At 70.0% G+C, this 49,434-nt stretch carries 42 protein-coding genes; 16 read left to right on the top strand and 26 right to left on the bottom strand.

The genetic code is table 11. The features are described from left to right. Positions 1 to 278: 278 nt before the first annotated feature. Entirely contained in the window at positions 279 to 1,139 is an 861-nt protein-coding gene (locus tag ACFWX1_RS35210) for an SGNH/GDSL hydrolase family protein (protein WP_378394114.1), read from the bottom strand. Positions 1,140 to 1,259: 120 nt separating this feature from the next. Here ACFWX1_RS35210 and ACFWX1_RS35205 point away from each other — a divergent pair, with 120 nt between their 5' ends. Then, positions 1,260 to 2,549, top strand: coding sequence for a PucR family transcriptional regulator (locus tag ACFWX1_RS35205; RefSeq protein ID WP_378394113.1), 1,290 nt, complete (start codon positions 1,260 to 1,262; stop codon positions 2,547 to 2,549). On the opposite strand, the gene ACFWX1_RS35200 is transcribed toward ACFWX1_RS35205, so the two are convergent. Together ACFWX1_RS35200 and ACFWX1_RS35195 are read right to left on the bottom strand one after the other, a co-directional pair. Continuing rightward, positions 2,447 to 2,908, bottom strand: coding sequence for a hypothetical protein (locus ACFWX1_RS35200; protein WP_378394112.1), 462 nt, complete (start codon positions 2,906 to 2,908; stop codon positions 2,447 to 2,449). The genes ACFWX1_RS35205 and ACFWX1_RS35200 overlap by 103 nt on opposite strands. Positions 2,909 to 3,026: 118 nt before the next feature. Next, positions 3,027 to 3,896 (bottom strand): alpha/beta fold hydrolase, encoded by an 870-nt coding sequence (locus ACFWX1_RS35195; protein ID WP_378394110.1) that lies wholly within the window; start codon positions 3,894 to 3,896, stop codon positions 3,027 to 3,029. An 81-nt stretch (positions 3,897 to 3,977) separates the two neighbouring features. Between ACFWX1_RS35195 and ACFWX1_RS35190 the strand changes: the two genes are divergently transcribed. Then, positions 3,978 to 4,703 (top strand): TetR/AcrR family transcriptional regulator, encoded by a 726-nt coding sequence (locus tag ACFWX1_RS35190; protein ID WP_378394108.1) that lies wholly within the window; start codon positions 3,978 to 3,980, stop codon positions 4,701 to 4,703. A gap of 11 nt (positions 4,704 to 4,714) precedes the next feature. Here the strand turns inward: ACFWX1_RS35190 and ACFWX1_RS35185 are convergent, their stop codons facing one another. The 9 genes from ACFWX1_RS35185 to ACFWX1_RS35145 form a co-directional block, all read right to left on the bottom strand. Then, a complete protein-coding gene (locus ACFWX1_RS35185) occupies positions 4,715 to 5,359 on the bottom strand; it encodes a TetR/AcrR family transcriptional regulator (protein ID WP_378330452.1) in 645 nt (214 codons plus the stop codon). 121 nt (positions 5,360 to 5,480) lie between these two features. Then, positions 5,481 to 7,175, bottom strand: coding sequence for a flavin monoamine oxidase family protein (locus tag ACFWX1_RS35180; RefSeq protein ID WP_378394107.1), 1,695 nt, complete (start codon positions 7,173 to 7,175; stop codon positions 5,481 to 5,483). After that, complete coding sequence (locus ACFWX1_RS35175) at positions 7,172 to 7,972, bottom strand: carbon-nitrogen hydrolase family protein (protein WP_378394105.1); 801 nt, start codon at positions 7,970 to 7,972, stop codon at positions 7,172 to 7,174. Before ACFWX1_RS35175 ends, ACFWX1_RS35180 begins: the two co-directional genes overlap by 4 nt. Next, positions 7,969 to 9,351: an amino acid permease gene (locus ACFWX1_RS35170; protein WP_378394117.1), complete on the bottom strand. Its 1,383-nt coding sequence runs from the start codon at positions 9,349 to 9,351 to the stop codon at positions 7,969 to 7,971. The genes ACFWX1_RS35175 and ACFWX1_RS35170 overlap by 4 nt, the downstream gene beginning before the upstream one ends. Positions 9,352 to 9,522: 171 nt before the next feature. Then, positions 9,523 to 10,839, bottom strand: coding sequence for a sensor histidine kinase (locus ACFWX1_RS35165; protein ID WP_378394104.1), 1,317 nt, complete (start codon positions 10,837 to 10,839; stop codon positions 9,523 to 9,525). Positions 10,840 to 10,842: 3 nt separating this feature from the next. Further along, positions 10,843 to 11,562, bottom strand: a complete 720-nt coding sequence (locus tag ACFWX1_RS35160) for a response regulator transcription factor (protein ID WP_378394103.1) — start codon at positions 11,560 to 11,562, stop codon at positions 10,843 to 10,845. Positions 11,563 to 11,934: 372 nt separating this feature from the next. Next, a complete protein-coding gene (locus ACFWX1_RS35155; RefSeq protein WP_378394102.1) occupies positions 11,935 to 12,744 on the bottom strand; it encodes a sugar phosphate isomerase/epimerase family protein in 810 nt (269 codons plus the stop codon). 77 nt (positions 12,745 to 12,821) lie between these two features. Beyond that, complete coding sequence (locus tag ACFWX1_RS35150) at positions 12,822 to 13,982, bottom strand: DUF993 family protein (protein WP_378394101.1); 1,161 nt, start codon at positions 13,980 to 13,982, stop codon at positions 12,822 to 12,824. A gap of 119 nt (positions 13,983 to 14,101) precedes the next feature. After that, positions 14,102 to 15,142, bottom strand: a complete 1,041-nt coding sequence (locus ACFWX1_RS35145; protein ID WP_378394100.1) for a LacI family DNA-binding transcriptional regulator — start codon at positions 15,140 to 15,142, stop codon at positions 14,102 to 14,104. A gap of 101 nt (positions 15,143 to 15,243) precedes the next feature. On the opposite strand from ACFWX1_RS35145, the gene pip reads away from it, so the two are divergent. The 5 genes from pip (at position 15,244) to lpdA (ending at position 19,065) form a co-directional block, all read left to right on the top strand. Continuing rightward, positions 15,244 to 16,263, top strand: a complete 1,020-nt coding sequence (gene pip, locus ACFWX1_RS35140; protein ID WP_378394099.1) for a prolyl aminopeptidase — start codon at positions 15,244 to 15,246, stop codon at positions 16,261 to 16,263. 3 nt (positions 16,264 to 16,266) lie between these two features. Next, positions 16,267 to 16,671, top strand: coding sequence for a nitroreductase family deazaflavin-dependent oxidoreductase (locus tag ACFWX1_RS35135; RefSeq protein WP_378394098.1), 405 nt, complete (start codon positions 16,267 to 16,269; stop codon positions 16,669 to 16,671). Positions 16,672 to 16,681: 10 nt separating this feature from the next. Then, the gene (locus ACFWX1_RS35130) at positions 16,682 to 16,804 is read left to right on the top strand and encodes a hypothetical protein (RefSeq protein WP_378394096.1); all 123 of its coding nucleotides are present in this window, start codon (positions 16,682 to 16,684) and stop codon (positions 16,802 to 16,804) included. After that, positions 16,801 to 17,589 carry a lysophospholipid acyltransferase family protein gene (locus ACFWX1_RS35125; protein ID WP_378394095.1) on the top strand — a complete coding sequence of 263 codons (789 nt, stop codon included), beginning with the start codon at positions 16,801 to 16,803 and terminating at the stop codon, positions 17,587 to 17,589. Before ACFWX1_RS35130 ends, ACFWX1_RS35125 begins: the two co-directional genes overlap by 4 nt. A gap of 90 nt (positions 17,590 to 17,679) precedes the next feature. Further along, positions 17,680 to 19,065, top strand: coding sequence for a dihydrolipoyl dehydrogenase (gene lpdA, locus ACFWX1_RS35120; protein ID WP_378394094.1), 1,386 nt, complete (start codon positions 17,680 to 17,682; stop codon positions 19,063 to 19,065). A gap of 86 nt (positions 19,066 to 19,151) precedes the next feature. Here the strand turns inward: lpdA and ACFWX1_RS35115 are convergent, their stop codons facing one another. Beyond that, positions 19,152 to 19,652 carry a GNAT family N-acetyltransferase gene (locus tag ACFWX1_RS35115; RefSeq protein ID WP_378394093.1) on the bottom strand — a complete coding sequence of 167 codons (501 nt, stop codon included), beginning with the start codon at positions 19,650 to 19,652 and terminating at the stop codon, positions 19,152 to 19,154. Between the two features lie 86 nt (positions 19,653 to 19,738). After that, positions 19,739 to 21,010 carry a DUF222 domain-containing protein gene (locus ACFWX1_RS35110; protein ID WP_378394092.1) on the bottom strand — a complete coding sequence of 424 codons (1,272 nt, stop codon included), beginning with the start codon at positions 21,008 to 21,010 and terminating at the stop codon, positions 19,739 to 19,741. Positions 21,011 to 21,288: 278 nt separating this feature from the next. Here ACFWX1_RS35110 and ACFWX1_RS35105 point away from each other — a divergent pair, with 278 nt between their 5' ends. After that, a complete protein-coding gene (locus ACFWX1_RS35105) occupies positions 21,289 to 22,203 on the top strand; it encodes an NADP-dependent oxidoreductase (RefSeq protein WP_378394091.1) in 915 nt (304 codons plus the stop codon). On the opposite strand, the gene ACFWX1_RS35100 is transcribed toward ACFWX1_RS35105, so the two are convergent. From ACFWX1_RS35100 to pstC, 4 genes are read right to left on the bottom strand one after another with little or no spacing between them, the layout of a single operon-like run. Then, positions 22,187 to 23,749, bottom strand: coding sequence for a substrate-binding domain-containing protein (locus ACFWX1_RS35100; RefSeq protein ID WP_378394090.1), 1,563 nt, complete (start codon positions 23,747 to 23,749; stop codon positions 22,187 to 22,189). The two genes, ACFWX1_RS35105 and ACFWX1_RS35100, sit on opposite strands and share 17 nt — an antisense overlap. Continuing rightward, on the bottom strand, positions 23,746 to 24,576 hold the full coding sequence (locus ACFWX1_RS35095; protein ID WP_378394116.1) for a phosphate ABC transporter ATP-binding protein: 831 nt from the start codon (positions 24,574 to 24,576) through the stop codon (positions 23,746 to 23,748). Before ACFWX1_RS35095 ends, ACFWX1_RS35100 begins: the two co-directional genes overlap by 4 nt. 29 nt (positions 24,577 to 24,605) lie before the next feature. Beyond that, positions 24,606 to 25,766, bottom strand: coding sequence for a phosphate ABC transporter permease PstA (pstA, locus tag ACFWX1_RS35090; RefSeq protein ID WP_378394089.1), 1,161 nt, complete (start codon positions 25,764 to 25,766; stop codon positions 24,606 to 24,608). Next, positions 25,763 to 26,737, bottom strand: coding sequence for a phosphate ABC transporter permease subunit PstC (pstC, locus tag ACFWX1_RS35085; RefSeq protein ID WP_378394088.1), 975 nt, complete (start codon positions 26,735 to 26,737; stop codon positions 25,763 to 25,765). The genes pstA and pstC overlap by 4 nt, the downstream gene beginning before the upstream one ends. Positions 26,738 to 26,995: 258 nt before the next feature. Here pstC and ACFWX1_RS35080 point away from each other — a divergent pair, with 258 nt between their 5' ends. The 3 genes from ACFWX1_RS35080 to ACFWX1_RS35070 all read left to right on the top strand — a co-directional run bounded on the left by ACFWX1_RS35080 (position 26,996) and on the right by ACFWX1_RS35070 (position 32,493). Then, positions 26,996 to 29,317, top strand: coding sequence for a hypothetical protein (locus tag ACFWX1_RS35080; RefSeq protein ID WP_378394087.1), 2,322 nt, complete (start codon positions 26,996 to 26,998; stop codon positions 29,315 to 29,317). Next, positions 29,314 to 30,303, top strand: a complete 990-nt coding sequence (locus tag ACFWX1_RS35075; protein ID WP_378394086.1) for a sortase — start codon at positions 29,314 to 29,316, stop codon at positions 30,301 to 30,303. The genes ACFWX1_RS35080 and ACFWX1_RS35075 overlap by 4 nt, the downstream gene beginning before the upstream one ends. A 279-nt stretch (positions 30,304 to 30,582) precedes the next feature. Next, entirely contained in the window at positions 30,583 to 32,493 is a 1,911-nt protein-coding gene (locus ACFWX1_RS35070) for a S8 family serine peptidase (RefSeq protein ID WP_378394085.1), read from the top strand. Between the two features lie 104 nt (positions 32,494 to 32,597). Here the strand turns inward: ACFWX1_RS35070 and ACFWX1_RS35065 are convergent, their stop codons facing one another. After that, a complete protein-coding gene (locus ACFWX1_RS35065; protein WP_378394084.1) occupies positions 32,598 to 33,686 on the bottom strand; it encodes a substrate-binding domain-containing protein in 1,089 nt (362 codons plus the stop codon). A 155-nt stretch (positions 33,687 to 33,841) separates the two neighbouring features. Next, positions 33,842 to 34,255 carry a DUF1508 domain-containing protein gene (locus ACFWX1_RS35060; RefSeq protein ID WP_378394082.1) on the bottom strand — a complete coding sequence of 138 codons (414 nt, stop codon included), beginning with the start codon at positions 34,253 to 34,255 and terminating at the stop codon, positions 33,842 to 33,844. Between the two features lie 260 nt (positions 34,256 to 34,515). On the opposite strand from ACFWX1_RS35060, the gene ACFWX1_RS35055 reads away from it, so the two are divergent. After that, complete coding sequence (locus ACFWX1_RS35055; RefSeq protein WP_378394081.1) at positions 34,516 to 35,247, top strand: SDR family oxidoreductase; 732 nt, start codon at positions 34,516 to 34,518, stop codon at positions 35,245 to 35,247. 38 nt (positions 35,248 to 35,285) lie between these two features. Here ACFWX1_RS35055 and ACFWX1_RS35050 read toward each other — a convergent pair whose 3' ends face one another. Next, entirely contained in the window at positions 35,286 to 36,338 is a 1,053-nt protein-coding gene (locus ACFWX1_RS35050; protein WP_378394080.1) for an SDR family oxidoreductase, read from the bottom strand. A gap of 70 nt (positions 36,339 to 36,408) precedes the next feature. Between ACFWX1_RS35050 and ACFWX1_RS35045 the strand changes: the two genes are divergently transcribed. Then, positions 36,409 to 37,287 carry a LysR family transcriptional regulator gene (locus ACFWX1_RS35045; protein ID WP_378394079.1) on the top strand — a complete coding sequence of 293 codons (879 nt, stop codon included), beginning with the start codon at positions 36,409 to 36,411 and terminating at the stop codon, positions 37,285 to 37,287. Between the two features lie 87 nt (positions 37,288 to 37,374). Here the strand turns inward: ACFWX1_RS35045 and ACFWX1_RS35040 are convergent, their stop codons facing one another. Beyond that, positions 37,375 to 38,835 (bottom strand): ABC transporter substrate-binding protein, encoded by a 1,461-nt coding sequence (locus ACFWX1_RS35040; RefSeq protein WP_378394078.1) that lies wholly within the window; start codon positions 38,833 to 38,835, stop codon positions 37,375 to 37,377. Positions 38,836 to 38,929: 94 nt separating this feature from the next. Between ACFWX1_RS35040 and ACFWX1_RS35035 the strand changes: the two genes are divergently transcribed. Together ACFWX1_RS35035 and ACFWX1_RS35030 are read left to right on the top strand one after the other, a co-directional pair. Next, positions 38,930 to 40,264, top strand: a complete 1,335-nt coding sequence (locus ACFWX1_RS35035) for an LVIVD repeat-containing protein (RefSeq protein ID WP_378394077.1) — start codon at positions 38,930 to 38,932, stop codon at positions 40,262 to 40,264. A 41-nt stretch (positions 40,265 to 40,305) separates the two neighbouring features. Next, the gene (locus ACFWX1_RS35030; RefSeq protein ID WP_378394076.1) at positions 40,306 to 41,091 is read left to right on the top strand and encodes a class I SAM-dependent methyltransferase; all 786 of its coding nucleotides are present in this window, start codon (positions 40,306 to 40,308) and stop codon (positions 41,089 to 41,091) included. Positions 41,092 to 41,094: 3 nt separating this feature from the next. Here ACFWX1_RS35030 and ACFWX1_RS35025 read toward each other — a convergent pair whose 3' ends face one another. The 3 genes from ACFWX1_RS35025 to ACFWX1_RS35015 form a co-directional block, all read right to left on the bottom strand. Then, positions 41,095 to 42,882 carry a choline/carnitine O-acyltransferase gene (locus ACFWX1_RS35025; protein ID WP_378394075.1) on the bottom strand — a complete coding sequence of 596 codons (1,788 nt, stop codon included), beginning with the start codon at positions 42,880 to 42,882 and terminating at the stop codon, positions 41,095 to 41,097. Positions 42,883 to 43,000: 118 nt separating this feature from the next. After that, positions 43,001 to 43,861 carry an arpA protein gene (locus ACFWX1_RS35020; RefSeq protein ID WP_378394074.1) on the bottom strand — a complete coding sequence of 287 codons (861 nt, stop codon included), beginning with the start codon at positions 43,859 to 43,861 and terminating at the stop codon, positions 43,001 to 43,003. Between the two features lie 202 nt (positions 43,862 to 44,063). Next, complete coding sequence (locus tag ACFWX1_RS35015; RefSeq protein ID WP_378394073.1) at positions 44,064 to 46,661, bottom strand: bifunctional FO biosynthesis protein CofGH; 2,598 nt, start codon at positions 46,659 to 46,661, stop codon at positions 44,064 to 44,066. 153 nt (positions 46,662 to 46,814) lie between these two features. Here ACFWX1_RS35015 and ACFWX1_RS35010 point away from each other — a divergent pair, with 153 nt between their 5' ends. Further along, on the top strand, positions 46,815 to 48,422 hold the full coding sequence (locus tag ACFWX1_RS35010) for a transposase (RefSeq protein ID WP_378394115.1): 1,608 nt from the start codon (positions 46,815 to 46,817) through the stop codon (positions 48,420 to 48,422). Here ACFWX1_RS35010 and ACFWX1_RS35005 read toward each other — a convergent pair. Continuing rightward, entirely contained in the window at positions 48,419 to 49,171 is a 753-nt protein-coding gene (locus tag ACFWX1_RS35005) for an SDR family NAD(P)-dependent oxidoreductase (RefSeq protein ID WP_378394072.1), read from the bottom strand. The genes ACFWX1_RS35010 and ACFWX1_RS35005 overlap by 4 nt on opposite strands. Positions 49,172 to 49,434: the final 263 nt, after the last annotated feature.

Genomic DNA, 49,434 nt, shown 5'->3' with positions numbered 1-49,434 from the left:
GCCCGGGGGGCGGTGGGGGGCCACCGGGCCCCCCCCCCCCCCCGCCGGGGGGCCTTGGCTGGGGGCCCGGTGGACTTTGTCCACCCCCCGCCGCCCCGCGCCCGGCCGCGCGCCGCGCCCCCCCCCGGGCCAGGCGCGGACCGGTGTTCCCGCTCGTCAGAGGGGTACGGGCGGGAACACCGGAGGCGGCGTCGGAGCGTCGGCGGCCGGATTCGCTCTCGCGTGGGGGGAGAACGAACCCGGCCCGCCGGCGCGGGCCCCGGGGTCCGCTCGGTGTTTCAGTTCCGGGCGAGCTTGCCCGCGACGTAGGCGCCGATGCCCGCCATACCCGCCTCGTTCGGGTGCAGCGGGGCCGCGATCGCGGTCGGCACGAGGCTCTCGTACCACTTCACCCCCGGCGCCTGGCAGACGTCGTGCCCGCTGGTCACGCCGCGGATGTCGAGGAAGCGGGCGCCGTGTGCCGCGGCCTGCCGCGCGAGAGCGGCGTCGAGTTCACCGATGGTCTTCTGGATGTAGTCAGCATCCCGTGCCGAGAGCGGCGCGACCGGCCAGCATCCGTTGTGCGGGAGATACGTTCCGTAGCCGACGACGGAAATCCGTGCCTTCGGCGCCCGTTTCGCGATGGCGGAGATCGCCGCGCCCCACTTCGGCTCGAAGTCGGCGATGCTCTCGGCGAGCTGGTCGTGCCCGCCCGCGGTGTACCGGTCGACGCAGTCCGGCTGCACGCCGGGAGCCAGGTTGAGGCAGCTCAGCACGGCCGGGACCAGGCCGACGTCGTTGGCGCCGATGGTGAGCGTGACGACCGAGGTCCTGCTGCTCAGCGCGTCGAGCTGGGGTGCGGCCGGTCCGGTGAACGTCGGCTGCGAACCGGACAGGTCGACCGTCTTCGCGCCGGAGCAGGTGACGTCGGTGAGCTTCGCCGCGCCGATTTTCTTCGCCACCACGTGCGGATAGTCCACGAGTGAACGAAGACAGCCGTAGGACGCCGGATCCTGCGGCGGGATCAGCGGGCCCGCGGCCGCCGAATCGCCGAGCGCCACGTATTCGGTCGCGGTCGCCGCGGACGCCGGTCCCGCGAGCGTGCCGAAGGTGATCGCCGCGATGGCGGCCAACGCCGTTGTCCGTCCGCCGATCCGCATGCTGTCCTCCTATGTGTCTGTGTGTGCTGCGGGCTTGCCGGTTCTGGTCTTCGTGACATCATCGGCAGCGATCACCGGCCCGTTGACTAGGAACACGGGCAGAGATCGAGGAGGCCGGTTGTGACCGAGCACAGGACGGACGGGGTAGCAGGGCGGGCGCTGTCGCTCGGCGGACGTCCCGTGCACGAGCGGCTCAGCGTCGAGGAGGCCGAACTCCGGGTTCGCGTGCTCCGCCGGATCCAGGCCGAGGTCGCCGATTACCGGCGGCTGCCCGTCGAGGAGATCCGCGGCGACATCGCGGCGATCACCCAGGACGCGTTACGGGCCTTCGCGCGGAGTCTCCGCGAGGACCGTCCGCTCAACGACGCCGAACTCCGGCAGATCGGCGGGTCGGCCGCCCGGCGGGCCGAGGAGGGTTTCCCCCTCGAAGCCGTGCTCGAGGCGTATCACGTCGGGGCGAGGGAGATCTTCCGTACCGCAGCGGCCGGGGCGGGCGAAGGCGACGTCGACGATCTCGCGGAGATCGTCGACCGCGTGCTGCGGTTCGTCTCGGCGGTCACCGGCGCGGTGACGAGCGGCTACCTGGACCAGTTGCGCACGAAGGTCGGGCAGGAGCACACGGCGCGGCGGTCGCTGCTTTCGGCGCTGCTGGACGGCGGGGCGATCGACGCGGCGGCACTGGCCACCGGGATCACGCTGCCCGCCTGCTATCTCGTGCTGTGCGTCGAACTGGGCCGCCATCCCGACGAGGAACGGCCCGGTGTCGACGCGACCATCGCGGTCCGCCGCAAGCTGCGCCGGTTCCTCGGCACCTTCGAGCAGCAGTGCGGGGAGGGCGTGCTCGCCTCGGTCGACGGCAGCGGTGGTGTGGTGCTGGTGCCGCTGGGCGGCCGGCTGTCCGAAGTGGACGTCGGCGGCTGGCGGGAGCTGACCGGGCACGCCGGGCGCGCGGCGGGCGCGGACGTGACCGTCGCCGCGGAAACAGCGCCGCCGTCCGGGGTCCGGGTCGCGGCGGAGCAGGCGAGCGCGGTGCTCGACGTCGTCCGCTGGTTCGGCCGCGAACCCGGGCTGTACCGCCTCGACGACGTGCTCATGGAGTTCCAGCTGACCCGGCCCGGTGCCGCGCGCGACCGGCTCGCGGCGGTGGTCGCGCCCCTGGAACCCCATCCCGATCTGCTCGAAACGCTCGACTGCTATCTCGCCAGCGAAGGCAACCGCAGGCGCACGGCCGCCTCACTGCACATCCACCCCAACACCGTGGACTACCGGCTGCGGCGGGTGCGGGAGCTGACCGGCGTCGATCCGGTTCAGCCCGCGGGCTTGCCGCGCATCATCGCGGCGCTGGCCGCCCGCCGCGCGGGCGGCTCCACGGACCGGCGCGGTGCGGGGACGTCGGCGCCGAGAAGGTGAGTCCGGGCGTTGCGCACCGCCCGGACGAGGACGCCACCGCCGAGACCCGCCACCAGCGCGGCGCCGAGAACCAGCGCGGCACGGCCGGCAGCGGCGTCGAACACCAGGCCGCCGGCACGTCCGAGGACGAACCCGGAGTAGACGGCCCAGGCGATCAACGCGGTTCCCGCGGCGGCGAAGACGGTGGTGGAAAAGCCGATCGCGAGGACGACCGGGACGAACGCGACGAGGGCGTAGACGGGATGTGCGCCGGCGCCCGCCACCGCCGCGGCGAGTGCGGCCACGACCAGTGCCACACAGCCGAGGGGGAAGCCGAAACCGCCGGGAAGCCGTCCTTCGTGCGTTGTTCTGGCCCTCATCGGCCCAGTTCAGCGCACCGCCGCCCGGCTGATAAGACTCGCTGCCGCGATCCGTACGTGCTCGTTCGGAATCTTGACGCTTCTTTGACCAGGTGACGGAGTCCGCGGGAGAAGGGGGTCAGGCGCGGGCGGCTGTCCGCGCGATGACGTCGGCGAACTGCGGCCAGAGGGCGTGGGGCAGGTCGTGCCCCATCCCGGGGATCACCACGAGTTCGGCGTCCGGGATCGCTTCGGCGGTCGCCTTGCCACCGCTGACGTTGATCAGGGGGTCGGCGTCGCCGTGGATGACCGCGAAGGGCAGCCGGATCTCGCGCAGCTGTTCCGTGCGGTCGCCCGAGGCGACGATGGCCGCGGTCTGGCGCAGTGTCCCTTCGGGATGCACAGCGCGGTCGTAGTGCGTCGCCGTCTTCGTCCGCAGGTACTCCTCCGTCGCCGGGTAGCCGGGGGAGCCGAGGGCGCGGAAAGCGACCACGCCCTCCTCGATCGCCTGCGCGCGCGTCGCGGCCGGCGGGCGCGTCAGCACGGCCAGCGCGCTGGGCTCGGCCTGGCCGACCGCGCGGTCACCGGTCGTGGACATGATCGAGGTGACGCTCAGCAGCCGGTCCGGATGGTCGATCGCGAGCTGCTGCACGATCATCCCGCCCATCGAAGCGCCCACCACGTGGGCCTTCTCGAAGCCGAGCGCGTCGAAGAGGCCGACGGCGTCGTCGGCCATGTCCGACAGGAGATACGGCACTGTCGCGAGGTCACCCGAGAGCAGCGCGGTGAGATCGGGCGCGGGCAGGTGGTCGAGGTAGGTCGACAGGCCGATGTCCCGGTTGTCGAACCGCACCACGTGGAAACCCCGCGCGGCCAGCAGCTCGCACAGCCCCGCCTCCCAGGTGATCATCTGGGCGCCGAGTCCCATGACGAGGACCAGCGGCGGGCTGCCCGGGTCCCCGAAGGTGTCGTATTCCAGTTCGAGTCCGTTGGCCTGTGCGCGTGGCATGCCTCGATCTTGCCCGAGTCCCCCGCGTTGACACCACCGGACGCTGGCACCATCGAAAGACAAGCGGATAACGTACTTCGCATGTCATTGTCCCCGGGAACGGGCAACCGGCCGCGGTCGAGGGCCGCCGCCGGACTGCCGGCGATCACCGCGGAGCGGATCGTCGACGCCGCGCTGAAGCTGACGGCGGAACGGGGACTGGACAGCTGGACGCTGCGTCAGCTCGCGGGCGCGGTCGACGCCTACCCCGCCGTCGTCTACCACCACGTCGGGGATCGCGACGCGGTCGTCAACGCCGTGATCGACCGGGTCGTCGGGGAGCTGACGCTGCCGGGGGACATGCTGCCGTGGCGCACGTGGTTCGCGGCGTTGCTCGCCGAGCTTCGCGCGGTACTGCGGCGTTACCCCGGATCGGCGCGCCGGCTCGCGTTGTTCGGGCCATCGGTGAGCGCCGCGACACGCACCATCGACGCGGGCATCCGGGTCCTGATGACGGCCGGGTTCGGCGAGGAGAGTGCCCTCGCCTACAACCTGCTGCTCGCCAACGCCTGCCAGTTCGTCGCGATGGAGGACGAACGGGACGGTGATCTCGAACTGGGCTCGAGCCTCACCGAGGAATACGCAACCTATCGCGATCGCGGCGATCTGCCCGGCATGGCCGCGCACGGCAGGGCGATGCACGAACTGGTATCCGATCCGGACAAGGCGTCCGCGTACTTCGCCCGGCTCTACGACTACGCCGTCGAACGCTGTCTCGACGGCCTCGCCTATCGGCTCACGCAGCTGGAAACCGGCGGACGGAACTGAACCGGCGGACGTCAGCCGGGCGCGGAGTTGCCCGCCGGATGCCCCTGGATCACCGGGAAGACCTCGCCGACGAGGGTGACCAGCGACTTGCTGAGCAACGTGTGCACCTGTGACCGGTCGAGCGCGCCGCGGACCAGCCATTCCCGCCCCGCCGCCTTCACCATGCCGCCGAACGCGCGGACCAGCGCGTTCAGTTCGGGCCCGTGCGCGCTGTCGCGGGAGAGCCCGACGGCCTCCAGCACCCGGTCGGCGGATTCCTGGTCGGCCTCCTCCAGGATGCGCTCGACCTCCAGGTCCCGGCCGATGCCCTCGGGCGCGATCGCGGCCAGCCACATCCGTTCCTGGCTGGTGACCATGTCCAGGAACCAGTCGATCGCCACGTCGGCCCGGAGTTCGAGCGGGCCCTCCGGGAGGATTTCCACCGCGAGCCTCGGCACGGTGAGCGCTCTCCTGATGATTTCCAGGTACAGCTCGCGCTTCGTGCCGAAGTAGTGGTTGATCAGGCCCCGTGCCACTCCCGCCGCCGCCGCGATGTCCGAAGTGGACACCTCGGAATACGGTCGCTCACCGAACAGCCGCGCCGCGCACGCGTAGATCTGTTCCTTCCGGGCGTCCGGTTCCAGTCTGCGCCATCGCGGGGCCGGCTCGGTGGTCATGCTTCCCATCGTCGCATGATCGGTTCAGTTCTGACGGTCGAACGGCCCGATGTCGCAAAGTTACCGCCGGGAAACCAACGCGATTCGTAGTGACCGGCGTACGGTACGGCGTATTTCCGGCTCAGTCCGGTAGCACGATCGGGGCGATGTCGTCGAACAGGTCGCCCGGCCCGGGGTTCGCCGGATCGGCCGCGCCGCCGAAGTGCCGCTGGACGCCCCACACCGCGTTCAGCGCGGTCTGGACCGCGCCTTCGGCCCAGCCCGCCGTCCACGAGACGTCGTCCCCGGCAAGGAAAACCCCGCGGAACCGCGGTTCGAGCCGGTGTTGCGCGAAATGCGTGAAAAGGCGTTCCTGATAGCGGTAGTGGCCGGGGAGGTTGGCCTTGAACGCGCCCATGAAATGGGGCTCGGCCTCCCAGGACACCGTCACCGGGTCGCCGATGATGTGCCGCCGTACGTCCACACCGGGATAGATCTCCCGCAGCGACTGGAGCATCACCTCGACGCGTTCCGCGACCGAGAGCGGCAGCCACTTCAGCGAATCGTCGGCCCACGTGTAGGAAAGGCAGATCACCGCGGGCGAATCCGGGTCGGTGCCGAGCAGGTACGTCCCGCGCGGCATCCGGTCGGTGAGCGTCATGCTCATGGTGTCGCGCCCGGTCACCGGGTCGGGGTCGAGCCAGAACGGACGGTCGACCGGGACGAAGACCTTCGACGACTCCATGTAGTGGGTGCGTTCGATCGCCGTCCAGTGGTCGATCGGGAACAGCGCCTCGTCGCACGCGATCTTCGAGAGCAGCAACCAGCTCTGCGCGGTGAACACCGCCGCCGGGAAGGTGTGGATGTGCCCGCTTTCGTCGGTCACGGTGACGTTGTTCGGCGCGGTGCGGTGCAGCCGGACGACTCCGGGGCGGGGCCTGCCGCCTTCGTGCAGCGAGCTGAGACTGGTGCCCGCGGGCCAGTGCGCGAGGCGTTCGGGGGCGCGTTCCCACAGCCGGAGCGGCAGTTGCCTGCTGCCGCCGACGATGCTGCGGTGCTCGTCGTCGGCGCCGGTGTAGACCACGCGCAGGATTTCCAGGATCGAGTTCGGGAAGTCGGTGTCCCAGCCGCCGGTGCCGAAACCGACCTGCCCGAAGATCTCGCGGTCCCGGAAGGACGAGAACGCGGGCGAGTCACAGAGGAATCCGTAGAACGTCTGGTTGTCCAGCCTTGGTACGAGGTCGTTCCACAGTTTCTTGATCGTCTTCGTGTCCCGGTCGCGGATGGCGGTCTGCATCGCGGTGAAACGCGCGTGCTCTTCGAGCGTGCGTTCCCAGGCGGTGGCGACCCCGCCGAACACCTCGGGCAGATCAGCGGCCGTGCGCGCGTAGTGGCTGCGGCCCTTGAGGTCGACGACGGTGCTCGGGGTGGCCGGGGCGAGCGGGTTCGGGAACGGCGTGGTCTCGAGCCCGACCTTGTCGATGTAGTGGAACAGCGTGGTCGAGGCGGGCGGGAACCGCATCGCGCCCATTTCCGCCACCACGTCGCCGGGGCAGCCGGGGAACCGCACGGTGCGCAGCCGCCCGCCGATCTCGGCGATCTCGTACACCACCGGGCGCAGGCCCAGCTTCATCAGCTCGTAGGCGGTGACGATGCCGGACAGCCCGCCCCCGATCACGGCGACCTCGGTGCCGTGGCGGTCCGCCGGGATCGAGCCGAGCCCGGCCGGATGGGCGAGGTACTCGTCGTAGGCGAACGGGAAATCGGGGCCGAACATGGTGATCGGGCGGCCCGCCGGTTCGTCGTGGTGGATCGCGGTGGGAACGGCGGAGGTCATGCTCGGGGTCCTTCGGGGTCATGCGGGTCGTGGCGATCGAGCAGCGTCCGGTAGAGCTCGGGGCGCCGGTCGGCGAGGTGGGTGTTCTCGGCGCGGGACGCGGCCAGCAGCGCGGGGTCGACCCGCGCGCTGAGCATCGCCGGCCGCGCGCCCGCCCGTGCGAGCACTTCGCCGGTCGGCGCGACGATCGCGGACCGGCCGCAGTAGGTCAGTTCCTGTTCGCTGTCACAGCGATTGGCGTAGACGACGTAGAGCTGGCTTTCGTAGGCCCGCGTGGGCACCAGGGTGTCGGCGACCAGTTCGTACGGGCTCATCAGCGCGGTCGGCACGACCAGCAGGTCGGTGCCCGCGAGCGCGTGTGCGCGGACCTGCTCGGGGAATTCGACGTCGTAGCAGATCAGCAGGCCGATTCGCAGCCCGTCCAGCTTCGCCTGCACCACGGCCGTCGAGCCCGGGGTGAACCACGCGCGGTCGAGGTCGCCGAACAGATGTGCCTTGCGGTAGTTCGCGAGCCGCTCACCGGTCGCGCCGATCAGCTGGACGCTGTTGTGGACGGATTCGCCCTCACGCTCGGGATAGCCGTAGACGAGCGCGATCCCGGTGTCGGCGGCCAGTTCGCCCATCCGCCGGGCGGTCGGGCCGTCCGCCGGTTCGGCGAGTTCGTGGGACGCCGCGCCGATGTGGTAGCCGGTGGTGATCATCTCGGCCGTGACGAGCAGCCGCGCCCCGGACCCGGCCGCGGCCATGGCGGCCGCCGGCAGCGCGTCGTACGGTCCCTGGTGGACGGCGACAATCATCGCGCCCCCGCCAGCCGCGCGCGGCGCACGCTGTAGCCGAAGTAGATCGCGAGGCCGAGCAGCATCCAGCCGCCGAAGACGATCCAGGTCGCCGTGTCGAGGCTGAACATCAGCAGCGCGCAGCAGCCGATCCCGATGACCGGGGTGACCGGCGCGAGCGGGACCCGGAACGTGCGTGGCTGCTCCGGCCTGCGTTTGCGCAGCACCAGCACCGCGATGTTGACCAGCGCGAACGCGAACAGGGTGCCGATGCTGGTCGCGTCGGCGAGTTTGCCGAGCGGCACGAAGGCGGCGAGCACGGCGACGAAACCGGACACCACCAGTGTGTTCGTCCTCGGTGTCCCGGTTTTGGCATCCACAGTGGACAGTGCGGCGGGTACCAGCCCGTCCCGGGACATCGCGAACAGGATCCTGGTCTGTCCATAGAGGACTGTCAGGACGACGCTGGAGATCGCCACGATCGCGCCGACGGCGAGCAGCGCGGCCCAGAACTCGTTGTCCAGGATCGAGGTCAGCACGTGCGAGAGCGCCGCCTGCTGATCGCCGAACCGCTGCCACGGCAGCGCGCCGACCGCGGCGACCGCGACAAGGCAGTACAGCACCGTGACGATGCCGAGGGAGAGCAGGATCGCCCTCGGCAGGTCCCGCTGCGGGTTCTTCGCCTCCTCGCCCGCGGTCGAGGCCGCGTCGAACCCGATGTAGGAGAAGAACAGTTTCGCCCCGCCCGCGCTCAGCCCCGCCAGGCCCAGCGGCAGGAACGGGGTGAAGTTCTTCGCCTGCACCGCGGTGAACGCGATCGCGCAGAACAACACCAGCGTGCCGATCTTGATGACCACCATGATCGCGTTGGCCCTGGCGCTTTCCTTCGCGCCTGCCAGCAACAGCACCATCGCGAGCAGCACGACGACGATGGCCGGGACGTTCACGATCCCGCCGCCGCCGGGTGGCTGGCTCAGCGCGTCCGGGATGGTGACACCGAAGGCCGCCCGCAGCAGTTCGTTGAGGTACTGCCCCCAGCCGACGGCGACCGAGGCCACCGAGACGCCGTATTCGAGGACAAGACACCAGCCGCACACCCACGCGACGAGTTCGCCGAGTGTGGCGTAGGCGTAGGAATAGGAAGAGCCGGAAAGCGGGATCATCCCGGCGAGTTCGGCGTAGGACAACGCCGAGAACAGCGCGGTGACACCGGCGAGGACGAACGAGAGGATCACCGCGGGCCCGGCGACCGGCACCGCCTCGCCGAGGACCACGAAGATCCCGCTGCCCAGCGTCGCGCCGATGCTGAGCATGGTCAGCTGGCCGAGCCCGAGCGACCGCTTCAGCTTCCCGTGGTCGCCCTCGGCGATCAGGTCCGCGACGGGCTTGCGCCGCAGCATCGCGGCACGCAGCCCGGTTCGCGGTGGTGTGCTGGTCGCCGGTTTCACCTGGCTCCTCCTCGCTGAGGTCCGTGTGGATCGCGAGCCACGGTATCGGTCGTCTCGCGACCGAGTAACGGCGAATCATTGTGAACTTGCCTGGATGTGCGGTACTTCATTGCGCCTTCGGGCCTAGTCGTGAGGATCCGTTCCGGTGGCCGCGGGCAGCAGCAGCGTGAACGTCGGCGGATCCGGCTTGCTCAGCCGCAACCGGCCGTCCTCGGCCTCGGCAAGGCTACGGGCCAGCCGCAGGCCGATCCCGTGCCCGGTGGCCTGGGTGTGATCCAGCGTGAACGGATCGGCCTCGCCGAGGTCCGGTCCCTCGTCGACGACGTCGATCGCCAGGGTGTCCCCGGCGTCGCGGGTCACCACGGTCACCGTGCCACTGCCGTGCGTGACGGCGTTGTCCACCAGCACGCTCAGCACCTGGCGGATCGCCGCGGCCGCCGCCCGCGCCGGCGGGGCGTCCTCGGTCCGGACCACCAGCTCGCGGCCCTGCCCGGCGAGCACGGGCTGCCACGTCTGCCGCAGCTCGCCGAGCAGCGTGTCCAGATCGAGCGCCGCCCGCGGCGCGCGGCTCTGCCGCGCCAGCGCGAGCAGATCCTCGATGGTGCGTTCGAGCCGGTCGACCGAACCGAGCCCGGCTTCGATCGCGCTGCGGGGATCCTGCCCCGGGTTCTCCAGCGCCGCTTCCAGCTGCAGGCGAAGCCCGGTCAGCGGGGTACGGAGCTGGTGGGAGGCGTCGGCGGAGAACGCTCGCTCCCGTTCCAGCGTCTCCCCGATCCGTTCGGCGGTGGTGTCGAGCGCCGAACCGACCTTGTCGATCTCGGGAATGCCAGGGCGAGGCGAGCGCACGGTGAAATCGCCGTCGCCGAGCCGTCCGGCCGCCGCGGCGAGCTCTTCGAGCGGCCGGGTCAGCCGGGCCGCGATCCACCGGGCCAGCAGCCAGCTCCCGGTGACCGCCAGCGCCGCGCAGCCCGCCATGGCCAGCCACGCCAGCGCGATCCGGTGGTTCAGTTCCGAACGGGGCAGCGCCGCCCGGACGACGCCGGTCAATCGCTCCCCGCTCAGCACCGGCACGGCGAGCACCTCGTCGTCCCCGATCGAGCCGTTGACCATGTCCTTGGTCGTCCCCGCGACCCTGCGGGTGACCTCGTCGGCGGGCGACGGGCCTCGTCCGGCCAGCAGCCTGCCGTCCGGGCCGTAGACCCCGACCTGGATCTGGGCCTCGGCCTCGTCGTCGCCGGGGCCGACCACCGGCGGCGGGACGGGCTGGCCGTTGGCGAGCGGTTTGGAAACGGCGACGGCGACGGCGTCGGCGGCCCGTTCCAGGTCGGCGACGGTGTCGTCGCCGAAGGTCTGCGCCGCGACGATGGCTAGGGGCAGGCCGAACAACGTGGTCGCCAGCACCGCCGCGAGGACGGTCAGCGTCACGATCCGACGGCGCACGCGTTACCCGTCCGCGGCGCCGGAATTCGCCGGATCCTCCAGCCGGTAGCCGTGCCCGCGCAGGGTGGCGATCCGGGGGATGAGCGCGGCGGGGACGCCGGTCGCGGCGAGTTTGCGGCGCAACGCGGCGATGTGCACGTCGAGCGTCTTCGTGGAGCCGTACCAGTGCGCGTCCCAGACCTCGGCCATCAGCGTTTCGCGGCTGACCGCCACACCCGGCTGCTCGGCGAGCCGGGCGAGCAGGTCGAACTCCTTGGCCCGCAGCACGAGTTCCTCGCCGGCGAGACTGACCCGGCGGCTGGCGGTGTCCACGAGCAGTTCGCCGACGCTGATCGGTGCCTTCTGCTGCTGCGGCACGGCGGTGCCGCGGCGCAGATGTGCCCGCAACCGCGCCAGCAGCTCGCCGAGCCGGATGGGCTTGGTGAGGTAGTCGTCCGCCCCGGCGTCCAGCCCGACGACCACGTCCATCTCGTCCTGACGGGCGGTGAGGATGACCAGTACCGCCGAGGGCAGGCACGCCCGGATCCTGCGGCAGGCCTCGACGCCGTCGAGGTCGGGGAGCCCGAGATCGAGCAGGACGAGGTCGATGTCGCCCGCTTCGGCCACCTTGAGCGCGCTGCGGCCGTCCCGCCGCCAATGCACCTGGTAACCGTGTAGTCGCAGGGTCGACTCGAGCACGCTGCCGATGGCCGCGTCGTCTTCCACCACCAGCAGGTTCGGCATGTTCGGCACTGTAACCAACGAAGGATGTCTCGCACTATGTGGGAATCGGCTAGGTGCAGGGTGCGCGTCCGTGATCTTCACCGGCCCGGTTTTCCTCCGTTTTTCCGCTTCGTTCTCTCCCGCCGGCACCGCCGTGGCGGGTGCCGGAAGCCCGCCACCACAGGGGCGGCGTCGCCGGTACCGGGCGCCGGTTGCGAACAATGTCACACCGGCGCTCGCCGAGGCCGTCGGACGGCCGCGGGTGCACAGCCAACCCGATAGCGCCGGGGTGGGCAAGTGTGCCGGATGCGCGTGTCAGGGGACACACAGTGCGGACGACGCGCTTTCGGGTCGCGCGCTTTCAGGCTGAAAAGTTTTCATGCGACATGCTTTTCAGGCGACGTGGTCGCGGTAGGCGGTGACGACGTCGGCGAGGACGTCGGCGCCGGGACGCCGCCACAGCTCGGCGTTGAAGACCTCGACCTCGATCGGACCGGTGTAGCCCGCCGCGTCCACGCAGGAACGCAGCCTGCGGTGCGGGATCGGCCCGTCGCCGGGCAGGGCGCGGCCGAGCAGGGGATCGGGCAGCGGGACGAGCTGGTCGCACACGTGGAAACCGGCGATGCGGCCCGCCGCCGCGGCGATCGACTCCTCGATCCGCGGGTCCCACCAGACGTGGAACTCGTCGACGATCACGCCCACCTGCTCGTGCGGATGCTCACGCGCGATCGCCAGCGCCTGGTCCACAGTGGACAGTACGGACCGTTCCGCGCACTGCATCGGGTGCAGCGGTTCCAGCCCCAGCCGGATACCGCGCTCCCCGGCGTAGGGGGCCAGTTCGCCCACCGCGTCGGCGACCCGCTGCCGCGAGGCCGCGAGCCCGTCGGCGCCGATTCCGCCGACCACCAGCACGAGCACGTCCGCTCCGAGCAACGCGGCTTCGTCGATCGCCTCCCGGGTCCGCGCCAGGCCGTCCACTTCGGACCCATCCGGCTCGATTCCGGTGAAAAACCCACCACGGCACAGGGAGGACACCCGGACGTCGTAGTCCTTGAGCAGCCGGGCCGCCCGGCAGGCGCCGACTTCGGCGACCTTGTCCCGCCACAGGCCGATCCAGCCCACTCCGGCCGCGGCACAGCCGGCCACCGCCTCCGGCAGGGTCCAGCTCTTGGTGGTGATCTGGTTGAGGCTCAACCGATCCATCCCGATTCCCGTCCGTTCCGGCGAAGTCGTCCCGGCAAAAGTCGTCTCGGCGGCAGGCGTCTCGATGAAAGGCACGGTCACCACAGGCCCGCGGCGGCGAGTAGCGGGCGCATCCTGGCCACGGCGAGATCGGGATCGACCAGGACGCCTGCGGTGTCCGCCAGCCGGAGCAACTGCGCCAGGTGAGTGATCGACCGCGCCGACTCGTGGCCGCCGACCATCCGGAAATGCCGCTGGTGCCCGTTCAGATAGGCGAGGAACACGACGCCGGTCTTGTAGTGGCGGGTCGGGGCCCGGAAGATCTCGCGGGCCAGCGCGACGGTCGGGTCGAGCAGGGCGTGGAATCCCGCGGTGTCCCCGGCGTCCAGCCGGGCGAGCGCGGCACCCGCCACCGGGGCGATCGGGTCGAAGATCCCCAGCAGTGCTTCGCTGTGGCTGTGCCCCTCGTGTCCGCTCGCGTCGCCCGAGATCAGCGCCGGGTAGTGGAAGTCGTCGCCGGTGTAGCAGGCGACGCCGTCGGGGAGTGACCGCCGGAACTCGATTTCGAGCTCGGCGTCCAGCACGGAAACCTTGACGCCGGCGACCACATCGCGATGCTCGGCGCACAGCGCGGCGAGTTCGCGGGCGGAGTCTCGCAGGTCGTCGTGGCCCCAATAGCCGGTCAGTGCGGGGTCGAACTGGGGGCCGAGCCAGTGCAGCATGACCGGGCCGGGCGCCGAGGAGAGCAGCTTGCCGTACGCGGCGCGGTAGTCGGCGGGGCCGTCCGCCGCCGCGGCGAGCGCCCGGCTGGCCATCACCACCGGCGTGGCGCCCGCGGTGACGACCAGGTCGAGCTGCTCCCGCCAGGCGTCCACCACGGCCGGAAGCCCGGCGGGGCCGGGCGGGAGCTGATCGGTGCCGGCACCGGCCACCCAGGCCCGCCCGGCCGCGATGTCCCCGGTCCGCTGCACGAGTTCCCGGGTGGCCGCCCAGTCCAGGCCCATCCCGCGCTGGGCGGTGTCCATCGCTTCGGCGACCCCGAGCCCGCACGACCAGAGGTACTCGCGGAAAGCGAGAGTGGCGTCCCAATCGAGCGCCGCTCCGGGGTGATTGTCCGGTTTCAGTGGATCGGCGACAACGTGCGCGGCCGCATAGGCCATTCGCGCGGACGGCGGTGTCGGAGGCGGTTTCGGCGGGGTTCGCCCGGAAGGTGACCAGTTCGCCGTCCCGGCGTCGGTGGGCAGCACGACCGCGGACATTCCGGTGGCCTCCGTCGATGTATGAAAAATCAACAGTTCCGTGGACGAGAAGTCGATTGTTGAAAGCGCTTTCTCAGTCACGGTAGGGCCGTTGCCGCAAAGCGACAAGGCCCTCCCGCTCAGCGGCGCGGCCGCCCGGTGCTCTCGCGGAGCATGACCTGACCCGACATTCGCACCACCCGGGGCCTGCCCGCGGAGGAACCCTTCAGTGCCAGATCCATGGCGCGTTCACCCAATTGCTCCAGAGGAAGCGCTACCGTGCTGAGCTTCGGAGTGAGGTCGCGGACGACCGGGATGTCGTTGAAACCGGCGACGGAAATGTCGTCCGGCGCCGACAGTCCGGCCTCGCGAAGCGCGGTCAGCGCGCCCATCGCCATGATGTCGGTGACCGCGAACACGCAGGTCGGCAGCTTCCGCTTCGAGCGAGCCAGCACGGTCCGCATGGCCTCGTAGCCGCCTTCCCTGGTGAAAGCGCCCTCGACCACGTCCTCCTCGTGCAGTGTGACGCCGAGTTCGGCCAGTGCGGTGGAAAACCCGCTCAGCCGGTCGAGCACGGTGGTCAGCTGCCGGGGGCCGGAAAGCACCGCGAAACGCCGATGTCCCATGCCGAACAAGGATTTCGCGAGTTCGGCCGCGCCACCGCGGTTGTCCGGCTGCACGGAGTCGATCTTGAGCCCGCGGTGTCTGCTGACGGCCGCGACCTGCCCGCCGCCACGGCGGTACGGCTCCAGTTCCGCTGCCATCGCACGTTCCCATGCACGGTCCTCGAACGCCGAGCCGATCAGCACGATCGCCGAAGCCCGCTGGGCCCGAAGCATCGACACGTAGGCAACCTCCCGGTCCGGGTCACGGAACGTTCCGGCCAGCATGACCAGCAGTCCGTTGTCGGTGGCGACACGCATCACGCCGCCGGCGATGGCGGAGAAATACGGATCGCTGACGTCGTGGCAGATCACGCCGACCGTGCGATGGGAGCCGCCTGCCAGCGCCTGCGCGTGAGCGTTGGGAGCGTATGCCAGCTCGGCCGCCGCCGAAACCACGCGATCGCGCAGGTCTGTGCGCACCGACGCGGTGCCGTTCAGAACTCGGGACGCGGTCGCGAGTGAAACATTCGCGCTGCGTGCCACGTCCTCGAGAGTGACGTGCGGCCGGGACTTCATGGGCTTCCTCCAAGGTTTTGGTTTCGCGGACCGGGTTTCCGGAGCTGCGGTTTCCCGGGCTCGGTGTTCTCGGGCCGGTGTTCTCGGGCATAGTGGCGCACATGATCGGTCTGTATCCGGAAATCGAACCCTACGATCGCGGGATGCTGCCGGTGGGTGATGGCAATGCAATCTACTGGGAGGAGTGCGGGAACCCGCAAGGGAAGCCGGTTGTGTTCCTGCATGGCGGACCCGGTAGTGGAGCGACGCCGCGCCACCGACGGCTTTTCGACCCCGCACGATATCGGATCGTGGTGTTCGATCAGCGTGGTTGCGGACGCAGTACTCCGCATTGCGGTAGTCCCGGCGTCGATCTCGCGGTAAACACCACCTGGCATCTGGTCGCCGATATCGAGCGGTTGCGTGGGGCACGGGGAATAGAACGGTGGTTGGTGTTCGGGGGTTCCTGGGGAAGCGTACTCGCTCTGGCGTATGCCGAAACTTACCCCGAACGAGTGACGGAACTGGTCCTGCGGGGTGTAGCGACGTTGCGCTCCAAGGAACTCCAATGGCTTTACGGCGGTGGCGCCGGATGCCTGTTTCCCGAGGCGTGGTCCCGCTTTCTCGAACCCGTCCCGCGACCGCGGCGGGACGGTGATCTGATCGAGGTCTACCACGAACTGCTGAACCATCCCGACCCCGACGTCCACCTGCCCGCCGCGATCGCGTGGAGCAGATGGGAGGGCGAGACGGTGAAGTTCGCGCCCCGCGCCGACGTCGTCGCCGCGTTCACCGATCCCCGCTTCGCGCTGGCGATCGCCCGGATCGAGAACCACTACTTCCGCAACGGCGGGTGGCTCGGCGAAGATCAACTGATCCGTGACGCCGGGAAGCTCGCCGGGATCCCGTGCGTTCTGGTCCAGGGACGCTACGACGTGGTCACCCCCGCCACCACCGCGTGGGAGCTCGCCCAGGTGCTGCCCGGTGCCGAGCTGATCATGATCGGGGACGCCGGGCACGCCTTCGACGAGCCGGGCACGCTCCGGGAGCTGGTCAGCGCGACCGACCGATTCGCGGCACGCTGGGCAGGGGAGGACCCGGCCGGAGCGTCGGGAACGACCGATGAACGCGAAAGGAACTGATTCATGCTTTTCGGTGACGAGCACGTCCGCCGCTACGAGGAGACCGACGGCGAGGTCGGGCACGACTGGGAGAAGGGCGCGCCGATCCTGGTGCTGACCACCAAGGGCCGCAAGACCGGTGAGGACCGCAAGTTCCCGCTGATCTACCAGGAGGTCGACGGCAACCACGTGATCGTCGCTTCGAAGGGCGGCGCGCCGAACCACCCTGGCTGGTACCTCAACCTGGTCGCGAACCCGGAGGTGAAGGTCCAGGTGAAGGCGGACCGTTTCACCGCGCGCGCCCGTACCGCCGAGGGCGAGGAGCGGGCCAAGCTCTGGGAGAGGCTGGCCGCGGTGTGGCCGGACTACAACGAGTACCAGAAGAAGACCGACCGGGAGATCCCCGTGGTGGTGCTCGAGCGCGTGTGATCCGGCGCGGGTGACGCGGCCCGGCCCGGGTGCCAGGGGACTGTGCGGGCTCGGCTTGCCTAAACACGGTGTGATCTCCGCCGCGTTCGGCGGCCGGACGGCGCCGCGCCGGGTGGTCGTCGGCTACGAATGACCACCATGGCCCTGCCGTATCGGACACGCGATCGCTGGACTCCGCTGGAAACCGGCGCCGAGCCGCTCACCCGGCGTCAGATGATGGCCTTCGGCCGGCGCTTCGCCCGCGCCGGCCGGGGGTTCTGGTACAGCCTCGCGATCGAGGTCATCTGGCGCTTCCTCGTGTTGTCCAGCCGGTTCCGGGTGCGCGGGGCCGAGCACATCCCGTCCACCGGCGGGGTGCTCGTGGCGTCCAATCACCTGTCGTTCGCCGATCCCACGACGGTGACCGCGTACTGCCTCGCCGCCGGCCGGGTGCCGCGTTACCTGGCGAAGGCCGATTTGTGGAATGTCCCGGTGGTCGGGGCGGTGATGCGGTCCGGGCGGCACATCCCGGTCTATCGGGGCGCGGCCACGGCGGTCGAGGCGTACCGGGACGCGGTGGCGGCGGTGCGTTCGGGCGAGTGCGTGGTCGTCTTCCCGGAGGCGACCTTCTCGTCGGACCCGGAGGGATGGCCCATGAAGGGCAAAACCGGCATCGCGCGGATCGCGCTGGAGACCGGTGCGCCGGTGATCCCGCTGGCCAACTGGGGAACCCATCACCTGCTGCCCGCGACGGCGCGGGTGCCGCGCGGCATTCCGCGCAAGACGATCGATCTCGTCGCCGGACCGCCGGTCGAGCTGTCCGACCTCGCGAGGCTGCCGCTCACCCGGGAGGTCCTCGACGAAGCCACCGCGCGGATCATGGCCGCCGTCACCGCGTTGCTCGGCGGGGTGCGGGGTGAGGTCCCGCCTGCTGCCTGAACTCGCGGTCCGAATCTGCGGCTTGAGCCTGCCGCGCCTCGTGCGGAGCGTCACCTGCCGGGTAACCCGGATGGGGGTAGGTTTCGGCTTATGAGTGCACATTTTGATGTCGTGGTGCTGGGCGCCGGGGTCGGGGGCTACGTGGCGGCGATCCGCGCTTCGCAGCTCGGGCTGACCGCCGCGGTGGTGGAGGAGAAATACTGGGGCGGGGTCTGCCTGAACGTCGGATGCATTCCGTCGAAGGCGCTGCTGCGCAACGCCGAGCTGGCGCACATTTTCACCCAGGAAGCCAAGTCGTACGGCATCCAGGCCGAGGGGCAGGTCCGGTTCGACTACACCGCCGCCTACGAGCGGAGCCGGAAGGTCGCGGACGGGCGCGTCAAGGGCGTGCACTTCCTGATGAAGAAGAACAAGATCACCGAGTACGACGGGCACGGCACCTTCGTCGACGCGAACACGATCGAGGTCAACGGTGAGCGGATCACCTTCGGCCACTGCGTGATCGCGACCGGTGCGACGGCGCGGTTGCTGCCGGGGACCTCGCGCAGTGACCGGGTCGTCACCTACGAACAGCAGATCCTGGAGAGCGAGCTGCCGGGCAGCATCGTGATCGCGGGTGCCGGCGCGATCGGTGTCGAGTTCGCCTACGTGCTGCACAACTACGGCGTCGATGTGACCATCGTGGAGTTCCTGGACCGCATGGTGCCGCTCGAGGACGCCGAGGTGTCGGCCGAACTCGCCCGGCGCTATCGCAAGCTCGGCATCAAGGTGCTGACCTCGACCAAGGTGGAGTCCATCGACGACTCCGGCGCCAAGGTGCGGGTGACGGTGTCGCAGAACGGGCAGCAGCAGGTGCTCGAAGCGGACAAGGTGCTGCAGGCGATCGGTTTCCAGCCGCGCGTCGAGGGCTACGGCCTGGAGAACACCGGCGTCGCGCTGACCGAGCGCGGTGCGATCGCCGCGGACGCCCGTGGCCGCACGAACGTGCCACACATCTTCGCGATCGGTGACGTGACGGCGAAGCTGATGCTCGCGCACGCGTCGGAATCCATGGGCGTGGTCGCGGCGGAGACCATCGCCGGCGCGGAGACCTTGGAACTCGACTTCGTGATGATCCCGCGCGCGACCTACTGCCAGCCGCAGATCGCCAGCTTCGGCTACACCGAAGCGCAGGCGCGGAAGCTCGGCTATGACGTCCAGGTGGCGAAGTTCCCGTTCAGTGCCAACGGAAAGGCGCACGGCCTCGGTGATGCCGTCGGGTTCGTGAAGATCCTGAGCGACGCCACCCACGGGGAGCTGCTCGGCGCGCACCTGATCGGTCCGGAGGTCACCGAACTGCTGCCGGAACTGACGCTGGCGCAGCAGTGGGATCTGACGGTGCACGAGGTCGGCCGCAATGTGCACGCGCACCCGACACTGGGCGAGGCGGTCAAGGAAGCGATCCACGGACTGGCCGGACACATGATCAATATGTGAGGTGGGCGAAGGGCTCGTCCCGGACCGGCGGCCACCGGCTCGGGGCGGGCCTTCGTGTCTGTTGTGGACGCCTGCTTTGTGGACACTTACTCGCGGTGGGGCCTCTGATCGTCTCCTTCCCACGAGCGCGTCAGCTCGAAAACGAGTTCGGGTCGCTCCCAGGTGATCTTCGGTGGTTTCGGCGGGACAGTGCCTACACGACGTGCTCCCATTCGTTCGTAGAAGGCCAGGGCGGGCGGGTGGGCGACGACGCGGACAGTGGTGAGGCCGAGGGTCTTGGCGTGCTCGAGCACGTGGGTCACCAGTTGTGCGCCCACACCGAGGCCCTGCGTGTCGTCGGCGACGAAAAGCAGGTCCAGTTCCGGGTTGCCGGTGAGCAGGGCGCCGAAGCCCACGATGTGGTCCGCGGCGGTCGCGACGAAGACCGGATGCGACCGCACGTACGCAGCCGTGACCGCATAGCCGTCGAGTATCGAGGCGTACTTGCCGCGATACGCCGACGACGCGTGCATGAGCGCGGTCAACGCTTCGGCCTGCTCGGGCATGGCTCTGCTGACGGTGGTGCCGTCGGTCCGGATCTTCTCCATGGCCGAGACGCTAACGGCGGGGACCGACAATCCCACATGGACGTGTCGGCCGTGCCGCCGCTGACTCGCGACCGCGGATGTCCACCTCAGCCTTCGTCGTCCGGTGGTTCCTCCTCTCGGGGCTCGTGCAACGACGGCGGCTCACTGAAGTACAGGTGGTCGGCCGGGGTCCTGATGGTCAGGGTTCCGTCGTCGTCCAGCTGGTAGACCCAGCCGGGTTCGTCCTTGAGATGGTGGTGGTTTCCGCAGTAGGCGGCCAGCGAACGGCTGCTCGTGGGGCCGCCGTGCTGCCAGGGCACCGCATGGTCGAGCTCGCCGGCCTGCGCGGGCCGGCAGCAGCCCGGCTGACGGCATTCGCGGTCCCGTACCCGGACGAACTCGTCCAAGGCCGCTGTCGGCCGGTAGCGGGTGCGGCCGAGGTCGAGGACCTGGCCGGTGGCCGGATCGGTGAGAATCCGCCGGAGCACCGTGTCCGGGCCCGCGACGATCCGCCGCGCCACCTCGGCGGGAACAGGCCCGTGTCCGGCGAGTTCGGCCGGATTGTCGTTCAACCGCAGGAAAGTGTTCATGTCGAGGTACAGGAAGACCTCGGCGCGAGGGGGACCGCCGTGGTGGCCGCCGAGCAGGAGGTCGACGGCGACGTCGGCACGCAGTTGGTCGAGGGTCCGGGGATCGTCACGGGTCTTCAACGCTCTCGCCGCGCGGTCGATGCGGGCATAGGCCGCCGCGGCCTTTTCGACGGGAGCCTTTTCGAGGACCAGATCCGCGATGCCCGCCTCACGATGGTGCAGCTTCAAGCGTCGTTCCCGGAGCTTTTGCTCGGCGCGCCGGGCGCCTCCCTCGGGATCGGCCTTCAACGCCGCGTAGGCCGCGGCCCGGCGTACCTGCACCGCGTTCTTCCCCGGCAGCCGCGAGGCCAGTACTTCGTCGACCTCACGGGCCTTTTCGTCGGAGAGCCAGGCAGTGGCTTCGACTACTTTCCTGGCACGGTACAGATCGAGCTGACCGCGCTCCATGAGTTCCAGGGTGCGGGGCAGCCGGGTGGTGAGCGCCTGCGCCGCGTCCACGACCTTGCCCGCGTGTTTTTCCGTGAGGCACAAGGCCAGCGCCACTTCGGCGCGGGTACTTCGAGGATTTCTTCTTCGCCGTTCGAGCGTGGCCATGCAGCGCACCTGCATCGCCTGCAGCCGCGCCATTTCGCTTTCGGCACCGCGCATGACGCGGACCACCGCGTGGTCCGGCATGCGCTCGACCTGGCGCGCCGACACGCGTAGCGCGCGTGTCGTGCCCAGTATTCCGTGGATCACCTCCTGGGTGTTGCGGTCGATCAGGTCGCTGAGAAGGTCGGTTGCGTTCATGCCAGGGACGGTACCGAGAGCCACCGACAAAAAGCGCTCGGTGAGGACGGGGCCCGCGCGAGTGTCCAGGTATACGCGCAGAAATTGATCCCGATGACGGCAGACGCGGCGGACACGGCAGACGCAGCGGGTGTGGCGGACACGGCAGACGCAGCGGGTGTGGCGGACACGGCGGGCGTGGCCGGTATGGCCCGTGTCACGGCGCTCCCGGGCTTGACCTCCAGTTAGCTGGAGACATGAGGCTGGGACGAGACAGCCGATGAGCAAGCGGAGGAACCATGAAAGCGGCGGCGTTCACCGAAATCGGTGACCCGGAGGTACTTCGTCCGATGGAATTGGACGACCCCCATGCCGGACCCGGCCAGGTCCGGGTGCGGGTCAGGGCCGCGGGGGTCCAGCCCTTCGACGCGGCCGTGCGGGCCGGGTGGGAACCCGCCGGGGCCGAACTGCGCTGGCCGCGCGTGGTGGGCAATGAATTCGCCGGTGTCGTCGACGAAGTGGGCGACGGCGTGACCAAGGTTGGCCTGGGAATGGAAGTCCTGGGCTTCACAGTGCTGGGCGCCTACGCCGAATACGTCGTCGTGCCCGCGGACAACGTCACCGCGAAGCCCGCCGAAATGCCGTGGGAGGTGGCGGGCGGGTTCACCGCGGGCACGCAGACGGCCACCATCGCGCTCGACAATCTCGGGGTCGGCGAAGGCGACACGGTGCTCGTCCACGCGGCGGCCGGGTCGGTGGGCACGGCCGCGGTCCAGCTCGCCGCGCTGCGCGGGGCCACCGTTCTCGGCACCGCGAGCGCGGTCAACCAGGACTACGTCCGTTCGCTCGGCGCCACGCCGCTCGTCTACGGCGAAGGCCTGATCGACCGGATCCGTGCCGCCGCGCCCGGCGGTGTGGACGCGGTCATCGACGGCGCGGGTGGTGACGCGCTCGACGTCTCACTCGAGCTCGTCGAGAATCGCGATCGCATTCTCACCCTCGTGGAGCACGACAAGGCGGCGGACCTGGGTGTCCGGCTCACCGCCGGGACCCGGTCCGCCGAGCGGCTGGCCGGCCTCGCCGCGCTCCATGCCAAGGGGGACTTGAAGTTCCACGTGCGCCGCACCTACCCGTACACGGAAGCCGCGCAGGCGCATCGGGAGATCGAAACGGGCCACGGACGCGGGAAGATCGTGCTCACGTTCCCCGTCTGACCCTGCCTCGCTTGATTCTGGCGAGTACCCCGCGGATCAGCAGCGGCGCCGCGATCGCGGTCAGCAGCACCAGTGCCGCCCAGCCGCCGAAGCCGCCGATCCCGCCGTGTTCGTACGCGGCGGGATCGGCCTCGCGCCAGTTCTTCGAGCCGCCGTTGGCCAGCTCGGTGTCCGGGTCCGCGGTCGCCGTCGCCGTCCCGGCGTTCGAGGGGCCGGCATCGGTAGTGGCGGTGCCCGGGGCCTTGGCCGTGCCCTTGGTCAACTTGTCGACACCGCCCAGCTTTTCGAACGGATCCGGCGGACTCGACGCGCCCGCACCCAGGCTGCCGTGGAACGTCGGGTTCGCGCAGTTGCCCGCGTTCAGCTGCTTGGCGGGCTGACCGGTCAGCCGCGCGTTCGAGTTCATCATCTCCTGTGAGAGGTTCGGCGGCAGCGGGGAGTACCCGATCCGCGCCATGTTGCTCTGCCCGTCGCAGGCGATGTGCTCCAGGAACGCGGTGATGGTCGTGGTCTTTCCCGGATCGTCGTAGCCGCCGCGGCACGTGTCGCGGCCGGTGGTGCACGGCATCATGATGTACGAATACGCCGAGATGGGGTACGTCTTGGGATCCCGGTTCGCGTACACGCCGTCGAGTTTCTGGCTCAGGTCCGGCCGGAGTTCCGCCTTCGTCAGCGCCGCGGCGATGTTCTCCGCGTACGGCTTGGTGTACTGCCCGCTCTCGTTCTCGACCCACACCGTCGGCGCGCCGTACCGCAGTGCGTAGGCGAATTCGTCGTAGCCGATGGAGAACGGGACGTTCCCGGTCGCCACCGCCGTCGCGATCTGCTCCGAATCGCCGAACAGCTTGTACCAGGCGGAGTCGGGACCGGAGGTGGGTAGCTGGATCGGCCGCACCCCCGGTGGCAGGGCCCCCATCCCGTTCGTGGCGTTGCGGGACACGAAGGCCTGGTACGGGCCGGGGGCGGTCTGCGCGATGAAGTCGTAGAACAACGCCGTCGTCCCCGACTGCCCGGTGCGGCCCAGCAGCGTGATCGGCTGATCCGGCAGGGCTTTCCCGCCGTTGGTGGCGGTGATCGCCGGATCGTTCCACCGGGTGATGTCGCGGCTGAAGATGCGGCCGATCGTCTGCCGGGTCAGGTGCAGGTAGTCGACCTTCTGGCCGCCAGCGTCGGTGACGTTGTACATCACCGCGACCGCGCCCGCGACGTCCGGGACGTACTGGTACCCGCGTTGCTGCGCCGACTGCCCGCCCGCACCGGCCGCGGTGAGCGAAGTGACCTCGGCTTCGGTCCCGGCGAAGTCGACGGTGCGGTCGCCGTACTGGTTGACGCCGCTGGGTGAGCTGAACGCGCTGTAGTTGACCTGGATTCCGCGGGAACCGGCGCCGTTCTGCCAGTCGTTCATCGCCGGGCCGACATAGCTGGAGCCGGAGCCGGTGAGCGCGACGGCGGCCGACGCGCCGGGAGCGGTGGCGAGCTGCGCGCCGAGCAGCAGCGCGAGGACACCTCCCAGCGCGCCCGGCTTTCGTACCGGGAAAGTCCTCATCCGAACCGCCCGTTGACGTAGTCGTGGGTCCGCTCGTCCTCGGGTGAGCCGAAGATCCGCTCGGTCGGCCCGTGTTCGATGACGCGCCCCGGTTCGTTCTCCTCGGCGAGGAAGAACGCGCAGTGGTCCGAAACCCGTTGTGCCTGCTGCATGTTGTGCGTGACGATCACGACCGTCACCTCGTGCCCGATCTCGGCGATGGTCTGCTCGATCCGCCGGGTCGAGGTCGGGTCGAGCGCCGAACAGGGCTCGTCCATCAACAGCACGTTCGGCCGCACCGCGAGCGACCGCGCGATGCACAGCCGCTGTTGCTGGCCGCCGGAAAGCGCGCCGCCGGGCGAACCGAGCCGGTCCCGCACCTCGCGCCACAGGCCCGCGCGCTCGAGACTCTGCTCGACCAGCGCGTCCTTGTCGTCACAGCGCACCCCGGCCAGCTTCAGCCCGGCGAGCACGTTGTCGCGAATGGACATAGCGGGGAACGGGTTCGGCTTCTGGAACACCATCCCGATCCGCAGCCGAACCTGCTGGGCCCGGGTGCCCTCGGCGTAGATGTCCTGGCCGTCGAGCAGCACTTCGCCGGACAGGCTGGCCGAGGGCACCAGTTCGTGCATCCGGTTGAGGATGCGCAGGAATGTCGACTTCCCGCAGCCGGACGGTCCGATCAGCGCGGTCACCTCCCGCGCCGGCATGCGCAGCGACACCCCCTCGAGCACGAGCCGATCCCCGAACCAGGCACCGACCTCGCGGGCTTCGAGCTCCGCCGCGCCCGGTGGCGGGCCACCGGTCAGCGTCACCTCTCGCGTGCGCGGTATCTCCACAGTGGACATTTCGGTAGCAGGTGTTGCGACGGTGTCGGTCACCGGTTCTCCCGTGCGGTCTGTGCTGAAGCCGGAGCGGTTTTCGGGGTGGCGCGGCGTGCTCGCCGCTTCGACCGGTCCCGGCCGACCAGCCGGGCGAGGGCGAACAACGCGAAGATGAGCAGGATCAGGACCAGCGCGCCGACGTAGCCACGTTGCTGGACATTGCTCAGCGGTTGCTTGACGTAGTGGTAGACGAACAGGGGGATGCTCTCCTGCGGGTCGGAGAACGGGTTGGCGTTCATGCTGATCGAGCCGAAGGAGGTGAACAGCAGCGGGGCGGTTTCCCCGGCGACCCGCGCGATGCCGAGGATCACCGCGGTGGTCACCCCGGTCCGCGCGGTCGGCAGCACCACCGACCACACCGTCCGCGCCCGGCTCGCGCCGAGCGCCAGCGACGCCTCGCGGAGGCCGTCCGGCACGAGGCGGAGGACGACGTCGACGGTGCGGGTCACCGTGGGCAGCATGACCATGGTGAGCGCGAACGTCGCCATCAGGCCGTTGTAGCTGAACAATCCCACCCCGGCCTGGATACCCGGGATGATCAGCGCCGCGTACACGAACAGACCGGCCACAATGGACGGTAGTCCGCTCATCGCGTCCACCATGATCCGGACGGGACGGCGGAACCGGGACCGGGTCTCGTTGAGGAAGATCGCGGTGAGCAGCCCGAGCGGGACGACGAACACGAGCGTCAGCGCAGTCTGTTCCAGCGTCCCGACGATCGCGTGCAGCCCACCGGTGGCCGACACCGGATCGGTCGGTCCGACAGCGGACATGTCGTGCGTGAAGAAACCCCAGCGCAGGTACGGCGCGCCCGCGAAAACGATGTAACCGAGCAGGAGCAGCAGCGGTATCAGCAGCCCCAGCGCACCGGTGACGACGATCGTCGAGACGAGCCGGTCGGCGGCGGCGAGCTTGCCGAGGCGGTCCCGCGTGACCACGTACAGCATGCCCAGGTAAAGCACGTACGCGACGAGCAGGTCGGCGGGCCAGCCGGGCGAAGTCAGCAGCAGGTGCATGACGAACCAGGTCAGCAGAGTCGCGGAAACCGCGCAGCCGAGCGCGGCCAGGCGGTCGGCCGGGGTCGTCGAGGACGGACGTCGTTTCAGCAGCGGACGCTGCCGGACGGCCGGGGGCCTCGGCACGGTCATGGTCATGCGTCGACCCCCGCTCCGGACCGGCTGCGCGAGATGATCACCGACGCGGTGAAGTTCGTCGCGAGGGTGAACACGAACAGCACCAGCCCCGCCGCCATCAGCCCGCTCAGCGCCAGCCCCGAGGCACCGGAGTTGTTGGCGATGTACCCCGAGATCGTCGAACCGCCGAACTGGAGGATGTGCGTGGTGATCTCCGGAACCTGCGGCAGCAGCAGGGAAACCGCGATGGTCTCGCCGAGCGCGCGGCCCAGCCCGAGCATCGAGCCGCCGATGATCCCGCCGCGGCCGAAGGGCAGCATGACCGTCCGCACCATGCCCCAGCGGGTGCTGCCCAGCGCCAGCGCGGCCTCCTTCTCCCCTGGCGGGGTTTGCGCGAACACCTCGCGGATCACCGACGTCGTGATGGGCAGCACCATCAGGGAAACGATCAGCCCGGCGATGAACATCGAGTTGATGAACAACGCGTTGTCCTTGTGCGCGAACAACGGGAACCAGCCGAAGTTGTCGGTGAGCCACTGCGACACCGGCGCGATCTTCGGCCCGACGAAGCTGAATCCCCACAGGCCGTAGAGCAGGCTGGGAATGGCGGCGAGCAGGTCGACCAGCCCGGTGAGGAAACCACGCAGCCGTCCGCTGGAGTACTCGGTGATGTACAGCGCGGCGAGCACGCTCAGCGGCACCGCGATGCCGATCGCGATGAGCGCGACGACGACGGTCCCGTAGAGCAGGCCGAGCACGCCGAGCACCCCGCTCGCCGCGTCGAACCGGATCGTGGTGAAGAAGCCGAACCCGCTGGTGCCGAACGCCGGGCCGGCGCGGTAGATCAGGAAGAACCCGATGACGACGAGGATCGCCAGCATGGCGAGTCCGGCGCCGGTGGTCACCCGGCGGAACGCGCGGTCGGCCCGGGAGAGGACTTCGGTCACGAGCCGCCGCTGTGGCGGACCGGGCCGGGGGAGCGCGACGGTCACGTGCTGCCTTTCCTTGGTACGGGCGGGGATTCGCCGGGCAGGGGGCAGCGCGACACGGCCGGTTCCCCTCGGCCCGGCCAGTATGTGCGGCCGCGTGGCGCCGAAGGTGTCCGCGCGGGAAACGCCCGACGGGGCGCCGGTGAATCACCGCCGCCCGCCCGCTCCGGGCCGTTGACCGGACGCGTCCCGCCGGGGACGTTGGGGCTCGGCAGGCCTCGTACCGGGGCGTGCCCCTGTCCCATGTGCTCGGGAGTGTTCGTGTTCTTCGCCCTCGCAAGACGTGTCGGTGTCGTACTCGCCTGTGGTGTCCTGGCGGTGCTGGGCGTACTCGCCGTTCCCGCGGCCGGTGCGGCGGATCAGCCGCTACCGCCCTACAAGCTCAAGACGGAACCCGCGTCACTGGCGGTGCTGCAGGACGGCGACCCGTTGCGGGTCACCCTGTCCGGCCTGCCCTCGGGGGCGTCGGCGAAGCTGTATTTGTGCCCGAAGGATCTGCGGGACAATCTGCTCAAGCAGGCGGGTGTCGTCGGCGGTGTCCCGCAGTGGGCTCCCGAGCACGCTTTGCTGCCGCGTGTGCGTGCCTACTGCAACGGGCCGTTCGGCGACGAGCTGACCGGCCGGCCGGCGGGCGCGCACCAGATGCCGCGGGCGAGGAGCGCGACGACCGGCGAGATCGTGTTCGACACCGCGGTGCCGCGCGGGCGGGCCACACCGCACCCCGTTCTCATGGACCCGGACTACACCACGCTCGACCCGAGCCGCGTCTTTCCCTGGCCCAACAACCCGGTCGTCTCGGTCGACCCGCAGGGCGCCAAGATCCGGCAGCGGCAGTTCTCCTACGCGTGCGACGAGAACCATCCCTGCATGCTCGCGGTGGAGATCACCGTGGGCGCGACTTCGTGGATCGACGACTCGCTGTCGTTCGCGCCCGCCGCGCCCGGCCTCACCGTGCGGGGGTGCGGCGGGATCGGGCAGGCTTCGATCAACGCGAGTATTCCGCAGCGGTTCGGCCGCACCGGTGTGGCCTGGAACCAGGCGCTGTGCGCGCCGACGAAGAGCGACCAGCCTGCCAACCTCGTCAGCGAAACCGAGGACGTCGGCCTCAAATCCTTCGACACCGGGGATTCGGACGTCATGGTGACCGGATCCGGGGGCTCGCTGGCGGCGCAGACCGTCCGTGCCCGTGAATACGTTCCGGCCGGCCTCAACGCCGTGGTCCTCGCCGCGGTGGGGTGGGCGCCGACGGACAAGAACGACTACGGCGGGTCGCTGGGCTCACGGGTCACCGACTCCCTGTCGTTCACCTTCGGCGAACTGGCGAACATGCTGACCAAGGGCGGCGAGTTGCCGGACGCCGGCGGCCGCGGCGGGATCTTCAAGGACGGATCGCCGCTGGTGACCCGGAATCCGGCCCTGGGCAAGATCACCGGCAAGACCGACACCCCCAACCTCAACCCGGTCGCCAGGGCGGGTGCGTTCGACTCGAACAACGGCTTCTTCGGTGTCACCGGTGAAGCGGGCAAGGGAACGGTGCCCTTCGCGCTCAGCACGCTGCTGGCGAAGACTGGCGCGAGCGAGTGGGTGTTCCCGGACCTGGGGGCCGAGTACTACGGCCCGCTCAGCGGGAAGTCTCCCGGGGTGATCGCCGAACTCGGTGCGCTGGATCCCGGCAGGTACCAGCGGCACAACGTCGACGCCAAGGTGGGGCAGTTCGCGGTGCGCAAGGTCGTGGACAACGTCACGGTGGGTACCGGAAGCGACTGTGATAACGGCTGCTTGAACTGGGTGGTCACGGATCTGGCGACGGCGAGGGCCTACGGCTGGACACCGGTGGCGCTGCCGGACGGTAAGGGAGGCTATGTCGCTCCGACGAAGGAGAGCCTGCAAGCCGCCGCGGCGACGATGAAGCCGGGCGCGGACGGCACGCTGCAGCCGGGAACGGCCTCCGGAGCCGGGGCCTACCCGCTGACCTTCGCCGAATACCTCACGGTTCCGGTCAATCCGCTCATCGACGCGAACTGCCGGCCGCAACAGGCGAAGCAGCAACAGCTCAAGACGTTCGCCCAGATGGTGGTGAACGGCGGGCAGAGCGCTCTCGCACCGGGACTGGCTCCGTTGACCCCGGAGCTGGCGGGGGCCGCCGCCGACCGGGTGGCGAGGATCGGCACCGGCACCGTCGACGCGGCCTGCAAGGAGAAGGAGGAGGCGAAGAATCCGCCGCCACCAGGAGCTGCGAGCCTTGGCTCCGGCGGGACGCCCGCCGCGGCCAATGCCGTCAACGCGGCGACGTCGAGCGGCACGCCGATGGCGGTTCCGGAGAAGACGGCCGCGCCGACCCACGACAGTGTGCAGGCGGCGAAGAACCTCGCCGACTCGATGAGGATCCCGGCCTTCCTCGGCGCGGGTGTGCTCGGCGCGCTGATTCCCTTGCTGGCCTTGGTGATTCTCGCTGCGCTTCCTTCGGGGACGGCGTATGTGACGGCCGGACGGCCCGTTCCGCCGTGGCTCAGCAGAGCGTCCGCGGCGGTCGCGAACGTGGTTTCCGGTCTGGTCGCACGGATCCGGGGGCAGCGCGGATGAGCACCGACCTCGTGGGCAGGCACGCCGCACCCGACGATGCTCCGGAAAACGGTCCCGAAAACGCCGAAAATCCCGGAAACGCCGGAGAGTCGCAGCCGCTCGCCGTCGAAGCGCACCCGGCGGGCCAGTTCCTCCGGATCACGCCCGGCTGGGTCGCGGCGACGGTGTTCGCCTGGCTGGTCACCACGGTCGTGGCGTTGTCACTGGTCGTCTACGCGCTCGGGCCGATGCTGCAGGCTAGTGATCAGCGGGACGCGCTGAGCCGGATCCGCATCGAAATGGACCGGGCCTACGGGGCGAGCCAGAGCCTGTTCGGCCCGCAGCCCGCGGCCAGGCCGGCCGAATTCGGCGCGCCGGTCGCGGTGCTGGAGATCCCGAAGCTGAAACTCCAGCAGGTCGTCCTGGAGGGTGTCGCCAGCGGCGAGACCGCGTCTGGTCCGGGCCACGTGCCGGGGACCGCGGGGCTGGGGCAGCCGGGGAACGCCGCGGTCGCAGGCCGGTACTCGGGATACGGCGCACCGTTCGGATCGTTGTCCACACTCGTGAACGGCGACGAGATCGTGGTCGCGACCACCCAGGGCCGGTCGGTCTACCGGGTCACCGAAACCGCGGCGCGGCCGCTCGACGAGACGGCGGACTACGGAAAGACGGACAACGACCGGCTCACCCTCGTGACCTCGTCGTCGTGGTGGCCGCTGGCTTCGCGGAACGCGACGGTGGTGACCGCCGTGCTGGAAGGAAAGCCGTTCCGCCCGGCACCGCAGAACGGCAGGGCGGACGCGCAGGACGGCCGGACCGGCGACGGCGGCGCGTGGACCGGTCTGGTGCTGGCCTTCGGCGGGTTCGTCGTGGCGGCGGCGGGCGCGACCGTCCTCTATCGGCGATGGCGGCCGGTGTCCACATATGTGATCACCGGTCCGGTGCTGGTGACGTTGTCGGCGTTGGCCGCGCTCGCGTTGTGGCGGTTGTTCCCGGCCTGGGCCTGAGGCGGGGTACCGGCGGCGTATCCGCATCCGCGTCGCTGGTACCGGCAGCGCTCGTACCGACACCCGCTTCGTGCCTCCCTCGCGTACGAATCCGTTCCATCAAGTGGACGCAGCGGCGTTCCCGACTTTGGTGGGTGGCACGGCGGCCGGTCGCTCCTTAGATTCTCTTCACTACACCCGGTCAGGGGTCACCCAATTGAGTTAACGTCATTAACGACCGCTTCGGGTGTCACGTCATCATCAGCGTGCGTCGGGGCGCGCTACGACAGGGAGAAATCCATGGTGAGATTCAACCGGGTCGCCGCATACTCGGTTCCGGTGACGGTCGGCGCGCTCCTGCTGTCCGGCGCCGCGGCGGTCGCGCAGCCCTCGGCCGCCGATACCGCCACCGCACGGACCCAGGCGGGGATCAGCGCGCTGCAGAGCATCAAGAAGTCGCTCACGCCGGCGGAAGCCAAGCAGGCCAGTCAGCTCGTCGTCGAGAAGCGGCTGCGTGCCGACAAGGGCCTCGCCGCGAAGCTGCCCGACTACCGCTCCGGGGTCGCCGTGAGCGACAAGGGCTCCGTTGCGGTCGACATCTGGGGCAAGGACCAGAAGGTGGCCGACGCGGTGCGGGCCGCGGGCGGCACCGTGCGCCACGCCTCCGGTGGCGCCGTCCGCGCGGATCTGCCGCTGGCCGCGGTCGACGCGATCGCCGGCCGCGCGGACGTCAGCTCGGTCAAGCCCGCCGCGCAGGCGATGACGTGGAAGGAAAACGCCGACTCCGCCGGTGCCGCCGCGCGCAAGCAGCTGGCAGGCAAGGCGGTCGCCGCGACGCAGGTGTCCGAGGGGGACAAGACGCACGGCGCCGACACGGCCCGCACGAAGTACGGCGTCAACGGTTCCGGCATCAAGGTGTGCGTGCTCTCGGACGGCGTCGACTCGCTGTCGAAGTCGCAGACCGCGGGCGAGCTGCCCGACGTCGATGTCCTGGCGGGCCAGAAGGGCAGCGGCGACGAGGGCACCGCGATGCTCGAGATCGTCCACGACCTCGCCCCGAACGCGGCGCTCGGCTTCGCCACCGCGTTCACCAGCGAGCAGAGCTTCGCCGACAACATCCGCGCGCTGCGGAACACCGGCAAGTGCACCGTGATCGTCGACGACGTCTCCTACTTCGACGAGTCGCCGTTCCAGGACGGCCCGGTCGCGCAGGCCGTCAACGACGTGACCGCGGCGGGCGCGCTGTACTTCTCCTCCGCCGGGAACTCGGGCAACCTGACCGACGGCACGAGCGGCTACTACGAGGGCGACTTCCGCGGCGCCTCGACCACCATCCCCGGCATCACCGGAACCCCGCACAACTTCGACCCGAACGGCACGCAGGTCTTCGACGCGCTCTCGGCCGGCTCGCTCGGCAAGCCGGTCACGCTGTTCTGGTCCGACCCGTGGGGCAAGGCGACCAGCGACTACGACCTGTTCATCCTGAACTCCTCCGGCAGTGTCGTCGCCTCCAGCGAGAACCCGCAGAACGGCACGCAGAACCCGTACGAGATCGCCTCGGTGCCGAGCAGCGGCTCCGGCTACAAGGTGGCCGTCGTCAAGTACTCCGGTGAGGACCGGTTCATCGCGCTCAACGTGATCCGCGGCCGGTTCGTCGCTTCCGGTTCGCTCAAGGCGTTCAGCACCGCGGGCGTCACCTCGGGCCACTCGGCGGCCAAGGACGCCTTCAGCGTCGCGGCGGCCCCGGCGGCCACCGCGTTCGGCCGTCCGCTGGAGCAGGGCGACCCGGCCAACCCGGCGGGCCCGTACCCCGGCCTGTTCACCGCGAGCAGCAAGTGGGAGCGGTTCAGCTCCGACGGTCAGCGGCACCTGTTCTACAACGCCGACGGCACCGCGATCACCCCGGGCAACGTGTCCTCGACCGGTGGCGCCACCCGCGCCAAGCCGGACATCACCGCGGCCGACGGCGTCGCGACGTCCGTGAGCGGCTTCCAGCCGTTCTACGGCACTTCGGCGGCGGCCCCGCACGCGGCGGCCATCGCGGCGCTGCTGCTCTCCGGCAAGCCGACCGCCACCCCGGCGGAGATCCGTACCGCGCTCCAGTCCAGCGCGATCGACCTCGGCGCGCCCGGGTTCGACGCGGTCACCGGCAAGGGCGTCATCATGGCAGGCCCGGCATTGGCCGCGCTTGGCGTGCCCGCCAAGCAGTAAGCACCCACCCGGCCCGTCGCGGAAGCGGCGGCCACGACGAACAACGGCCCGGCGCGGGGAACGCGCCGGGCCGTTGTCCCGTTACCGGGGATTCAGCCGGTGATTCAGGCCTTGACGCAGGTCAGGTCGCCGGTGCCGGTGATCGTCTTGAAGCCGTACTGCTTGATGATGCCGGCGAGCTTGCCACCACACAGCGGGCTGGCGGTCGCCGCGGTGTCGCCGGCGTCGAAGGCGACGGCGCGCTTCGCCTGGCCGTACCGCGGGGTGCGGGTGTCCAGGACGTAGTAGACGATCCGCGAACCCAGGAACGAGTCGGCGAACGCGGGCTGGTAGCTGCCGGCGGAACCGGACACCAGCGCCCCGTCGGAGCCGGCGCCGGTGAGGCCGTTGGCGGTGAATCCGGCGCGCTTGTCGCCGGTGACACCGTTGCCCTGGGCGACCCACTGCGCGATCGAGAACGGCGCGATCGCGTTGTTCCGGTCGCCGGCCGCGATCGACGACGCGTCGTTCTCCTGGAAGCGCTTGACGGTGACCGGCTTGGTGGTCGGGTCGAAGCCGAGCACGGTGGTGGTGAAGAAGCTCAGGGTGCCCGAGCCGGGCTGCGGCAGGTACACCTTGATGTCGGCGGTGGCGCCGCCGACCTGGTTCCAGTTGGTGATGGAGCCGTCGTAGATGCCGCGCAGCTGCGCGAGCGTCAGGGTCAGGCCCGCACCCGAACCGGTCGCGGACGAGGACCAGGTGACACCGTCGCGGCCGAAGCCGTAGTACTCGAAGGACGCCGGGTCGTTGCTGCCACGGCCGGAGGAGGACCGGGCGATCTCGTACTTGCCGTCGCCCGCGGCCGCCGAGGCGTTGAGGGCGGCCTTGCCCGCCGACGAACCGTCCGGCGGCGGGTTGCCGGCGTTGTAGGTGGTGCCCGGCGACCACGGGTCGGCGGGCACGGTGAACGAGCCGCTCGCGGGGAGCACCGGCGGGATGTTCACGTAGTTGTCGGGGTCGCTGTTCCAGGTCGCCGTGTTGGCGTTGGCGAAGATCGCGCCGGTGACGTCGAAGATGGTGTCCGAGCCCGCGGCGGGGATGACCTCCGCGAGGCCGTTGGCGGCCGGGACGGCGGCGGCCGTCCCGGTCATGACCAGACAGGCGCCTGCCGCGGCCGCGGTCACGCCGAGAAGCCGGGTAATACGAGCACGCATTGTGTCAGCACTCTTTCTGCTAGTCCCCATGACGTCACGGGATCCCGTGACAGGTCTCATCTCCTCGTACCGGACTGACCGGATCGGGTGCTCCGCGTTCCCGCCCGACGGCCTGGTGGTTAACCGGCGGGAAACGTACTTTCCGTGATTGTCGATCACCGATTCCGGCGTTCGGAATTCTCTCGGGAATTCATGCGGTACTTCTTGCGCCAGTCGGTGATCGTCTCTATTCGGCCGTCGGTCGTCGCTTCCCCCGTGGCGGTGCGAAATCGATCGAGCCCGCGTTGCGCCTCGATTCTGCGGCCATATGCGTGTGCTGCCACGGCGACGGCTTCCGTGCCGTTGCGCAATCGCCAGCGCCACCGGCCGCCGCCCGCGTGGCCGAATTCCGCGGTCAGATCGTCCAGATGGGCGCCGAGCCAGGAAATCGAAGCGAGGCAGTCCTCCGTTCGGTGGTAATCGAGCGCGCTCGTGCCGAGTGAGGTGTTGTTTCCGCCCAGCAGGCGCCAGCGGAGTGTTTCGGAACCGGTCTGGACGAGTTGGAATCGTGGTTTCTTCCCCCGGGACACACCTTGGTGATCGGTGAATAACCGAGGGGGTTACCGGTTCCGGTGAAGGCCCGACGGCGTGGCGGTGAACATCCCGTTCGGGACTGGACACGCTACTCCGAACGGCTGCGGGCAATCGGCGCGTGGCGGCGAACGGTCAGCAAGCGCTTTCTCAGCGTGGCCCCTGGCGGCCCCGGCGCCACGGCTCCGCGATGGCACCGGATACGGTGGTGCCGCGGGTGTGTGACGACGAATCCGGTACACGGCAAGGAGGACGACGGATGGGGATCGCGGTGGTCACCGGGGCGGGCTCCGGGCTGGGGCGGGAGATCGCCCGCGCGCTGCTGGCCGACGGGTATCAGGTCGCGCTCGCCGGGCGCCGGGCAGGCGCGCTGGACGAGACCGCCGATGGGCACGACGCGGCCATGGCCGTGCCCACCGACGTCGCCGACCCCGCCGCGGTGGACGCCTTGTTCGCCGCGGTCCGCGACCGCTGGGGCAGGCTCGACCTGCTGGTGAACAACGCGGGCATGGCGCTCGGCGGCACCGTCGACGAGCTGTCGGTCGAGGACTGGCGCCGCTGCGTGGACACCAACCTCACCGGGATGTTCCTGTGCGCGCGGCAGGCCGTGCGGCTGATGAAGGCGCAGGACCCCCGCGGCGGCCGGATCATCAACAACGGCTCCATCTCGGCGCATTCGCCGCGTCCGGCGAGCGTGGCCTACACGGCGACCAAGCACGCGATCACCGGGCTGACCCGGTCGATCTCGCTGGACGGCAGGGCCTGGAATGTCGCGTGTGGACAGATCGACATCGGCAACGCGACCAGCGAGATGACCGAGCGGATGGCGGCGGGGGTGCCCCAGGCGGACGGCCGGATCGCCGTCGAGCCCACCTTCGACGCGCGGCACGTCGCCGACGCCGTCCGCTACATGGCCGCGCTGCCGCTCGACGCGAACGTGCAGTTCCTGACCATCACCGCGACGACGATGCCGTTCATCGGCCGCGGCTGAGTCCTGTGAAAAGCTGAGCCCGCGGGAACCGCCGGGCGTCACGGGATGACGCCGTCCTTGCGGAACTGGTCGAACAGCCGGAAGAACATCTCCTCGGTGGACACGTACTCGTGGAATCCGTGGCGGCGGGATTTCGACGTGTCCGCGAAGACGTCGTAGTCCCACGAGAACACGAAGTCGGCGAACCGCCACGACGCCGAAACATCCGCGTAGGACGCCTCGAGCCCGTGCTTGTCCGCCATCGATGTCCACAATGGAGCTTTGTCCGCCATCACGACCTCGAGCGACATCGGCAGCGGTGGCGCGGTTTCGAGACCGAAGTAGCCCGCGATCTTCGGCCACAGCTCGCTCCAGCGGAACAGGTCGCCGTTGGCGATGTTGAACGCCTCGTTGCCCGTTCGGTCATCGGTGGCTGCCCAAACGGTCGCCTTCGCGAGCAGGCCGGAGTCGGTCACCTCCAGCAGGCTGTCGTAGGCGCCGGGTTTCCCGGGAAAGCGCAGCGGCAGGCCGAGTTCCTTCGAGATCGACGCGTAGACCGCGATGACCAGCGCCAGGTTCATCGGGTTGCCCAGCGCCGTCCCGCCGACCACCGAGGGCCGGATCGCCGACCACGTCCACGCCTTGCCCGCCTGACGGCGTTCCAGGAACTGCTGCTGGTCCACATTGAACTCGGGCGGCATGTGCCCGGCGTCGGTTTCGCGTGCCGGGGTCTTGAACGGGCCGAGGTGTGCGCCGTAGACCTTGTAGCCCTGCATCAGGCTGACGTGCCGCAGGCCGGGGGCGGCGGGCTCGACGGCGTCGACGAGGTTGGTCAGCATCCCGAGGTTGGGCGGCACGAGTTCGGCCCAGGTCGGCTTGTCCTGGTACGCCGCGTAGAACACGTGCGTGACGTCGGTCAGCTCGCCGAGCTTGGCCTGTGTGTCAGCGGGGTCGAGCAGATCGACGGCGATGTGGCGGGTTTTCCCGTCGCCCGGCCGGCGGGACAGGCCGACGACGTCCCAGTCTTCCTGCCGCGCGAGGTGGTCGACGAGGGTCCGGCCGATGATCCCGTTCGCCCCGGCGACCAGGGCGAGGTTGCGTGCTGTGCTCATACTTCGATCCTGTCCGGCGCCAAGGGATAAATCCAAGGCATAAGAATCACCGTAGGCATAAGCTGTGTTTATGACTAGCCTGCGGCAGCTGGAGTACCTGGTCACCGTGGTCGACACGGGTTCCTTCACCCGCGCGGCCGAGTCGCTGCATGTGACGCAACCCGCGTTGTCGCACCAGATGCGGACGCTGGAGCACGCGGTCGGCGGGCCGCTGCTGGAGCGGCTTCCGCGATCGGTGCGGCTGACTCCGATGGGCCGGGCGATGCTGCCGCACGCGCGGGCGGCGCTGGCCGACGCGGAACGGGCCCGCTGCGCCGCGCGCCAGGCCTCGGGGCTGGAGGCCGGGGAACTGCAGGTGGCCACGGTGTACTCGGTGAGTCTCGGGGCGCTGCCGCCGGCGCTGCGGGTATGGCGGCGCGAGCGGCCGGAGATCGACGTCCAGCTGTCCGAATACCGGCATGCCGACGAACTGCGCGACGCGATGAACGCGGGCGAAGCCGACGTCGCGATCGGGCCCGCGCCTGAGGGCTGGAGCGGCCCGGTACGTCCATTGGGCGTCGAGGACTTCGTGGTCGTCCTCCCCACCGACGGCGCGAGCGAGGACGCTGGGTCCGGCCGCATCGACCTGAGCACCCTTTCCGACTGCGCGTGGGTGCACTACGCGCCGGGCAACGGCCTCGCCGAACTGGTCGACCGCGCCTGCGGTGCCGCGGGGTTCCGGCCCCGTCCGGCGGTCCGGACGGAGCAGACCGCGGCGGCCCCGATCCTCGCCGCCGCCGGTCTCGGCCCGGCGCTGGTCCCGGCCAACGTCCTGCCCGCCCGCTTCGACGGCCGGGTGCTGCGCCCGGACCCGGCGATCCGGCGCACGCTCACCGCCTACTGCCGCACCAGCCCCGACCCGCTGACCGCGGCGTTCATCGACGTCCTGGTGAAGCACGCCGCGGTCTGAACCCGTCGGCTCACGTACCCGGACAGCCGGACACGAACCGACGCTCCCGGTACGCGAACCGACCCTCCAGGTACGCGAGTCACCCGCTCACATCGCGATGGCGGCGAGGTCGACACCGGCGAACGGGGTCGCCTTGACGTCGTGCGTGCGGCCGTCCCACACGGCGTGGCCGTGCGTGGTCCACAGCGGTGCCACGGGCAGGTCTCGCAACAGCTGGTTCTCCACGAGCCGGTACAGCTCGCCCGCCTCCTGCGGGGTCGCCGCCGCCTCCGCGTCCGCGAGGTTCTGCTTGAACCCGTCGTCGGTGTACCCCGCCGCCTCGGCGAGCCCGCTCAGCAGCTCGCCGGGGCTCGCGGTGCCGAGCTTGACGAGCAGGGTGGCCGGGCCGTCCGGTGATCCGGTGGCAGGCAACGGCTTCGAGGTGGTCTGGACCCCGAGCGCGGTCGCGAGGCCGTCGGCGAGCGGTTTGGTCCAGTTCTCCGACCGGGGTCCGGAGTAGACGGTCACCGGGCCGGTGAACGAGGCCTGGGCGAGCAGGGCCTTCCCGGCCGCAGCGTCGAACGCGCAGGCACGGCAGATACCGGAGCGCTCGCCAGGGGCGTCGGAGGGTGGCAGGAGCGCCTTCGCCGGATCGACCTGGTGCTGCAGCGGACCGGCCTCCAGCGCGGCCCTGTCGACGCCGAAGGCGAAGGCGTGCCGCACTGTCGGGTCGGAGAAACGCTTGTCCGCCATGGGAAAGGTGAGGTACCCGGCCTCGGGCAGCGGCCAGGACAGGTGCCGGTCGGCGAAGTCGTGGTGCATGGATTCGTGCCGGTCACCGGGAACCTCGGCGGCGAGGTCGAGCTTGCCCGCCTTCACCGCGTCGTAGTGCGCGGCCGGTTCACCGACCCGCAGGTCGATTTCCCTGGCCTTGCCGGGCGCGTCGGCGACCCGCACCAGTTTCCCGCCGCTGCCGGGGCGCCACGGGCCCTCCAGCCGGAACGGCCCGTTGCCGATCGGTGCCCGCGCGAAGGCGTTCCAGTCACGCGAGCCGAGAACCGAGCGCGGCAGCGGCGCGAGTCCCGGCGCGGACAGCCACACCGGGACCTGGCCGGCGGGGCGGTCCAGGTCGATGCGGATGGTCGCGTCGTCGGGCGCGGTGATGGACGTGGCGCGCAGCAGCCGGTTCAGGATCGGGGCCGCCGCCCACGGCTGCCCGGCGACCACCCGCCAGGTGTCCACATAGGATTGAGCGGTGACCGGGCTGCCGTCGTGGAACCGCGCGGGCCGTAGCCGGACCGTCCACTGCTTCCGGTCGGTGCTGGTGATGGACTCCGCCGCGCGTTCGGTGACCTTGCCGCTCGCCGCGTCGTAGTCGGCGAGCGGGGTCCACAGGGCGCTGGTCACCAGCCGCCCCGACTGTTCCTGCACGTCGGCGGGCAGCAGCGTCGCGGGTTCGTGCAGGCCGACGCTGAGTACGCCGGGCGCGGCGGGGGTATCGGACTCGGAACAGCCTGCCGCGACGAGTCCGAAGACGGCGAACAGGACGACAAGGACACGCGAGCGCATGCCTCTTCCTACCAGCCGGACACCGGACGAAAGACGGTTGTGTCCGGTTGAGGGCGGTCATAGAGTTCGGGAGTACGTTCACTGGGAGGTCTCTGTGCGTAACTGGTGGGTCCGTTCGTGCCTGGCCGTCACCACCGTCGCCGCGACGCTCGCCGCCACGGCCCTGCCCGCCGCCGCCTGCGGCGAAGACGACAAGCCCGCCGCCGCGGCCCACGTCACCGGCGAGCCGGGCGCGGTGAAGAACGTCCGTTCCGTGGGCAACCTTCCCGACGCGCAAGGCGCGATCTCGCTGGCCTTCCTGCCGTACGGTCACCGGGACGTGATGGCCGTTTCAGGCCAGTTCGGCCTGAAGCTCTACGACCTCACCGAAAACCCGGCCGCGCCGAAACTGGTCGGGCAGCTGAACATGCCCGGTCTGTGGGAGACCGAGGACACCGAGGTCGACCCCGTGCGCAAGCTGGTGTTCCTCTCGCGCGACCCGCGTGCTTTCGGCGGGAACACGCACACCGGCGAGTCCGGCATCTACGTGGTCGACGTGTCGACACCGGAGAAACCGGTGCAGCTGAGCTACGTCAAGGTCCCGGCCGGCCACACCACCAGTTGCATCAACGATTGCCGCTACCTGTGGACCGGCGGCCCCGCCAAGGCCGACAACCAGCCCGCCGACTGGGGTGGCAGGCCGATCTGGGTCACCGACGTCCGCGATCCGCGTAACCCGAAGGTTTCCCCGCAGCCGATCGAGCTGGCCCGCAACGACGGCAAGACCGACTACGTGCACGACGTCCAGGTCGACAAGAACGACGTCGCGTGGGTGTCCGGCCGCGGTGGTGTCCGCGGGTACTGGACCGATGGCGTGCACCGCGATCCGGTGCAGGGCAAGATGCGGCGCGCCACCGCGTACGCGCCGGTGCCCTACGCGGGCGGCGGGGTCGCCGAAACGGCCGCGCCGTCGAAGTTCATGCATAACAGCTTCCACCCGGCGAACCGCCGTGACGACGGCGCGTGGCGTGGCCACGACCTCGTCTATGCCACCGAGGAAAGCTTCGTCGACGGCTGTGCCGGTGACGGCGTCCTGACGATTTCCTCGCTCGAAGGCTCGTACGGCGGTGAGGGCTGGAAGTCGACCCCGGACAAGCCGTTCCGCCTGCGCACCGTCGGCACCTGGGGCGTGGCCGGGCAGGAGGGCAGCGACCCGAAGTCCGACGACTGCTCCGCGCACTACTTCGACATCCAGGACAAGGTGCTCGTCCAGTCGTTCTACGCGCAGGGCACCCGGTTCCTGGACATCAGCGACCCGACGACCCCGAAGCAGATCGCCTACTTCCGGCCCGCCGACGCGGCGTCGTGGGCGCCCTACTGGCACCGCGGCCACGTCTACGTCGCCGACAACAAGCGCGGGATCGACATCCTGAAGCTGACGGCTCAGTAAACTCGCCCACGTCGGCACGTCGCCGCCGGTACGGTGACGGCATGATGCAGCGACGCGCCGACGGCAGCGCGGGGGACGCGGACTACGCCGCGATCGGCGGTGTCTATACCGACTACCGCAAGCCGGATCCGCGGATCGGCGCGTACATCCTGGACGCGCTGGGCGAGGCGCGGACGGTGCTCAACGTCGGCGCCGGGGCCGGCGCGTACGAACCGGCCGATCGCGAGGTCACCGCCGTCGAGCCGTCCGCGTCGATGCGGGAGCAGCGTCCCGCGCACCTGCCGCCCGCGGTCGACGCGGTGGCCGAGAAGCTGCCGTTCGGCGACCGGTCGTTCGAAGGCGCGATGACGACGTTCAGCGTGCACCAGTGGAAGGACCTGCGCGCGGGACTGGCCGAACTGCGCCGGGTCACCCGCGGCCCGGTCGCCGTGCTGACCTGCGATCCGTTGCTGCTGCGCAAGTTCTGGCTCGCCGACTACGCGCCCGAGGTCATCGGCACCGAGGCACGGCGCTATCCGCCGGTCGACGACATCGCCGACGGGCTGGGCGGCGACACCCAGGTCATCGGCGTCCCGGTGCCGATCGACTGCACGGACGGTTTCAACGAGGCCTACTACGCCCGGCCGGAACGGCTGCTCGATCCGGACGCGCGGCTGTCCTGTTCGGCGTGGAGTTTCGTCGACGACGAAGTGCACAACCGGTTCGCCGCCGAACTCCGCCGCGATCTCGCCAACGGCACCTGGGAACGGCGCTACGGCGGTCTTCGCGAGCAGGCGGAATTCGACGGCTCGCTGGTGCTGGTCGTGTCCCGCCCGACGGGGAGCTGACCGCTACTCCGAGGCCAGCAGCTCCTCGAGTTCCCGGACGGCCGTGGTGAGTTCCTCCGCGAACAGCGTCATCTCGTGCGCCACGTGCCGCGGCGTGCACAGGTAGATGTTGAGCCGGTCGGGGAGCAGCACGTACGCGACGCCGATGCATTGCGGGCTCGTCGAACCGAAGCCGAAGTACTGGATGTTCACCGACGGCGCGGAACTCGTGCTCAGGTAGTCGTCGCGCATCTTGATCCAGCCCGGCGAGGAATACAGCGGCAGATTCACGTCGCCACCGCGTCGCTTCTGGATCAGCTGCAGTTCCCACAGGTGCTGCTCGGGCGCGTCGCCGACCTGACATTCCTTCGCGCGGGCCACATGCTTCGCCGCCGCTGTCCGGAACGCCTCACGACGTTCTTCGCGGGAGGCGTTCCCGTCCTCCATCACCGCGACGAACCGCAGCACCTCCGGTGTCACGACCCGCATCGCCTCGGTGCGGCCGTTCTGGAACTGCCGCGTGGCGATCGACTCGTAGGTCGCGCCGGTCAGCCCCTTGGCTCGTTTGTGCGCGAGCTGATACGCCATCTGCGCGAAGCCGTCCGGCGACATCCCGAGCTGTTTCGCCCTGCTCGCACCGAAATCCTCGAACGACAGGATCTTCGTCGCCGTGGCGTCGGCGTACGCCCGGAACGACGCGGCCGCGGCGCGGGCGTCCTCGCGCAGCGCCTCGTCGAGGACGAACTCGATCCGCTCGAACGCCGGTACCCCGTCGGCGCCCGGCCGCGCCACGCGTTCCCCGGCGAGCAACGCGTCGGTGAAGCCGAGGATCGTGGTCCCGTCCAGCTCGCAGTGCTCGACGTTGATGCCCGCGGTGCCGTCGGCGAACACGATCAGCGAGACGGCCTTGTCGAACCACCGGTTGCCGCTGTCGCCGTGCAGCAGCTGGTCGCACGCCTCCTGCGTGTCCTTCGGCGTGAGATCTTCCAGGCACACACAGAACAACGCGGTCTCGATCGTGTCCAGCGCCGCGGCGTTGCCGGCGTCGATCAGCGCCTGCCGGGTCGCCGCCCATTCCGCGCGGGCCTTGGTGGTGAAATGCCCGGCGGCGGTGGCGGGCTCGTCGATCGCCCGGCCGGTCTTCATGATCGTGTGCAGCCCGGCGATCAGCTGGTCGGTGTCGTACGGGCGGCCGTCCGGCGCGAGTACGTCCATGCGGAACGGCGTGTCCTGGTGGAACACGACGATGTGCCGCGCGGTGGACGGGCCGGGCCAGCCCTCGCGGTACGGCGTGCGCGCGGTGTCCAGCTCCGCGCCGGGGATGCGCGTGGCGGAGAACAGGAACTTGTGCTGCACCATCGATTGCGGCTGTCCGCGCACGATGATCGGCGGGATCGACTCGTCGTCCAGCCGCAGCTTGTAGTCGACGGCCGAGGCGACGAGTTCGGCCGCGCGTTCCACCTGTCCGAGCCCGGATTCGGCGAACAGGAAGAAGAAGTTGGCGTTGAGCGCGATCCGGTCGCGGCGGCCGAGGTACCGGTACGGCCAGAACGTGTCGAGCCAGCTGCGCACGCCCTCGGCCGAGTCGTAGGCCTCCAGCAGCGCCTGGAGTTCGTGCGCCGGACTGTCTTCGGCGAGGTACGCGCGCACCGCGGCTTCGGTCTCCGCCAGCTCCTCCGCGGTGAGCAGCGGCGCGCACCATTCGAGGAACCGGCGGCAGCTGTCTTCCAGCGTGGGCACGGGGACGCGGGGGAGGCGGTCCTCGTTGCCGAAGGTACGCGTGGACCATTCCGGACTGCTGCTCACGATCATCCTCGATCTCGATGGGACGGGTCAGGGTGCGGCATCGAACACGCGTCGATGCTAGCGGTCACGTACGACAAAGTGCCGAACACGGGACGGGGTAGGGGAAAAGCGTGGTAGGGCGCGATCAGTCGAGCAGCCGGTCGCCCCGGACGGCCTGGCCGAGGTGCTCGGGCAGGACGCGGCCGAACAGCTGGCGCGCCCGTTCCGGGCTGCCGATGACGCCGGGACGCTCGCTGTAGGCGAAGATCGCCGAATGCCGGGCGACGTCCCCACGCACGGTTCCCACGCGGTGCAAGGAGAACCGGCCCCGGAACAGCTGCAGGTCACCGGGGCGCAGGGTCAGCCTGCGGACGAGGTGCTCGCCTTCGCCGGCCAGCACGGCACGCACGTCGTCGAAGTTCTCCTCCGTCGCGGACCGGATGTTCGGGCAGTACTCGAAGACGCCGCCCTCGGTCGCTTCCTGGGTGAGCATGCTGACGGTGTATTCGTTGACGTCGAAATGCCACGGATGCGCGCGGCCCGGCGCGATCACGTTGAGCGTCAGCCCGGACAGCGGATCGGCGAGCTCGTGCAGTTCCGGCAGCGCGAAGCAGTCCGCGACGAACCGCTGGAACTCGCGGCTGGTGTAGAGCTGCTGGATGATCGAGGCCACCGGGATCTGGTCACGGGCGACGAAAGCGTTCCCCCGCTCCATGATCGTGTTCCCCGGATGCCCTTCCGGCAGCGGAGTGCCGGTGGCGATGTTGTAAGCGTTCACGAGTTCGATGCGGGAATACGCCGATGGGGCGATCTCGGCGCATTCGGATTCGAGAACCGCGCGCAGCTGCGGCCGGATGAAATCGGTGAGCACACTGCACCCGGTTTCCCGGAGATCGGCGCGGGTACGGGAAACGATGTCCTGCCAGGCTCTGCTCCCCGGGTCCGAGAGGGGGTAGCGGTCGATGTCGACCACCTGGGCTACGGCCACGGCTTCCGAGGTGCTCATCGATGTCCTCTCGACGGGTGGACCTGTCGTGAACCTCGGAAGGGTTTAGCACAGAAAATGTCGGCGAATCCCGGCCGCGAAGTCGTTTGTGATCGGTGACACAGCGTCGTGTGCGTGGGATGACAAGAAAGCTCCGAAGGCCACCATGAGGGACTTGAGTTCCCTCATGGTGGCCTTCGGAGCCCTTGGTGGCGCCGAGGTTTTACGGCGTCAGCAGTGGTAGCAATGGCTTGCGCACCGCGGTCGCCACTCCGTCCGACGCGGCCGCGGCGGCGATCCGCTCGGCCGACGGCGTCCCGTAGTCCGTGGTGCGCTGCCGCAGCGGACGGCCCAGCGGTTCGACCATCGCGCGCATGTCGCTGATCGTCTTGTACGAACCGTTCGCGGCACCGGCCATCCGGCTGATCGTCTCCTCCATCAGCGTGCCGCCGATGTCGTTGACGCCGCCCTGCAGCACCGCCCGGCTGCCCTCCTCGCCGAGTTTCACCCACGAGGACTGGATGTTGTCGATCATCCCGTGCAGCAGCACCCTGGCCAGCGCGTGCACCGCCCGGTTCTCCCGCGGCGTCGCTCCCGCGCGGGCGAGCCCGGCGAGATAGATCGGCGAGCTCTGGTGGATGAACGGCAGCAGCACGAACTCGCTGAACCCGCGCTTGCCGTGTTTCTCCAGGCCTTCACGCTGCAGCCGCGCCAGGAGCTTCAGATGCGCGACCCAGTGCGCGGGCGTGTCGACGTGGCCGTACATCATCGTCGACGTGGTCGGCAGGCCGACCTCGTGCGCGGTCGTCACGACCTTGATCCACTCCGACGTCGGCAGCTTGCCCTTGGTCAGCACCCAGCGGACGTCGTCGTCGAGGATCTCCGCCGCCGTGCCCGGCAGCGAGTCGACGCCGGCCTCCTTCGCGCGGATCAGCCAGTCCTTCAGGGACAGATTGGTCCGCGAGGCGCCGTTGACGACCTCCATCGGGCTGTAGGAGTGCAGGTGGATGTCCGGCTGCCGCCGCTTCACCTCGGCCGCCAGGTCGAAGTACGCGGTGCCCGGCAGGTCGGGGTGGATCCCGCCCTGCATGCAGATTTCCGTCGCGCCCGCGGCCCACGCCTCGTCGACGCGGTCGCCGACCTGCTCCAGGGAAAGCGTGTACGCGTCGGCGTCGGTGCGTCGCTGGGCGAACGCGCAGAACCGGCAGCCGGTGTAGCAGACGTTGGTGAAGTTGATGTTCCGCGTGACGACGAACGTGACGTCATCGCCGACGGTCTCGCGGCGCAGGTCGTCGGCGATCTTCGCGAACGCGTCGAGTTCGGCGCCGTCCGTGTGCAGTAGCGCCAGCGCCTCGTCGTCGGACAGCCCGGCCGGGTTCTTTTCCGCGCTGCGCAAGGCATCCCGGACGTCGACGTCGAAGCGTTCCGGCGCGGACTTGATGTTCGCGCCGATTTCCTTCCAGTCGCCGTACACCGAGTCGAAGTCGCTGCGACGGTCTTCGGTGCGCCCGGTCGTGTCGATCCCGGTGTGCAGGTCGGTGCGGCCGGACTGCTCCCAGCCGCCGTCGGGTTCCTGCCAGGGGATGCCCTTCGGGATGGCCTCTTCGAGGGCCAGCCCGGTTTCCGGCTCGGTCAGCGCGGCGAGGTGCTCGCCGATCCGCGGGTCCAGCCACGGCTCGCCGGTCTTGACGTACTCCGGGTACACCGGCAGCCGTTCGCGCAGCGTGAACCCGAGTTCCTCGGTGTGCCGGCGCAGCTCGTCGACGCCGGGCCAGGCCATCTCCGGGTTGACGTGGTCCGGGGTCAGCGGCGACACGCCGCCCCAGTCGTCGATCCCGGCCTTGAGCATCTTCTCGTACTGGCGGCCGATCAGGTTCGGCGGCGCCTGGATGCGCATCTTCGGCCCGAGCACCAGCCGCGCGACCGCGATGGTGGCGGCCAGCTCGTCGAGGTCCGCGTCCGGGGTGGCCCGCATCTTCGTGTCCGGCTTGGCGCGGAAGTTCTGCACGATGACTTCCTGAACGCTGCCGTAGGTCCGCGCGACCTTGCGGATGGCGAACAACGCGTCGGCGCGCTCCTCGTGCGTCTCGCCGATGCCGATGAGGATGCCGGTGGTGAACGGCACCGAGCTGCGGCCCGCGTCCTCCAGCACCCGGAGCCGGACCTCGGGGTCCTTGTCCGGCGAACCGTAGTGCGGCTGGCCCTTCTCGGTGAACAGCCGCTTCGACGTGGTCTCCAGCATCATGCCCATCGACGCGGAAACCGGCTTGAGCCGCTGGAAGTCCTGCCAGCCGAGCACTCCGGGGTTGAGGTGCGGCAGCACGCCGGTCTCCTCCAGCACCCGGATCGCCATCGCCCGGACGTAGGACAGCGTGTCGTCGTAGCCGTGCGCGTCGAGCCAGTCCTTGGCGGCCTTCCACCGATCTTCGGGGCGATCGCCGAGGGTGAACAGAGCCTCCTTGACGCCCAGCTCGGCGCCCTTACGAGCGATGTCCAGCACCTCGTCCGGCGACAGGAACGGCGACTCGACCCGGCCCGGCACGGTCGCGAAAGTGCAGTAGCCACATCGGTCCCGGCACAGGCGGGTCAGCGGAATGAAGACCGACTTGCTGTAGGTGACGACGCCGGGGCGGCCGGCTTGGGCGAGTCCGGCGTCACGGACACGGGAGGCGTATTCGGACAGCGTCACGAGATCGTCGCCGCGCGCGTGCAGCAGCACGGTGGCCTCGGCCGCGTCGAGGGTCTTGCCGTCACGCGCCCTGGCGAGCGCGCGGCGCATCGCCGTGGCGGTGGGGGCGTTCAGGTCAGCATCGGGTGCCATTCCCGTCACGCTAGGAGCAGCCGGGCTGGACCGGCCAGTCCGTAATCGCCTGGTGTCTCACCCGAACGTGATGCCGCACCATTTTTGCAGTTCAGCGGCCTGCGGAGGTTGTCGATCTCCGCTCCGGCCGGTATTACCTAAAGTGTGGCCTCGGTGATCGGCAAGCGCATCGGCGGACGGACGTACTACTACCTCGCGGAGTCCGCCCGCGTCGACGGCGCACCCCGTGTGGTGACCCAGCGTTACCTCGGCACGGCCGAGGAGATCGCCCGCGCCGTGCCGGGCGACGCCGCCCCGGACAGCGCGCGGCACCGCTCGTACGGAGACGTCGCCGCGGTGTGGGCCACGCTGCGGCGGCTCGACTTCGTACGCCGGGTGGACGCCGTTTTCGGGCCTCAGCGCGCGAAGACCACGCTTGGCACACGGCTCGCTGTCGCCGTCCTCCATCAGGCGACCGCGCCGGCCGTCCCGCTCGGCGAATGGTGGACGGGCTCGGCGGCCGAGGACCTCGTGCGGCCGCGTCCGTCGAGATCGGCGCTGACCACGACAGCGCACTGGAAGGCACTGGGACGCCTGACGCCGGAGCGCATCACCGCCATCGAAACCACGATCGCCGAAGCCGTGCTCGGCCTGCTTGGCGACGGCACCGCCGCGCTCGCCGTCGACGTCGCGCAGTTCGCCTCGTTCACCGCGGCCGACTGCACCCTGCCCTCGGCCTGCCAGGACGCGCTCGCCGGGCTCGGCCTCGTCGTCACCCGCGACGGCGCGATTCCGTTGGCGTCACGGGGATATCGCCGGGACGGCGGTGCGACGCCGACATTCGCGGAGCTGGTCGAAAACCTCCGCTCGCGGTATCCGGCCGCCGACGTCACGCTCGTGTTCCATGCGGGGCAAGCCGCGCAGCTGGACCTCGGCGCGCGCAGCGGCTTCGTCGGATCCCTGCCGCTGGCAGGACATTCCGATCTGCTGGCGCAGCCCGCGTCCGCGCGCAGACGCGTCGACCCCGAACGCTTCGCCGGACTGACCGCATTGGACACCCTGGCCGTCGTCGACGGCGTCCGCCGCCGGGTGATCCTGACCCATTCCGCGACCCTGCACGCCGCGCAGGCTCGGGCGTTCGCCGACGAGCTGAGCACCGCCACCCGCGAGCTCGACGGGCTCGCGGCCGCCCTCGCGGCGGGCACGCATCGCGGCGACCGGTCCCAGATCCACGCCGAGGTCGGCCGGATCACCAGGGGCCGCCGGGTCGAACGCGCGCTGTCGACGACGTTGACCGGGGCGAAATCCGGCGAGATCCGGCTGACCTGGCGCATCGACGAAGCCGCCGTCGCCAGGCTGGAGGAGGAGTACTTCGGCAAGCAGGTCCTGGTCACCGACCACGACTGGCCGGTCGCCGAGGTCGTCACCGCCTACCGTGCCAGGACCCACCTCGAATCGACGTTCCGCTGGCTGACCGGGCCCGCGGTGACCGGGCCGACCCCGCGCTGGGAGTGGACGCCCGAGCGCATCGCCGTGCACACGCTGGTCTCCGTCCTCACCGCGACGGTCACCCACCTCATGCGCCGCGAGGCAGACCTCGCCGGGATGAACCTGTCCGTGCGGGAACTGCTGGAGCAGCTCGGCGGGATCGGCGAAACCGTGCTGCGGTATCCGTCGACCGGGGGACGGCCGCGGACGCGCCGGATCCTGACTGACCGGGATCCGGCGCAACAGCGGCTGTGGGAGATCTTCGGGCTCGGCGACGCCGACCAGGCCCGCTAGTCCCGGTGGACCTGGAGCGCGGAGAAGCTCTGGACCACCGGCATCAGCTCGATCACGTTGACGTTGACGTGCGCCGGCTGCGCCGAGGCCCAGTACACGGACTCGGCGACGTCGTCGGCGGTCAGCGGCGTCGTGCCCTCGTAAACGGCGTCCGCCTTGCCCTGGTCACCGTCGAACCGGACCTTCGAGAAGTCGGTGCCCCCGGCCAGGCCGGGCTCGACCACGGTGACCCGCACGCCGGTCCCGTGCAGGTCACTGCGCAGGTTGAGGCTGAACTGGTGCACGAAGGCCTTGGTCGCGCCGTAGACGTTGCCGCCGGGGTAGGGGTACTTCCCCGCGACCGAGCCGACGTTGATCACGTGCCCCTTACCGCGCTCGACCATCCCGGGCAGGAGCGCGCGGGTGAGGTGGACCAGGCCCGTGATGTTCGTGTCGATCATCTGGTCCCAGTCGGCGAGCTTGGCCCGGTGCGCGGGCTCGAGCCCCTTGGCCAGTCCGGCGTTGTTGACCAGGACGTCGATCTCCCGCCAGTCCTCGGGAAGTTCCGCGACCGCCGTCTCGACGGCGTCCGGGTCCTGCACGTCCAGCACGACCGGCAGCACGGCGTCGCCGAGTTCGGCCTTGAGCGCGGTCAGCTTGTCCTCGCTCCGGGCGGCCGCGATGACCCGGAAGCCCTCTTTGACGAACCGGCGCGCGATGGCGGCGCCGAACCCGGCGCTCGCGCCGGTCACGAATGCGGTCTGAGACATGCCGCCAGGCTAGGCGACCGGGGCTCACTCGTCGTTTCATGCCCGCTGACCTGCGATGATCTTGTTAAGGCACCCCCCTGTTTCGGGCTGTTTCGGGGCGTGTAATGTTCTCTTCGTCGCCAGGGAGACCGGGCGGCCGACCGGGACACGAACCAAGCTCTCGCCTAGGGCGATTGAGTGGGTGTTCCACCAAAAACTGCTAGGAATGACCGCCTCGATGACGGCCGCGTGTTGTGTGGCTGGGGTTGTGGTGTGTTGCTTGA

Origin of the sequence: Amycolatopsis sp. NPDC059021, assembly GCF_042739895.1 — a bacterium.
Classification (GTDB): domain Bacteria; phylum Actinomycetota; class Actinomycetes; order Mycobacteriales; family Pseudonocardiaceae; genus Amycolatopsis.
The sequence above is the reverse complement of the archived record's forward strand: the minus strand, read 5'-3'. Positions and strand labels throughout refer to the sequence as shown.

Excerpts from the sequence above, each read along its gene's own strand:
- ACFWX1_RS35210 (WP_378394114.1), bottom strand. The coding sequence starts at position 1,139 with ATGCGGATCGGCGGACGGACAACGGCGTTGGCCGCCATCGCGGCGATC.
- ACFWX1_RS35100 (WP_378394090.1), bottom strand. The coding sequence starts at position 23,749 with ATGAGGACTTTCCCGGTACGAAAGCCGGGCGCGCTGGGAGGTGTCCTC.
- ACFWX1_RS35135 (WP_378394098.1), top strand. The coding sequence starts at position 16,267 with ATGCTTTTCGGTGACGAGCACGTCCGCCGCTACGAGGAGACCGACGGC.
- ACFWX1_RS35145 (WP_378394100.1), bottom strand. The coding sequence starts at position 15,142 with ATGAAGTCCCGGCCGCACGTCACTCTCGAGGACGTGGCACGCAGCGCG.
- ACFWX1_RS35050 (WP_378394080.1), bottom strand. The coding sequence starts at position 36,338 with ATGAGCACAGCACGCAACCTCGCCCTGGTCGCCGGGGCGAACGGGATC.
- ACFWX1_RS35150 (WP_378394101.1), bottom strand. The coding sequence starts at position 13,982 with ATGTCCGCGGTCGTGCTGCCCACCGACGCCGGGACGGCGAACTGGTCA.
- ACFWX1_RS35170 (WP_378394117.1), bottom strand. The coding sequence starts at position 9,351 with ATGCTGCGGCGCAAGCCCGTCGCGGACCTGATCGCCGAGGGCGACCAC.
- ACFWX1_RS35075 (WP_378394086.1), top strand. The coding sequence starts at position 29,314 with ATGAGCACCGACCTCGTGGGCAGGCACGCCGCACCCGACGATGCTCCG.
- ACFWX1_RS35200 (WP_378394112.1), bottom strand. The coding sequence starts at position 2,908 with ATGAGGGCCAGAACAACGCACGAAGGACGGCTTCCCGGCGGTTTCGGC.
- ACFWX1_RS35160 (WP_378394103.1), bottom strand. The coding sequence starts at position 11,562 with ATGCCGAACCTGCTGGTGGTGGAAGACGACGCGGCCATCGGCAGCGTG.
- ACFWX1_RS35125 (WP_378394095.1), top strand. The coding sequence starts at position 16,801 with ATGACCACCATGGCCCTGCCGTATCGGACACGCGATCGCTGGACTCCG.
- ACFWX1_RS35105 (WP_378394091.1), top strand. The coding sequence starts at position 21,289 with ATGAAAGCGGCGGCGTTCACCGAAATCGGTGACCCGGAGGTACTTCGT.
- ACFWX1_RS35155 (WP_378394102.1), bottom strand. The coding sequence starts at position 12,744 with ATGGATCGGTTGAGCCTCAACCAGATCACCACCAAGAGCTGGACCCTG.
- ACFWX1_RS35020 (WP_378394074.1), bottom strand. The coding sequence starts at position 43,861 with ATGAGCACCTCGGAAGCCGTGGCCGTAGCCCAGGTGGTCGACATCGAC.
- ACFWX1_RS35110 (WP_378394092.1), bottom strand. The coding sequence starts at position 21,010 with ATGAACGCAACCGACCTTCTCAGCGACCTGATCGACCGCAACACCCAG.
- ACFWX1_RS35195 (WP_378394110.1), bottom strand. The coding sequence starts at position 3,896 with ATGCCACGCGCACAGGCCAACGGACTCGAACTGGAATACGACACCTTC.
- ACFWX1_RS35115 (WP_378394093.1), bottom strand. The coding sequence starts at position 19,652 with ATGGAGAAGATCCGGACCGACGGCACCACCGTCAGCAGAGCCATGCCC.
- ACFWX1_RS35055 (WP_378394081.1), top strand. The coding sequence starts at position 34,516 with ATGGGGATCGCGGTGGTCACCGGGGCGGGCTCCGGGCTGGGGCGGGAG.
- ACFWX1_RS35190 (WP_378394108.1), top strand. The coding sequence starts at position 3,978 with ATGTCATTGTCCCCGGGAACGGGCAACCGGCCGCGGTCGAGGGCCGCC.
- pstA (WP_378394089.1), bottom strand. The coding sequence starts at position 25,766 with ATGACCATGACCGTGCCGAGGCCCCCGGCCGTCCGGCAGCGTCCGCTG.
- lpdA (WP_378394094.1), top strand. The coding sequence starts at position 17,680 with ATGAGTGCACATTTTGATGTCGTGGTGCTGGGCGCCGGGGTCGGGGGC.
- ACFWX1_RS35185 (WP_378330452.1), bottom strand. The coding sequence starts at position 5,359 with ATGACCACCGAGCCGGCCCCGCGATGGCGCAGACTGGAACCGGACGCC.
- ACFWX1_RS35030 (WP_378394076.1), top strand. The coding sequence starts at position 40,306 with ATGATGCAGCGACGCGCCGACGGCAGCGCGGGGGACGCGGACTACGCC.
- ACFWX1_RS35005 (WP_378394072.1), bottom strand. The coding sequence starts at position 49,171 with ATGTCTCAGACCGCATTCGTGACCGGCGCGAGCGCCGGGTTCGGCGCC.
- ACFWX1_RS35015 (WP_378394073.1), bottom strand. The coding sequence starts at position 46,661 with ATGGCACCCGATGCTGACCTGAACGCCCCCACCGCCACGGCGATGCGC.
- ACFWX1_RS35175 (WP_378394105.1), bottom strand. The coding sequence starts at position 7,972 with ATGATTGTCGCCGTCCACCAGGGACCGTACGACGCGCTGCCGGCGGCC.
- ACFWX1_RS35095 (WP_378394116.1), bottom strand. The coding sequence starts at position 24,576 with ATGTCCACTGTGGAGATACCGCGCACGCGAGAGGTGACGCTGACCGGT.
- ACFWX1_RS35025 (WP_378394075.1), bottom strand. The coding sequence starts at position 42,882 with ATGATCGTGAGCAGCAGTCCGGAATGGTCCACGCGTACCTTCGGCAAC.
- ACFWX1_RS35070 (WP_378394085.1), top strand. The coding sequence starts at position 30,583 with ATGGTGAGATTCAACCGGGTCGCCGCATACTCGGTTCCGGTGACGGTC.
- ACFWX1_RS35040 (WP_378394078.1), bottom strand. The coding sequence starts at position 38,835 with ATGCGCTCGCGTGTCCTTGTCGTCCTGTTCGCCGTCTTCGGACTCGTC.
- pip (WP_378394099.1), top strand. The coding sequence starts at position 15,244 with ATGATCGGTCTGTATCCGGAAATCGAACCCTACGATCGCGGGATGCTG.
- ACFWX1_RS35045 (WP_378394079.1), top strand. The coding sequence starts at position 36,409 with ATGACTAGCCTGCGGCAGCTGGAGTACCTGGTCACCGTGGTCGACACG.
- ACFWX1_RS35065 (WP_378394084.1), bottom strand. The coding sequence starts at position 33,686 with ATGCGTGCTCGTATTACCCGGCTTCTCGGCGTGACCGCGGCCGCGGCA.
- ACFWX1_RS35180 (WP_378394107.1), bottom strand. The coding sequence starts at position 7,175 with ATGACCTCCGCCGTTCCCACCGCGATCCACCACGACGAACCGGCGGGC.